Origin of the sequence: [Clostridium] fimetarium (assembly GCF_900111235.1) — a bacterium.
GTDB classification, from domain to species: Bacteria; Bacillota; Clostridia; order Lachnospirales; family Lachnospiraceae; genus Clostridium_N; species Clostridium_N fimetarium.
Window position 1 is genome coordinate 230687 of sequence record NZ_FOJI01000004.1, and the last position, 51199, is coordinate 281885.

Genomic DNA, 51199 nt, shown 5'->3' on the forward strand with positions numbered 1-51199 from the left:
CTCAAAGATGGAATTCTTACAACGCAGGAATTGATTGATGAGCTTATCACAGTAACGATGAAATAAGTAAATGTGGTTATGAAATAAACAATAATTTTGATAGGAGCAGTGAACTTTTAATGTCAATTATAGTAAATAAAATAAATTACACATATGAAATAGGATCTGGTTTTGAAAAACAAGCTTTAATTGATATAAGCTGCGTAATTGAAGATGGTCAGTTTATTGGTCTGATTGGACATACAGGCTCTGGAAAATCAACATTTATTCAGCACCTGAATGGGTTGATTAAGGCGACAAGCGGGAATATATATTTTGATGGTAAAGATATCTACGAAAAAGGTTTTAAAATGAAAGAGCTTAGAAGTAAGGTAGGTCTTGTATTTCAATATCCAGAGCATCAATTATTTGAAACAGATATATTTAAAGATGTTTGCTTTGGGCCATCAAATTTGGGATTAACCAAAAAAGAGGTTGAATTGCGAGCCTTTGAAGCATTAAGAATGGTAGGACTTGATGAAAGTCTATATTATCAGTCACCATTTGATTTGTCAGGTGGACAAAAGCGTCGTGCTGCAATTGCTGGTGTGCTAGCAATGAAACCACAAGTGTTGATTTTGGATGAACCAACTGCAGGACTTGATCCGAAGGGCCGCGATGAGATACTTGACTATATTAAGAAATTGCATGATGAAATGAAAATTACTGTTATATTGGTATCACATAGTATGGAAGACGTTGCAAAGTATGTTGAAAGAATCATTGTAATGAATAAAGGTGAGTTAATATATGACGACGTACCAAAGACGATATTTAGCCATTATAAAGAACTTGAAAAAATTGGGCTAGCAGCACCAGAAGTAACTTATATAATGAATGATCTTAAAAAGGCAGGATTTCCAGTCGATACAGATGCGATTACAGTTGAAGAGGCTACAGATAGCATTTTAAAGGCGTTGAAAATGCGTTAGAGTCAATAAATTAGAATTAATAAATCAAAATAAATAGAGTGTTAGAACCAATAGAGTATTAATGTCAATAGAGTGTTAGAACCAATAGAGTATTAGAGTCATATAGAGTTTTAGTACCAATAGAGTATTAGAATCAATAGAAGGGATACTTACGTGTTATGTTAAGAGATATTACAATTGGACAATATTATCAATCCAATTCAATAATCCACAAGCTAGATCCAAGAGTAAAACTATTTGGTACAATGATATTTATTATATCAATTTTTCTCGGAAGGAATATCTGGCTATATTTGATGGCAACAATATTTTTAGCGTCCGTGATAAAGATATCGAAGGTTCCATTTATATATATGATAAAGGGATTAAAGGCGATATTGTTTTTGCTAATATTTAGTGCAGTATTTAATATATTTTTGACGCCGGGTGAGCCGATTGTTACGATATGGAAAATTAAGATAACGATGGAAGGCTTAGTGCTGGCAGGATTTATGATAGTAAGGCTAATGTATCTTATCATCGGGTCCTCAATAATGACATTGACGACAACGCCAAATAACCTCACAGATGGACTTGAGAAAAGTCTTGGATTTTTAAATCATATTAAAATCCCAGTACATGAAATCGCAATGATGATGTCAATCGCACTTAGATTTATACCTATTTTAATTGAAGAAACAGATAAAATCATGAAAGCACAGAGCGCAAGAGGTGCAGATTTCGAAACCGGTGGATTGATGAAAAGAGCTAAAGCAATGATTCCGGTACTTGTACCATTATTTGTATCAGCGTTTCGTAGAGCAAATGATCTTGCGATGGCTATGGAAGCTAGATGCTATCATGGTGGCGAAGGAAGAACTAAGATGAAACCGTTAAAGTACAATAAGGCCGATATAAGTGCCTATGGTATATTGATCGGTTATTTGGTGATAATGATTATTGCTAGTGTTTACCTAGGAGGCAGTTCGATTTGAAAAGAATTAAACTAGTAGTAGCCTATGATGGAACTAATTATTGTGGTTGGCAGATACAGCCCAATGCAGATACCGTGGAAAAAGTGTTAAATGATAAATTGTCCAAGTTACTAGGTGAAGAAATTAAGATAATAGGCGCAAGTAGAACTGATTCAGGAGTTCATGCACTTGGAAATGTTGCTGTGTTTGATACAGATTCAACGATTCCAGGAGACAGGTTTTCATATGCATTAAATACCTTGTTGCCAGATGACATTACGATTCAAGATTCTTGTGAGGTGGAGAAAGATTTTCATCCAAGGCATTGTGATACAAGAAAAACTTATGAGTATAAAATATTGAATAGACAGTTTCCTATACCATCCAAAAGATTCGATAGTTACTTCTTTACATATAGTTTAGATATAGATGTTATGAAAGATGCGGCAAAATATCTTGTGGGTGAGCACGATTTTAAAAGCTTTTGCTCAGCACGCACGCAGACTGAAACAACAGTTAGAACTATATATGCAGTTGATATTTACAAGCGTGATGATGTGGTGTCCATTAAAGTGACAGGAAACGGCTTTTTGTATAATATGGTACGTATTATAGCCGGAACACTAATACAGGCAGGAACAGGCCATTATGAGCCTATAAAGGTGAAAGAGATGCTTGACTCTAATGATAGAACATTAGCAGGGCCGACAGCTCCACCGGAAGGCCTTACATTAGTAGAAATTCAATTTTTATAATATTAGACAATTTATAAAAAAAAGCGAAAAAGTAATTGACACACGTGGTCTAGTGTTATATAATTTAAAAATGTGACAAAGATTGAAAATGTTAAACCAATGCCCCGGTAAAACATTTATCATAAACAAGTTAACAATTATTTCAGGAGGTAAACCAATGAAAAGTTTTATGGCTAGTCCATCAACAATTGATAGAAAATGGTATGTAGTAGATGCTACAGGATGTACTTTAGGACGTATGTCATCACATATAGCAACTGTATTAAGAGGAAAGAACAAACCAACTTATACACCACATATGGATACTGGTGATAACGTTATCGTAATCAATGCTGATAAAATCGTAGTAACAGGTAAGAAATTAGATCAAAAGATTTATTATCATCATTCAGATTATGTTGGTGGTATGAAAGAAACAACACTAAGAGAATTACAGGCAAAGAACCCTGCAAGAGTAATCGAAATTGCTGTTAAGGGAATGCTTCCAAAAGGACCTTTAGGAAGAGAAATGTACACAAAACTTCATGTATACTCTGGACCAGATCATGAACAAGCAGCTCAAAAACCAGAAGTATTAACATTTTAATCTAAAGAACGAATAAGGAGGATATAACAGTGGCTAAGACAAGCAACGTAAAAGGAAGATTTTACGGAACAGGTAGAAGAAAAAGCAGTATCGCAAGAGTATATTTAGTACCTGGAACAGGTATTATTACTATAAACAAGAGAACAATCGATGATTATTTCGGTATCGAAACACTTAAAGTTATCGTTCGTCAGCCTTTAACATTAACAGAGAATACAGACAAGTTTGATGCAATTGTAACCGTTCGTGGTGGCGGATACACAGGCCAAGCTGGTGCTGTAAGACATGGTATTGCTAGAGCTTTATTGGATTGTGATACAGAAACATATCGCGCATCCCTTAAAAAAGCCGGATACTTAACAAGAGATCCAAGAATGAAGGAACGTAAAAAATACGGCCTTAAAGCAGCAAGAAAAGCTCCACAATTTTCAAAGAGATAAGCAGATACCTGCGAATCAAATCGCAGACAAAAAGCCCTGGAATGCTTGCATTTCGAGGGCTTTTTATATGCAATTTGGTTCATTGGAATGCAAGAAATGACCGAACAGAAGCGAAGCGGATGTGAGGTTGTTTCTTGTATTCGCAGGTAACGTCCGACCACGAAAAGTAATCATTTCCCCAAACAAGAAATATTTCAAACCAATCAACGTAAGTTGAATGACAATGTTGACTTTTAAATATATTTGTGATACATTAGCCTAAATTGAATACAAAGCTATGATAAGAATTAGTAAGCATTTTGGATTTTCAGAGAAAAGGCGGTAGGTGCGAGCCTTTAATGAAGAGATGCCCAACCTATCTTTGAGCTGTTAACCGAACAAAAAGCTATTTCTTTTTTAGTAAGTGTCACCGGGTTCTCCCGTTACAGAGATAAGGTATCAAGCAATTGCTTCGTACCAAGAGAGTGGAATGATTCCAAATTTAGGTGGTACCACGGACTTGATTATAGTTCGCCCTAAGCATGAGTGTTTGTCGTGCTTAGGGCTTTTTTTGTATTCAAAAATAAATTTGGAGGTATTGATTATGAAGTTTGAGAAGCTTGTTGGTGAAAGATTTAAGGAAAGACCAAGTGACTGTGTAATTGATAGTCATGCACTTATGATTCGTGGCGGTTATATGAAGTATGTTGGGAATGGCATTTATTCATCACTTTTGCCTTTGAAAAGGATAACTCGTAAAATTGAACAAATCATTAGAGAAGAAATGGATGGAATTGATGGACAGGAAGTTCAGTTTCCGGTTGTTATGCCGGCTTCTCTCTGGCAGGAATCTGGCAGGTATGAAAGTATAGGGAGTGAACTTGTGCGATTCAATGATAGAAATAAAAATCCACTTGTACTAGGTATGACACATGAAGAAGCCGCTGTTCAACTTGTACGTGACTATGCTCAAAGTTACTCAAAATATCCATTTATGGTGTATCAGATTCAAACAAAGTTCCGTGACGAAGCCAGACCAAGAGGTGGTTTGATTCGCGTACGAGAATTTACGATGAAAGATGCTTATTCATTTCACACAAGTCAGAGTGATTTGGGAGATTACTATGACCGCTGTCATCATGCTTATGAACGAATTTTCACCAGAGTTGGAATTCCGGAAGTGATTTCAGTTGCATCTGACTCCGGAATGATGGGAGGGAATATTTCTCATGAATTTATGCTTATGACATCAATTGGTGAGGACTCTATAGTAATATGCAGAGGTTGCGGCTATAAGGCGAATATGGAAGCGGCTGATAGTGTTATTTACAACGAAAGAGATACTGTTTCGAACAAGATTACGCTTGTGCATACACCAAATATTCATACAATAGAGGAAGTCTGCGGATTTTTTAATATTACCAAAGAAAAAAGTTGTAAGGCTGTTGCATATCAGAGAAATAGTGATGATTCATATATTGTAGTTTTAATTAGAGGGGATCTTGACGTTAATGAAACGAAACTGACTAATCATCTTGGATTTGATATTCATGCAGCGACTATTGTAGATGAGTGTGAGCTGGCTGCGGGATATATTGGACCATATTTGTTGAATAATAACTATTCGGTTTTGTATGATAAGTCCCTTGAAAACACAAATAATTTAGTTTGCGGTGGAAATGTAATTGAGTATCACTACACTGGACTTGATATACAGCGAGATATCGGAAATGTTATGTATCATGATTTTGTAAAAATTCAAGATGGTGGTATTTGTCCATGTTGCGGTAAAGAATCAATTTCCATATCCCGTGGCATTGAAGTAGGAAATATATTTCAGCTAGGTACAAAATATACAAAATCAATGAACATGACCTACATTGATAAAGAAGGAACTATCCAATATCCTATTATGGGATGTTACGGCATTGGGATTGGTAGACTTGCAGCATCAGTTTGTGAGGTGCATCATGATGACTTTGGTCCAATATGGCCTATGGCAATTGCACCTTGGCAAGTTCATATTTGTGCTGTACGATCTGATGATAATGCTGTAAAAGAATGTGCAAATAACTTGTACGAGGAGTTGCTAAGTAGTGGAATTGAAGTGATTTATGACGACAGAGCCGTTAGTGCTGGTGTTATGTTTTCAGATGCGGATCTGCTTGGTGTTCCTTTGAGAATTATTGTGAGTCCAAGAAATCTTAAAGAGAGTTGTTGTGAGATAGTATCAAGAGATAAAACGATTTTGATAAAAGTTGCATTAGATTTAACAAATGAAAAAATTTTAGAATTAGTATAGCTCATTGATAGAAAAGAGATTACGAAAGTAACATCAGTCTTAAATATAAAGAAGACATGAAAAAGATAGTATCCTTTAGAGGGAGCGCTGTTTATAAAATAAGAAATCTTGGGGATAAAGATGGTCCTTTTGTTCCTTATAATGGATATGCGGTAGATCAAATCATGGATCTTGTTAATCAGATAACTGAGAATATTAAGAATAATTTGAAATGAATTCAAAAAGGTTCAAGAAAACGAAGTTTACGTTCACGTCCCAAGACAGTTGTCTTGGGACGTTTTTGCTGTTTCGCATAAAGAAATAGGAAGTATATTGTGTAAATATCCTGCGATAAAATAAAAAAAATCACTAAAAATAAATAATACAGTGATTTTTATATAAAATTCGGGTATAATATAACTAAAGATGACAAGGAGGGACAAAAATGGAACCATTTCAAGCAAAAAGATTGCCATTAGAATATAAAATAGATAAAGAATTACTTAGATTATTAGCAGAATCAAATGAAAAATATGGAGAATACAAATCATTACTTAATACTTTAGAGTTTGATTCAAAATATTTCCTTGATTCTGTTCTGTTAAATGAAAGTTATAAATCAACACAGATTGAAGGCACGCAGATATCACAGGATGAAATGTATTATTTAAAGTATTTAGAGAAGACCGATGATAATCTAGAAATACAAAATTTAAAGAAAACAATAGAATTTGCATATGATGAACTAGGAAAACAAAAAGTGATTAATATGTATTTAGTTAATAATATGCACAAGATTCTTTTAAATAGTGTTAGAGGTTCTGAAAAAACGCCAGGGGAAATAAGAAAAACTCAGAATTGGATTGGACCACGTAGGGTGGGAATGGACGGAGCTACGTTTATTCCTCCAGCACCAGAAAATGTCATAGAACTATTGAATAATTTGTATGAATATATGAATGATGCATTTATCGACCCATTACTGATAAATGTCGCAATATCACATGCACAATTTGAGACGATCCATGCATACAAAGATGGGAATGGACGTGTTGGAAGAGCATTGATTCCAATACAAATGGCAATGCTAGAAGAAGAAAGACCAATATTATACTTATCAGAGGTTATTGAACTGTATAAGCCATCATATCAGAGGTATTTGATGGAAAGTAGACGAGGTAATTTGGCAGGATTTATTAAATTCTTTTTGCAATGTGTAATTGATCAGTGTAGTTCAAATATAAATAAAATAAATAGAATTAAAGCAATATATAAAGAAGATATGAAGAAGATAGAATCCATTAAAGGGAATTCTGTTTATAAAATAATGCCCGTAATAATGCGTCAGATAGTATTTACTAAAAAAGAAGTACAGGATGAATCGGGAGTATCTGTAAATGTAGTATCAAATATTATTAATCAATTAGTTGAAATGGAGATTCTCGTTAAAGATAGTATCGTAATTAAAAAAGGTTATAGATATCAAAGAATTTATGATGTATTTGTAGGCAACAGAGAGTATTACTAATTATTAGCATGAAGGATTGAAAATATTCTTGTTGCTGCGATTGATAAATTTATAAAAAAGGGTATGACGGAGCATCTATAGATACGATAGCTGCAAAAGCGGTGTAGATGAAACGGCCCAAAGAACTGATTTTCTTATTTTTATCCATGTCTAAGGCTTTAGAATCGATTATGTTATCGGACTGCTACAAGCAGTATGTAGATAACAGTACGCAATTTTTTCTACGCATACTTAAAAAGATACAAGGTTCAGAGTTTATAGACATGAAAAGTTTGGAATTGTCAGCCATATCGTTATTTAATAGTGTCAGATTTACTACAATTTTTACGAATGTATATAATAACCGATTACATAAAGGGGGGATTGATACTATGACAATCGTTAGTGTTAAAAGAGTCAACACAGAAGGCGGCGAGAACGGTAGCCTAGTGTTGAATATTAATTATGATAATAAGCGAAGTAATCTTATAATGTTTAGTGTTCGGTTTAATAGAATAAACTTTTGGGGAACAATTCAGGGTGGAGGGTACTCTTCAACTCTTGATACAAACGATATTGAATCCACTGTATATTTTGGTTTGAAAAAGGATGACAAAGGTACTCTTAGATTAAAAATTTCAAATACTCAATACTATCTGACGGATGCTTATAATTTGAAGTTTGACAGAAAATAGATACGTAACTAATATTGGAATCGGGTTTATTCCTTGTATCCACAGGGAACGTCCATAAAGTTAAGCGAAAGATATTTATGATTAAGATAAGTCTATTGAACCACCGTGTACCAAACGGTACTCACGGTGGTGTGAGGGGACAGAGAAGTTTGGAAAGTATTGTTATAGAATTAACCAAACAATATCCCGCAATTTTAATTACAGGACCAAGACAGGTTGGAAAGACAACAATGCTTCAAAAATTGATGGAGGGAACTGATAAAAACTATGTTACTTTAGATGATTTAAATGAACGTGCGCTTGCAAAAAGTGACCCAGATATGTTTTTCCAAATTCATAAACATCCGGTGCTAATTGACGAAGTACAGTATGCTCCAGAACTTTTTTCATATATTAAAATATTGGTGGATAATAATCATAAAGCAGGTGATTTTTGGCTTACAGGTTCTCAGATTTTCAAACTAATGAAAGGTGTTAGCGAATCATTGGCCGGAAGGGTGGCGCTGCTTAATATGACAACATTATCCCAGTCTGAGATATATGGTGGAATTAATACCCCATTTCAAGTAGATCTGAGTGTTCTTAATGAAAAGATGGCAGAAAGGAAAAGCGCTGATACAGAAGAGATTTTTCAAAGAATATTTAAGGGTTCAATGCCATCTATTGTAAATGGGACATATGTCAATAGTAATATTTTCTATAATAGCTACATTAGTACCTATATTGAAAGGGATGTTAGAGAATTGTCAGATTCAATCGATGCATTGAAATTCGTTAGATTTATGACTGCAGTAGCAGCTAGATGCTCTCAGATGCAAAATATTTCCGATATTGCAATGGATGCTGATATTAACCAAGTCCAGGCGAAAAATTGGTTAAATATTCTTGAAACATTAGGTGTTATTTTTTATCTTCATCCATATTCAAACAATATGCTTAAGCGTCTTGTAAAAACACCAAAACTATATTTTTATGACACAGGCCTGGTATGCTACCTGACAAAGTGGAGTAATGCAAAAACAGTTGAGTGAACTGGTAAAAGCGTTTCATTTACTAGATAAAGCATCTGTAACGCGTGGAAAAGGTGCGGTTGTTTGCATGAAACAAAAGTTATCGGCGGTAGATAATGAGAATTTAATTATTCCGATATATTTGATTTAGAAAAGCTTTAAGCGCTTTTATATATTTAATATATTTAAAAAAATGATAGTTATTTGTAACGAATAGATTTCATAGTCCTATATGATGAATAATCGGAGTTTGACCTTTCAAGAAGTAGTAATGAGTTTATTCAGTAGTAATACAGAAGATTGTTTGGAGGACACTATAGTTATATCGTGGGATAGTGATGACAATTCTATATTATGAATTAGAAGTTATTATACGTTCTATCTCATTTTTCGTAATTTCTAATTCTAATATTACAAGGATAGAAGAGGCAGGTCTAGAATTATGCATGCAACTTCCGGGGATTGCGTTTTATGGAGTGTATAAATTCATATTTTACTGTGTTTTACCATATGGAATTATCGTTGTTGTGGTTTTTACTATAATCACAAGTATAATTTGGAAAAAAGGGATTAGGTATTATAACAGTGCCAGCTCATAGAATGAAGGAAATTATCGAATCAGAATTTATAGAAAAGAGGACAAACTATAATGAAACTTATGTTAAAACATCTATCTTCTTGTTATAAAGTGAAACAAATTTTAGAAGAAGATATTTGGGATGTATATATTCTTTGTAAAGGGAATCCAACTTACTATATATATATGAAATCAGAACCAACAATTGAAAATGTGAAGGAAGATTTGACTGCCTTTCCGCCAGGTAAAGCTATGGATGATAAGCATTTCGTGGGGTTTTATAAAGAAAATCAATTGATCGCAATTATGGATTTGATTATAGAATATCCCAATAATAATACAATATTCATTGGTTTATTTATGCTGAATAAAGAGTATCAGGGAATTGGAATTGGAACTAAAATCATAAATGATGCTTTAAATTTTCTCAAAAAGGAAGGCTACGGTTGTGCGCGTCTGGGATTTGTAAAAGGCAATTTACAAAGTGAGAAATTTTGGACTAAAAATAAATTCATCCCTACTGGTATTGAGGTTGAAAAAGAAAACTACACTGTCGTAGTTATGCAAAGGGATTTGTGAAAATTTAATACTATGAATAATAATATTGACAATATCGATATTCGAGTATACAATGTAGATATTCAATATCGATATTCGACATAGACATATAATACAGATAATCGATATACGTATTCGAGAAACGAGGAGTTCAACATGGCACGAAAAAAGTTTGAAACTTTAACAGAGCAAATGTTTTATATTTTACTATCACTAGAAGAAGAATATTGTGGAATTGATATTATGGATAAAATTCAGAATATGACTGAGGGAAGAATAAGTGTAGGCTCAGGAACACTCTACACTATATTAGGGGAATTTGAAAAGAATAACTTGATTAGGGAAACTGCAGTTGAGGGAAGAAAAAGAAGTTATATTATCACACAAGAGGGCCAGAAAATATTAAGTAATGAAATATCTAGGTTAACTCAGCAATTAGAGGACTATAAAAAATTTGGACGAGAGAATTCGATAGAATAAGGGGGAATGTTAATATGAGAAATGATAATATTTTGAAAAAACAGGTACGAATGATGCCAGATAATCTTGAGGCTACGAAAAAGGAGTTAGAGGATTTAGCTGCAAGAGGATGGATGTTAGTTGAAAAAGAGGGAAATAAGTTCGTCTTTAAGAAGATAGAGGGGAAAACACTCAATTTTGCTGTAGAAATATTTGATAAGGCATCAAACTATGATACATTTCCTAATGAACATAATATGGAGTATATTGAATTTTGTGAAAAGGCAGGTTGGAATTTTATATGTGCAGCAGGAAAAATTCAGATTTTCTATTCAGAAGATTTGAATTTGACGCCAATTGAAACAGATGACAATATGAAATTTGATGTAATATGTAAGATGAGTCGCACAACATTATGGATAGGATCTGTGCTGTTGCCAATAATCGGGTTCTTAAATTTAGTAATGAGTATAACGGTTAATCGAAATTCAGTCGAATTATCGTTTGCGGCATTATCAACCGTTGTAATTTGGTTGTTATGTATTTTGATGGCAATGACTAGAACTATTCGGTGGGTTCTTTGGAAAAAGAGATGTAAGAAGAGTGTAGAATTAGGGGATGGAATTATTCCTCGTAAATATATGACAATAAAGGCAGGTTACTTTATGATAGGCACAATTTTTGGAATATGGTCCGTTGGTGGGCTTGTTGCATGGATTATGCTGGGTCAATTAGAAGCTGCAGGTATTGGGTTCCTTTGGTTAGTGGTGCTTGCGATGTTCCCACTAATTAATGGTATCTCAAAGATAGCACAAAAGAAAAAGTTAAAATCAAGTGACAATGCAATTGCACAATTTGTAATTCCATTTGTATTTTTATTATTTTTTATAGTTATATGGAGTATGTTTATAATATCGGGAATGAATAGAAAGGCAACTAATGAAAATGAAATACCATTAACATTGTCTGCTATAGGAATAGAAACAAATATTGAAGCAAATATTGAAGCAAATGGAAATGAGAATAATACTGATCATAATAATGACGGCAAGTTTTTAATGTCCTTGGACTATTATTCAGAATCTTCAAGGGCAGGAGCTACTGATGATAGGGAGATAAAATATTATATATACAGAACGGATTTTCCTATTATTTATAATAGACTGATGAAGGATGCAAAAACTGGAGTTTTTAGAACCTATGGTATAATGTATGATTTTGATTTGGCAACCAGTGTGGAGGGTTTAAAAGCTGATAAGGCATGGTATTATGAAGAAAATGGCCATCACTATTTGTTTGAGTATGATGGTATGATAATAAAATTAGATTCAAATTTTGCGTTTAATAAGGAACAGTTGAAAACGGCAGATACAATTTTTGATTCACTGGTAAAGTGATGTTGTGCTGAAGGGAACGGTCCTTAAAGTTCTCAGTAAAAAATATATGCAAATTATGCAAAAGGTGCAAATGCAAAATAGAAAAAATCAGTGAGACTTTTTCCATTTTTAAACGCTTAATAAGTGAATAATAAAAATACAGAAAATGAGAGGGATAATATGGATAACGGTGCAAGTAGCTACCATCGTTTTCTAGAGGGTGACGAAAGCGGACTTGAAGAGTTGGTTGAGATGTATAATGATAATTTGATATTTTTTTTAAATGGATATGTAAATAACATAACAGTAGCAGAGGATTTGGCGGCTGAAACTTTCTTTGAAATAATGGTTCATAAAAACCATTTCAAAGAGATATTTTCGTTCAAAACATGGCTGTTTAAGGTTGGGCGCAATAATGCAATTGATTACTTGCGAAAACAGTCTAGAACCCGTTTGACGCCTATTGAAGATGTAAAAAACGAATTGTTAGATAAGTGTAATCTTGAGGATATAATTTTAAAAGATGAGCGAAAACGAAGAATCCACAATGCACTTCATATGATAAATACAGACTACCAAGATGCGATATATTTGGTGTATTTTGAGGACATGAGTTATGATGAGGCCGCTGTTGTACTTAAAAAGAATACAAAACAAATCAAAAATCTTACTTATAGAGCAAAACAAGCGCTTAAAGCTGTATTAGAAAAGGAGGACTTTTTTGATGAGAGATTTTAAAGAACAGACTGAAAATATTATTGAAAGGATAAATAAATATAAGATACATAAAAGTAGACAGAAAAAAGTAGTCTATTCTGTAACTTCATTTGCTGCAGTAGTAATTATAGTAGGCTACATTGCTATTACACAGATGCCACAGCAAGATCCGTCGTATTTTGTGGAGGGAAAATCAATTGTTTCATCAGCAAGCGCAGAAGGGGAAATTGCAAATAATGGTGCTATGCAGGATAAAAACACATTGAAAAATTCAGATGCTTCAGTTGAAAATGTTGATGGAGGGGCCGGATATAATGATACTTTAAATGATCAGAGAATAGGAGCTGTAGAATCTGTAGCTTATGCAAATAATTCAAATCTGCCTACTAGGATCATAAAATCAAATGAAAACATTATAGCTAGCAATGTTTTCGAGCAAAATCTCTCCCTTATAACAAATAAAATTTCTGGTATAGTTACGAAATACGATTACGAACCTTATAATAATATGCTTGAAGTAGTTAAATCGATGTTAGATATTTTTAATATTAAGCCAAGTAACTTGAACAATTTAACAATTGGTACTCCATTTATAATTTATGAATTAGACCGAGATGACCAAGATGGAATATTTCATTACCCGGTATTCGATAATGATAAAGTTATTTTAAACGTTAGCATTATGGTAGTGACAAGTGGATTGTCAATATCAATCGATCAAGATATGGTGCCACAATTAAATTCGATAAATTATGCCTCTGGGAGCTGTATCTTTTATGAATCAAATGGAAGTATCGTTGCTGAAAGTTCAAATCAAAATATATATCTAGCTGGAAATGAGAATAAATTGTGTCGGGAGTTTGCTAATTTAAGTTTTGCACAAAGAATTGAAAAAATAAGTACCCGTATTGACAGTTTTATTTTGACAGAGTAGGTTATTAAACAAGGTGAAGGGTGTTTAGAAAAATTGATGACAAGTAAATGTAAACGAGAATTAGTACAACGCTAATTAGAAATGAGGGTGTTATGAAAAAAACAAGTATTTTGATTGCAATTTTAGTATGTGTTTTAACTGTAACAGGTTGTACGTCTATTATAAGTAAAACTGAAGATTCTAGTGAAACGAAAGATTCTAGTGTAACGAAAGAATCTAGTGAAACGAAAGATTCCAGTGTAACGAAAGATTCTAGTGTAAACGAAGAATGCACTAAAACGAGAGCTTATCAAGACATGTTATGTAGCAAACCTGTAATCTATCTCTATCCAATGGAAGAACGCAAGGTCAACGTAAAATTAGACTATAATGGTGAACTTACATGTACATATCCGGAGTATCAAGATGGATGGAATGTAATAGCGAAACAAGATGGAACATTGAGAAACATAAAAGATAATAGAGAATATTCATACCTATATTGGGAAGGCGTTGCTGATGTAAACTGGGATATGTCCAAAGGATTCGTGGTTGCAGGAAGTGATACGGCTCGATTTCTTCAGGAAAAACTGGAGTATATGGGATTAACACCAAGAGAATATAATGAATTCATAGTCTATTGGCTTCCTATTCTTCAGGAGAACAAATTTAATCTGATCACATTTGCGGGAAAAGATTATGAAGAACTTGCAAAGCTTACAATAAATCCAGAACCTGATTCGGTTTTAAGGATAATGATGCTATATAAGCCGTTAGAGGAATCTGTTGTAGTAAAAGAGCAGAAGCTGGAACCATTTACAAGGACCGGATTTACAGTTGTTGAATGGGGTGGAATTGAAGTTAAAGAAGGAAAATAATGATAAAATGAAATGGTTAGGTTAATGAAAATATGAATTTAATTAACTTGAATTATATATTTAATTTTTTCTCGAAACATACTGCTTCTTTACGACCAACATATTGCAACTACAAATATGGACTTTTCACCTTCGATATCTTTCTTGTTAAAGCTAGCCTCTCCACTATTTTCAGTGATTTGATGTAATTTACTAGATAATTCTTGCAATAGTATAGTTGAAACGTCACTGTTAATATCATATTCAATAACCTGTATATCTGTATAATTTCTGCGCTCCATAAATACCTCCATATATACCTTCTCATCACTGTATAAATTTATAGTACCATATTAAATTATATAGATAAACTTAATTTAAAAATCAGAATAGATAAACTTAAATTTAAAATCAACTTGACATTTTATGCAAAGCTAACTATACTAAAAATGCAAAGTAAACTATGCGACAAATGGAAAGAGAGTAACAGTGAAATCAAAAATTAGAGAACTGCGAAAAGCAAGAAAAATGTCTCAAGAAGAATTGGCATTGGAAGTCGGGACTACAAGACAAACGATTACATCAATTGAGGTTGAGAAATATACAGCATCGTTATTGTTGGCATATAAAATAGCACATTATTTTGAGCTATCAATTGAAGAAGTGTTTGATTTTTCGGAGGTAGATGGATGATTGGAGGCGCATATGGAAGAATTTAAGAGCAAGATAAAAAAGAGAATATTTATATTTAAATGCTATGTATTCGTAGCAACTTTTGTGGTGATCTATGATGTGTTTGGTGGCGTGTTTGATATCTTGAAAAGCGGTGATTTCAAGGATGGGATGGTTGACGGACAGTCATTCGGAAGTATGATTGCACTAGCAATAATGGCGGTTATCCAGATTATACGGTTGAGTAGAGTATTAAATGACGAAATACAATTAAAGATGCTGTACAATAAAGAGCATGATGAAAGATTGAAGGCAATTCGGAGTAAAGCGGGAATGCCGATGATCATGATTATGTCCATTTTAATGTTTGCAGCTGGAATTGTAGGAAGTTATTTTAATGAAGTAGTGTTCTATACATTATTTGCAGCAGGGTTCGTGCAGTTGACAATTGGAGCAATACTTAAAATATATTACTTAAAAAAATTGTAAAGGACGGTTATATATGAAGGTCAAAGTTATTTTTAATATTAGTAGGTTGGTTATGATAATTGCACTAGGTTTTATGGCAATTAATTTCATATTATATTCGTTTCCTGATGTTTTAGTAAGATTAGTTGGAATTATTTTACTTGTTGATTTGATGCTACTTTCTTATAGTACGGTAAGTGTTCATAAAAATACAGACTAATCTATATAGAGAAGGTATAGCTGAATGTCTAATGATAAAAATAAGAATGATGTAATATAATATTGAATCTTTATCAATCCCTTTAAACGAAATGTTTATTGGGATTTTTTTCGATTAAAAAGTAGGAGAAGTATGGTTGTTATAAATGACTGATAATACGACTTACAGAAAATAAGGTTGTAGTAGCGTTAAAAATGTAGTTGACACATTGCTGTACCTACCGTATAATCACAGTAGGTACAGAACGCTAAGTGATATCATCAAAATAGTGCGAATCACTAATAACGATTAGGAAATATTGTGGCTGGCGGAAAGAAGGTAGGAATGCAAATTAAAATATCATCCATCACTCAAATACCAATATATGAGCAGATTGAGATTCAAATCAAAGAAATGATTATGGCTGGTATGTACACACCTGGAACCCAACTTCCATCCATAAGAATCTTGGCAAGAGAACTCAAAGTTGGAATCATTACCTGTAGGCGGGCATATGACGATTTATGTGCACAGGGCATTTTAGTATCGCAGCCGGGTAAGGGCGTATTTGTGGCAAATATTCAAATGGAACATTTGAAAAATATTAATATGGAACTACTCACAGATCAGCTGAAGGGGATTTGCGAATTCGCAAGGGCTTCAGGAATTAGCAGATCAGAATTAATTGAGAACATTAATGCAATCTATAACAAAAAAGAAGAATAATGGAGGAGAATATGTTTGCACTAGAACTTAAGAACGTTAATTACAAAGTAAAAGGATTTGCTCTAAAAGAAATAAACTTTACCATACCAAAGGGAATGATCACAGGATTGGTTGGACGTAATGGCGCAGGAAAAACGACGCTCATTCATATAATTGGCAATAATCTTGAGCGTGAGAGCGGCACCATCTTATACGATGGAATTAGGTTCTGGGAAGATGAAGCTGGTATAAAAAGAAAGCTTGGAATCGTGTATGACACCACTAATTTCAATGAGCAGTTTACGGCTAAGAAATTTAAAAAGAAATTCGCTCCATTGATTGATGGATTTGATATCGATTATTTCGACAAATATATGGAGAAATTTGAATTGCCATATAACATAAACTTTGTGAAATACTCACCTGGAATGAAAAGGAAATTTATGTTAATATTGACATTGTCACGCAAGCCAGAGATTCTGATTATGGATGAACCAACGAGTGGGGTTGACCCGGCGGACAGATATGAGATGCTAGATATGCTACAAGAATTCGTAGAAGATGAGAAACATTCAGTAGTTTTTTCTACCCACATTACAAGTGATCTTGATAAGATCGCAGATTATCTGATATTTATTGATAGCGGCAGGATCGTAATAGAGGGCGAAAAAGAAGAATTGTTGGAAAAATATCGAATGATTGATATCCCTAATAACCTCATTTTGGAGGGTGTTGAAAAACGCATGATAGGTGCTAAGAAAAATTCATTTGGTATTACTGGAATTACGAGTGATGTAAAACTCTGGAATACAGAAGGTGTAATCATAAGGCGTCTTGTAGTTGAAGACCTGGCAATTCACATTAGAGAAATTCATGAAAAGGGGGTGTTATAATGAAAGAATTTTGGAAAATAGGGAAAATAAGTAGCTTTGAAAAGGTGGATTTGAAAGGTCTTGGAAGATGGCTTCTGGCTGCCATTATATTAGGCGGGTTTGCATCAAGAATGAATATGCATACAACTGATGATTTTGTGAATGAGGGAATGTCAACTGGGTTTATGCCATTTATGATCTGTTTCGGATTATATGGAGTGGTATATAATACACTTACGAATATGCCACGATTTACAAGGGAACTTCCATATACATCCAGGCAGGAAATTAACATGAGGATATTTGGGTTTGTAAAATATATGATTACGATAGCAGTATTTTTTGTGATATATATAACATTTTTTGGATTCCTCAGTGGAGGTTATACTGATATTCATATAAATACTGGATATGCAATTCGCTATATTGTATTTTCATTTTTTTATTACTTGTTCATGACTGCACTTATGTTTCCACTTGGAATAATAAGAGATAAGAAAAAATGGTATATTACATTTGCAAGTATAGCAATTATGATGGCTACAATATCACTTGTATTTATCAATCTGCTTCCCGGAAAAGGTGGCTTTAGAACATCAGGAAATGTATTTGAAAATATTTCGATGATTGCTAACTGTGATGTTGTACTTTGTATTATGGGGATTATAACGGTGGCGACCTTGATTGGTTCCTATATTTTGACGCAGAAAAGGTATGCACCGAAAAGATATGAATAGCTGAAAAGACGACTAGAAGAACATAGATTATGGAGATATACATGAAAAAGAGAAGAATCATATTTGAAATATTAACAATTATATTTGGGAATTTCCTCTATGCGGCAGGGGTAGTATTCTTTATCTTACCGTCCGGACTTATCACAGGAGGTACTACAGGCATTGCATTATTTATCAATCAATATACGGGTATGCCTCTGTCATATTTTGTGTTTGGTTTTAATTTAGTCATGTTTGTTTTGGGATTATTGTTTTTGGGAAGAAAATTTGCATTTACAACGCTGATTAGTACATTTTGCTTTCCAATTGCTTTGGAGCTATTGCGTAAAATATCTGGTGATTTTGTAGTGACGGATGATATTTTTCTATGCACACTCTTTGGGGGAATCTGCATTGGCGCATCCATCGCGATTGTTATTAGGGTAGGGGCTAGTACCGGTGGTTTGGATATACCGCCTATGATCCTCCATAAATATTTCAGGTTACCGATTTCGGCTAGCCTATACGTTGCTGATTGTGTGATACTTGCATTACAGGTTGGGTTTAATAATAGAGAAAAGGTTCTGTATGGTATCGTTTTAGTCCTGATATATTCGGTGATTTTAGATAAACTTCTTATGCTTGGTACAAATAAAATGGAGATAAAAGTGATCAGCAATCGATCGAAGGATATAAAGGATGCCATTATTTCAGAAATAGACAGAGGCGTAACACTTCTACATGGAAGTTCAGGATATTTGGAAAATGAGTTGGAGATTATATTAAGTGTAGTATCAAACAGGGAGCTTTCTAAAGTGGAAAAACTAGTGCACAAAATAGATGAAGATGCATTTGTTATGATTAGTCGTGTCACTGAGGTAAGAGGTAGGGGGTTTAGCGCAAAAAAGAAATATTTATAAAACAAATCATTTTATAATAAAAGCATTACTTTAGGATAAACCAGATACATAAGGATAAACCAGATACATAAGGATACCTTGGAGGCTTAATAACCCGGATAAAGTAAAATTGGGAATAGTTTGGCATAAATTTTACATGGAAATTAGTTAGAATTAGAATCCTTTATATTTACTTTTGTTATTATTGAAATGGAACTTTAATAATAATTGAATACAGGGAGGGTTTTTATGAAAATGCAATGGAAAAAACCATTAGCAATGTTTTTAGCAATTTCAATGATATTGCCTTATACATTTACAGCAACGGCAGAATCTGTAGTTACTACTGATCAAAAAGTGATTGGATTTAATAACAGTGCTAATATACTTGGAATGGAACAGATTGGAAGATATAATTCAGGCGCAATGAGTGCAGATGGAGGATGTCTTGAAATCGTTGAATACAATGAAGTAAACGGATATGCATATGGGGTTAGCGGTGTAAAAGGTGAGATCATCGCAATCAAAATAAGTGATATTAAAAACGGTGACAAAATTACTGATTTAATGGGTACGGGTTATAATGTTAAAAATATAGTTACAGCTATTAACGCAACTTTTATGTATGGTGATATTACAAGCATTTCTATTTCGCCTGATGGAACAAAGCTAGTAGCAGCAGTCCAGCATGGTGATTATGATAAAAATGGTGTTGTTGCCATATTTGATTGCAATAAGGATGGAAGTATTGGAAATCCTAAACTTATAGAAACTGGCGTTCAGCCGGACATGGTTACATTTACACCAGATGGAAAGAAAATATTAACAGCTGATGAAGGTGAACCAAGAACTGGTTTTGGAACAGGGATTGTTGATCCAAAGGGCAGCGTAACGATTATAGATGCTGTTGCATTAACCAAGGTAGCAGTAGACTTTACAAGCTATGACTCAAAAAGAGATGAACTTACAAATGCAGGTGTGGTTTTAAAAAAAGGTGCATTGCCATCACAGGATCTAGAACCCGAATTTATTACCTGTAATAATAATGTTGCATATATAGATTGCCAGGAAGCAAATGCAGTAGCGGTCCTTGACCTTTCTACTTCAGAGATCAAAAATATATTTTCACTTGGAACAGTAGATTATTCTAAAGTAAATATTGATTTAAATAAAAATAGTACTGCTAAATATACTCCACAAAATTATGAAAATGTATTAGGTGTACGTATGCCTGACGGAATTTCGCTTAGTGAAATTGGAGGAAAGACATATTTACTTACTGCAAATGAAGGGGATTCAAGAGAATGGGGAGTTAAAAGCACTCCTAGTTACTATATTAATGAAGATAGTAAAAAGTTAACATCTATTGGTGGTGTTACGACAGATAGTAAAGTCACATTTCTTGATAGTAGTAAGATGGATGGCTTAGATAGTTCAAAAACAAATTTATATGGATCACGTTCTTATTCTATGTTTGAAGTTACAGCATCAGGGCTAAAACTAGTTTACGATAGTGCGGATGATTTTGAACGTATCACGGCGCAGTATTTACCACAATATTTTAATGCATCAAATGATAGCAATGCAGCGGATGGGCGTTCTAACAAAAAGGGACCAGAACCGGAGTATGTAACGGTTGGAGAAGTTGCAGGAAAAGAATATGCATTTATAGGACTCGAAAGAGTTGGTGGAGTAATGGCTTATGATATATCTAATCCAGAAAAACCTCAATTTGTAAATTATATTAACAGTAGGGATTTTTCGGCAAATATCAAAGGCGATGTTTCACCGGAAGGCTTATGCTTTGTTCCTGCTACAAGTTCACATAAGCCTCTGATTTTAGCCGCATGTGAGGTTAGTGGAACACTTGCAGCATATGAAATTCAAGGAAAGTCAGATGCTGCAATTTTATTATATACAAATGATGCTCATAATGCATATGAATTAACAACAGACAAATCTGGAAAAGTTACTTCCTTGGGCTATTCTGCGATTGCAGATTACAAGAAAACATTAATCAACAATGGATGTAAAGTTACATTAATTGATGCGGGTGATGCAATTCAGGGTACAACGATTGGCACATTATCAAAGGGAGAGTATATTGCACAAATTATGGATAAAGTGGGATATGACATTGCAGTTCCAGGCAACCATGAATTTGATTTTGGCATGAGCAATTTCCTTAGTTTAGCTTCAAAAGTAAAATATAAGTATCTTTCATGCAACTTTATTGACCTCAAGACGAATAAGACTGTTTTTGATCCATACAAGATTGTTGAATATAATGGATATAAGGTTGCTTATATTGGAATTTCAACACCAGAAACATTTACAAAATCAACACCATCTTATTTTCAGGATGAAAAAGGCAATTATATTTATAGTTTCGCTGAAGGTAATAATGGTCAGGCCCTTTATAGTACAGTTCAAAGTAGTATAGACAAGGCAAAGGCAGAAAAAGCCGATTATATTGTAGCTGTCGGTCATGTTGGTACAGATCCAAGTAGTTCGCCATGGACTTCAAAGGAAATTATTTCAAATACTACAGGTATAGATGCATTTATTGATGGACATTCACATAGTACAATTGCGCAGGAAATCTGCACAGATAAAGCTGGCGCTAAAGTGATACTTTCATCTACAGGTACAAAGTTAGCCGCACTTGGTCAGATTACAATTAAAGCCAATGGTACAATTTCATCAGAACTAATTACTTCGTACACAAAGCAGGACCAAGAAATGCTGGATTTTATAAGTGGAATCAAGGCAAACTTTGCGGATCTTGAAAAGACAGTAGTAGCAAAGACAGAAGTTAATTTAGTAGTAAATGACCCAGTGACAGGTAAAAGAATGATTAGAAACCAGGAGACAAATCTTGGGGATTTATGTGCAGATGCATATAGAAAGCTCTTAGGTGCCGATATCGCATTTGTAAATGGTGGTGGTGTTAGAGCTACAATTAATGCAGGCAATATTACCTATGGTGACATTATAGCAGTACACCCATATGGAAATGTAGCATGTCTGATTGAAGCGACTGGACAGCAGATCCTTGATGCGCTTGAATTAGGCTCGAAAGCTGCACCAGATGCTGAAAGTGGTGGATTCCTTCAGGTATCAGGACTTTCATATGAAATAAATACAAACATTGATACATCCGTAATAACAAATGACAAAGGCGAGTTTGTAAAAGTAAATGGTGCATATAGAGTGAACAATGTTAAAGTAGGAAACGAAAAATTAGATTTAAATAAGACTTATAAATTAGCATCACACAACTATATGTTAAAGAGTGGTGGTGATGGGTATACAATGTTTAAAAATGACAAAATCCTTCAGGATGAAGTAATGATTGATAATCAGGTTCTAATTAACTATATTGGAATTGTGATTGGTGGTAACATTACAAGCTCAGGTATTTATGCAAATCCATATGGAGAAGGACGTATTAAAGTAGTATTTGAAAGTGTAGCACCTACATTAGAAAGTGATGGCTATCAAGTCATTCTAAAAGGCGCTGATAAAATAAAGGTAGTTGTACCTAAATTAGTATATACAGATCCTAATCCTAATGTAAATGAGGATACAGGTATTAATACAGCTGTTAATACAAATGTTATTACAAACGTAAAAACAGGTGATGATCAGAATATAGTAATTTGGATGATTATTGCTGCAATGTCTGGCATAGTGTGTGTAGGCTTAAACAGAAAAAATATAAAGTCAAAGAGTAATTAATAGCGTCAACTTTATAAAAAAATCATAAAAACAAGATAGAACGTATGCTATTATTTGTAGTGTATGTTCTATTTTTGTATTCTGTTATATTCTATAGAATCTCGTTAGTTTCATAAAAAACAATGGTATATTTAAATCCTTGAAATTCACAATATTTAGGGTTATATTAATATTGGGATAAATTATAAACGAATTAATCAAATCAAACTTCGTTTCTGCAATATTAAGTACGATTTTTAGTGCGGGAGCAGTTTTTGGAATTGGATCATCTATTTTTAGTGTTTATTCAAGAAGCTATGAAATTGCTATTGTATTTGGCGCGATAGGTCTTGTTTTTTTAATGATTGAGATTTATTTATTTTATTTAGTAATTAAAAACGATAAAAGCAAAAGGACAAAAAATAATAGTTGATAACAAGTGATTCATAAAGCACGCACATCAACTAGGAGGTAAAAACAATGATAAGAACATTTAATACACATAAAATACGTACAAGTACTGAGCTAGACGGATTTTGGAAAATAAAAAATCCTCAAACAAAAAAAGAATATGAGTTACTTGTCCCTGGTGGGGCAGAAGCCATTATGGAATTGCAGAATTTTCAAGGAGTTCTTCAATATTATCGCGAGTTTGAGCTAGAACAGGAACAGAATATGCTATTTACGTTTCATGGAGTTAGCTTCTGGGCAACAGTGTTCTTAGATGAGGTGGAAATTGCAAGGCACTATAACGCATTTACTGCATTTACGGCCTTTGTACCAAGTATTAAAGCAGGGAATCATGTGCTACGCGTTGAGGTGGATAATCGTTTTAGTGAGGCGTCCTCATTACACATTCCCAATGACTATTTTTCTTATAACGCAATTAACAGACCAGTGCAGATGGATGTGGTGGGAAATGAATGGATCGAATATGTCCATGCTACACCGTTGGAAAAAAATAATGGTTGGGAAGTTCAAGTTACGGGACAAATACATTCACTGCAGTTGCAGCAAGGGATGATGGCTGAAATTGAAATTGATGGAATAAAGGAAATGACACAGATAGCTGTTGATGGCAGTTTTGTGACAACGATAGAATTGAAAAAGGCTACGTCTTGGAGTCCGCAAACACCAAATTTATATTTTGTCACGACACATCTACTCAAAGATGGCGTTATTGTAGATGATTTAATTGAGCGAACCGGTTTTCGTTCCGTTAAAGTGAGTGATGGGAAAATTTTATTAAATGATAAGCCAGTTTTTCTTAAGGGCTTTTGTCGCCATGAGGATGCTCCTATATGGGGTAATGCGCTTCCATTTGAGATGATGGTACATGATATTGATATTTTAAAACATTTGAATTGCAATTCTGTTCGTACTTCTCATTATCCAAATGATCAGCGTTTTTTGGATTTGTGCGATGAACAGGGAATTTTGGTGTGGGAAGAAAACCATGCGCGTGGTCTGAGCGAACAGGATATGCAAAACCCATCATTTAAAATTCAGTGCAAGGAATGTAATGAGGAAATGGTCCTCCAGCATTATAATCACCCATCTATCTATGTTTGGGGGATTTTAAATGAATGTGCGAGTGATACGCCTTATGGACGGGAATGTTATGCAGAGCAATTTGCACAGATACGAGCACTTGACCAAACAAGACCGTTAACATTTGCATCATGCAAATTCTTTACCGATATTTGCTTGGATCTTGTAGATATTGTCTCGATGAATCTATATGCGGGTTGGTACCATGATACACCTCCCCAAATTTACGTGAAGCAAATTTCGGAATGGGTGAAGCGTGTAGGTGGACAGAATAAGCCACTGATTATCAGTGAATTTGGAGCAGGCGCTATCTATGGATTTCATGATTACCTTGGCCGTATCAAATGGAGTGAGGAACGACAGGCTGATTTGTTGGAAGAGCAAATAACAGCTTATTTGAATGATCCGGATGTTCAGGGCTTGTATATATGGCAGTTGACTGACTGCAAGGTATGCGAGTCGTGGGCGGAAAAAAGACCGAAATGTGAAAATAACAAAGGCGTTGTTGATCGATACCGCAGGCCAAAGATGGCGTATGAATGTGTGAAAAAACTATTTGAAAGTAAGGATAAGATAAGATAAACAAAATTCAGAATTATTAGTGTAAAACAATAGTTTATAAAAGGAGATATTACGATGAATGAAACAATCAAATCGATTCAAAATCACAGATCAATTCGAAAATTTACGGATAAACAATTAGAGGAATCGGTCATAGATCAAATTATAAAATCTGCGCAGTCTATGCCAAACTCTATTAATGGGCAGCAGACTTCTATTATTGTAGTTAGAGATAAGGAAAGAAAAGCAAAGCTTGCTGAATTAGCAGGCGGACAGCCTTGGATTGATGCGGCTCCAGTATTTTTGGTCTTTGTTATGGATTTTTATAAGACGAACTTGGCTGCTCAAAAGAATCATCTCAATCAGTTGATTCATGAGAGTGTAGAAGGAACTATTGTTGGGACATTTGATGGAGGCCTTGCTATGGGTGGAGCATTGATTGCAGCGGAGTCAATGGGCCTTGGCGTCGTACCGATTGGTGGGATCCGACAAAATCCAGCTGAAGTAATTGAACTTTTGAAATTACCAGAGTATACCTACCCACTTGCTGGACTGGCCATTGGTTATCCTAAGGACCATTCACAAAAAAAACCACGCCTTCCATTTGAAACATTTAAGCATGAAGAAACATATAACAAAGAGGGATTAATGGAAGCAATTGATGAGTATGATCATACAATGGAGCAGTATCACAACGAAATTGGAAGAGAGCAGGGAGTAAACTGGAGTGGTTACACTGCAAATATCTATCAACATGTATATTATCCAAAAGTTTATCCAACGATGAAAGACCAAAACTTTCAAAACGATAAGTAACCGTGGGGAAATAACTAGTGACGACTATCTTCCAACAGATAGGAAAGATTTTACATTGTAATTTATCAATCCCAGCAAACATCTAATTTGCTGGGATTTTTAATACACATTAGAAAATGAAATTATATAATTGTCCTGATATCTTTCGGTGGCATATCGAATTTCCTTATAAATGCTCGATAAAAAGTGGTGTAATTTTTAAAACCACTTTGAAAACAAGCTTCCGTTATTGATATTCCATTTTGAATTAGTCTTTTTGAGATAAATAAACGTTTTTCGCTAATATAATTGCCTATTGTATATCCAGTTTCAGCTTTAAATAAGTGCATTAGGTAAGAGCGATTTAAGAAAAAATAACTAGAGATTGAATCAATTGAAATATCATCGCTTAGATGAACAATAATGTAATTCATAATATCTAGAACGGTTTTATTAGCAATAGTAGCATTTAAGTAAATAATATCTTCATCGATAACTGCTCGATTTATCCAAATCAGAAATTCGGTAAAGACCACTTGTTGATAAAGTTGGTGTGCATACTCAGTACTTTGAAAAGATTTTCCTAATTCAAGTATTGAAGTGTATAATCTTGTTTTTGAAATATCCTTTATTCGTATTAAGCTGGAGCGAAGTTCGAGTGCTTTGGAAAAACAATGAAACAAATCATAATCTTCATTTTTATAATCTTCAAAAAATTTAGAAGATAAGTAAATGATTATTCGTTCATATGGTGTTTCATCATGAATGATGGGTCTATGAATTTCGCCCGCATTCACCAACACAATATCATAAGGCTTAAGATGATAAGTCTTTCCTTCCACTTGATAGCTGACATTTCCACTGATAAAAATAAGAACCTTATGAAAATCATGATAATGAAAATTGAATTCTTTGGGTTCTAAATCAATTAAATGAAAAAAATGAATATTACTATTTAAGTATCCTGTTTTTGCACATGCATTATTAGATTCAATATCCATAAACTGTCACCTCGACTCATTTATAAATCATTATCATTATATTATTATATTGAACTGATTTTCTTGAATTGATTATACAGCACTATATGCAATAAATATAGCATAACTTTAATGTTAGGTTGATTTGTGATTGCAAAATATTAATTAAATAGTATATTTATTTAATAGAGTTAAGAAGGTTAATTGCACAATGATGATACAGCAAAAAAAGATAAATGGAGGTTACAATATAATGGATCCAGTAAATAAAAATGCAACGAAGGAAGCAAGAACGCTATTGGCATATTTGTATGAAATCGCGGGTAAAGCCATTATTACCGGACAGCATACGCAGACCAATCCAATGGAGGAGATTTCCTATTTAAAAAAAGTCACAGGTAAGGAACCGAAGCTACGTGGATTTGAATTGCTAGGGTATTCTCCAAACATTAATTTTGACGATGCATCACAAGCTTGTTTAACTGAGGTTTATGAAAATCAAGGGACGGCAGAAACTGCGTTGCAATGGGCAAAGGAAAATGATGGTATTGTAACATTTACGTTTCATTGGTTCTCGCCAGTTGGTGGTAGAGATAAAAGTTTCTATGCAAAACATACAGATTTTAATCCAGACAGAATACTAATCCCCAATACACTGGAGGAAAAAGCATTTTATCGTGATATGGATGTGATTGCAGAGATATTAGAGATGTTTGCAAAAGAACAGATTCCTATTCTTTGGAGACCGTTTCACGAAGCGGATGGGAAATGGTTTTGGTGGGGCAGAAATGGTCACTCCACTGGCAGAGAGTTGTATAAAAAAATGTATGATTATTATGTAAATGAAAAGCACCTTGATCATTTGATATGGGTATGGAATTCGCCTGTAAAAGAAGGGTATCCGGGAGATGAATATGTGGATGTTATTTCCAGGGATGTTTATATTAAGAAGGACGAAGAAAGTCTGGAGGGGCAGTCCAGACGATCTATAGAAACGGATTATAAGAAAGAGTATGAGGAACTGACTCAGATTACTGATGCACCCAAGGTATGTGCGCTGGCAGAGGTGGATGTAATACCTGATGCGTCAATGCTCGCACAAAGTCATATACCTTGGGCATATTATATGACATGGTCGAAGGAGTTCTGTCTCACGCAGAATTATAATACAATAGAACATACAAGGAAGATGTATGAAAGTGACTACTCCGTTTCCTTATGAGGGTTATCGTAAACAGGAAGGTTTCTATAATCGTAAATCAAATTATTGGGTCCGTAATGCAATTGCAGGATATAGAAGAAGCTTGTAATGATGTATTTTATGTATCTTATAAACATAATTAAATAAATAAAATCCACTAAAAACTTAATATATTTGCGTAAAACTCGAAAAAGAGTTATATTTATTAAGTAGCAGAATAAATGTATTGTGTAAAGACGCCAAAATTATGGGTGGCTCTTTCATTGACAATACGAAAATATAAGGAGGATTTAGGCTATGGGTTATGCAAAACAAAATGATGTATTAGGAACAGCAAACAGGGGAAATCCTGCAGAATCAGGTCTATGCACTTTGTGTCGTGCAGACTGTACCGGTAGGTGTGAAACATTTTTATCCAGCTTAAAAGGAAGAAAAATGTTGTATCCAAGAGATTTTGGTACCGTAACAGCAGGTAGTTCAAATGTAAACCATTTGGGTGTCTGCTACAATAATTTGAGAATTCAAGGGTTTAATTATGGGGCGCAAGGTATGCCTGATCGTTTATCTAACAGTGCAGATGATTGTATTTTCCCTAATGTTAATCTTGAGACAGAATTTGGCAGCGAAGTAAAAACAAAAGTAAAAATACCTATTATGACGGGCGCACTTGGATCAACTTTTATTGCAGCTAAGTATTGGGAATCATTTGCAGTTGGGGCTGCACTAGTTGGTATTCCTATTGTTGTTGGAGAAAATGTTGTTGGTATTGATAAGCAAGCAGTAATTGAAAAAGGAAAGATTATAAAAGCACCTGAATTAGATCGTCGTATTGAGACTTATTTAAAGTATTATGACGGATATGGTGCGATTATTGTACAGATGAATGTTGAAGATACACGCAATGGTGTCGCAGAATATATAATTGAAAAATATGGAGATCAGGTAATCATTGAATTAAAATGGGGACAGGGTGCAAAAGATATCGGTGGTGAAATACAGGTATCAAGTTTGGACTATGCAACATTTTTACATAATCGTGGTTACATTGTTGATCCAGATCCAACAAAACCAGAAGTGGTACAAGCTTTTGAACATGGTTCAATCAAGTCGTTTGCAAGACATAGTAGACTAGGATACACAAATTTAAACAACTACGAGCAAGTGAAAGAAGATTTTTATGCGGCAGTAGCTTATCTAAGAGGCTTGGGCTATAAACGAATCACTTTGAAAACAGGTTCATATGGTATGGAAGCATTGGCGATGTCAATTAAGTTTGCATCTGAAATGAAACTGGATTTGTTGACAATTGATGGATCAGGCGGCGGAACAGGAATGAGTCCTTGGAATATGATGGAAACATGGGGCGTGCCTTCTCTAAATCTTCATGCTAAGGCATATGAGTATGCTAGTATTTTGGCAGCACAAGGACTTAAAGTTGTTGATTTAGCATTTGCTGGTGGACTTGCTAGAGAAGATCATATTTTTAAAGCGTTGTCATTAGGCGCTCCTTATACAAAATTGATTTGTATGGGAAGAGCTTTGATGATTCCAGCATTTGTTGGAGCTAATATTGAGGGTGTACTTTATCCTGATAGAAGAGAACGTGTAAATGGAAACTGGGATGCAATTCCAGCTTCTCTTTCAAAGGAATTTGGAGTTTCAGCTGAAGAACTTTTTGCAGGGTACTATGATGTACAAAAGAAAGTTGGAGCAGATGATATGAAGAATATTCCATTAGGTGCTATGGGCGTATGGACTCTTGCTGATAAATTGGCAGCAGGACTTCAACAATTGATGGCTGGTGCTAGGAAATTCTCAGTAAGTGAAATTTCTAGAACAGATATATTCTCAGCCAATAGAGAAACTGAAAGAGAAACAAAAATTCCATTTATGACTGACTATAACGATGATTTAGCACATAAAATTTTGAATTCATAAATAGCTACGTTAAGTTTCGAAGAAATGGGTTTTCCTAAAATGATTATAGATAAAACATCCCGCAAGCCTAGTGTTTGCGGGATGTTTTTATTTAATTATATAGATATTTTTGCACCATGGCTCTGAGTGGTTTTGCGAGGTGGATGAAGCTGGGAAACCAAGTACTGGAAAGCCAATCGTTGAATTGTGGAAATGCCCATATCATAATGGGAGAATGTTTTTTGAGATGATAAGAAGATTGACAGCGTAAGTAGAATATAATATTACAATTTATTAATTCCAACAAACATAACGTTTGCTGGAATTATTTTTCGCATAACCATCCCTAAATTGTAGACATTTTAATTGAGTCTCCAATAGATGGGTAATATTTAAAATGAAATGAAGTTAATATACAAGGTGGAATCAAGGTAATATATCTTAATGAAATTAAGATAACACATAAGATAAAATTAATGTTGACATTTCTTCTCGCAAGTGTATAATACTGTATATGAATAAGATATACAGTGATACACACTTGGAAGAAGGTAGAGCAGTGAGGGTGATAATTAGCAATAATAGTGAAGTGCCAATATACCAACAAATCAAAAATCAGATTAAAGATGAAATTTTGAAAGGAAATCTTACGGATGGAGAGCTGTTACCCTCCATTAGGCACCTCGCTAATGAAACAGGCGTTAGTGTTTTGACAAGTAAAAGAGCTTATGATGAACTAGGGCAAGAGGGTTATATTAATGGCGTGCAAGGGAAAGGATTTTTTGTCGCGGCACAGAATATGGATATACTGAGGGAAGGAAAAATAAAAGAAGTTGAAAATAAATTTTTGGAAGCATTTAAAATAGCAGAAATGATAGATATAAGTAATGAAGATTTGAAGACGATGTTTGAAATATTATTACAAGATAAAGGGAGATAGTATATGAAATATTTATTAGAAGTCGATGGATTAAGCAAAACCTTCAAAGGGAAAAAGGTTTTAGAAAATGTCAGCTTTCGAATTTTTGAAGGATGTGTAACCGGATTTATAGGCGTTAATGGAGCAGGAAAAACTACGACAATTAAGTCAATTCTAGGGCTTAACTTTCCAGACGCAGGAGAAATTAAAATATTTGGAAAGTGTTTAAAAGAGAATGAAAAGGAAATTAAGGATAGAATTGGTATTGTTTTTGATAATGGGAATTTATATGAAGATCTATCTATAGAAGAGATGAAAAAAATTATTGCACCAGCATATAGCAGGTGGGATGAAAATGTATTTCGTTCTTATCTTGAACGATTTAATTTGGATAAAAAGCAGAAGATAAAGACATTATCGAAGGGTATGAAAATGAAATGTGCTTTGGCGCTGGCACTTTCGCATCATGCAGATTTGCTAATTATGGATGAACCAACTTCAGGGCTTGACCCGAAAATCAGGAAGCAATTATTGGAAATTATTAAGGAATTTATTTCAGAAGATGGAAAATCTGCATTCTTTTCTACTCACATAACAAATGATCTAGAGAAAACTGCAGACCAGATTATTATGTTGGATCAAGGGAAAATTTTAATTGATGAGGATAAGGATGTGTTATTGGAAAAGCATGCGCTTGTTAAGGGAGATAAAAGTTTGCTAACGAGGGATTGTAGAAAATTGTTTGTTAGCTTGGAAGAAAAGGGATTTGGTTTTGAGGGGCTTACAAATAATAGGGCAGCAGTAAGAAACAGTATGAAGGATATCATAATGGAAAAACCATTAATTGAGGATATTATGATTGCTTATGCAGGCAGATGAGGAGGAATGATAATATGATTGAAGCATTAATATATAAAGATATAAAGTTGCTGTTTAAGGATAATACACTACTATTAGTAGGACAATTTTTATTAGTCTTGATTATTATTTCTGCGAATTTAGGAATCGCTGGTTATTCGCTGTTGTCAGTAGGAATCTGTTGGACATTTCTTATGAATGTGTCTTCAAAAGAAAAAGCGGCGAAAGGAAATATACTGTTATTATCTACACCATATCGAAAGCAACAGCTTATAATGGCAAAATATCTAACCGCATATTTGTTATATATAAGTACTACGTTATTTTATTTTGCAATGTCCGAAATATTTAGAATGATTCATGTGGAATTATTTCCTCAAATTTCATGTGATGTTTTCTTTATTACGTTGCTGAGTGTTTCACTTTTTGTAGGAATTACATTGCCAATGTATTTAAAACTCGATGATTCTATAATAAAAATAGTTTCATCAATTATGATTTTAGGTACATTTATTATTGGATATGTAGTTTTAAAACAGTTAAGTGCTCAAGCGATTTTAGAATTAATGAATTGGACAAATAAGTATTTGGGTCTGTTAAGCATAAGTATTAGCATTTTAGCTGTCATAGTATCTTATATTATTTCATTTACATTAATGAGTAAGACAGAATATTGAAGGGTGGGATAATCATGTTACATTTATTAAAAAAGGATTTTATCCTTTTAAAATGGCGGTTAATATCATGTTTTTTTGTCTGTATTTTTTTTATGGTGATAGTAATGATTAAGTGGGATTTTTTAGAAATGGCTTCCGTAATTGTGACAACATCGTTTTTTTGCTATTTTTGTTTAACTTCGTTATTTGAAAAGGTAGAAAAAAATGCGGGAGATGAACTCCTTATTGCACTTCCGTATAAAAGAAATGAAATCGTATATGGTAAGTTTTTATCACCATTGATTTGGGTAAGTATGTATTATATCATTGCGATTATTATCTATATCATTATAAAAATAATGAATGACGGTACGATATCGTTTATAGGTACTGGAATTGGAATAATAATTTGTTCTACATGTATTTCAGTGATTACACCTATTTTTGTGAAATATGATTATGTGAAGGCAACCAATTTTTGTATGATGTTTGTGTTGGCAATAGGGGTGGTATATGTTTTAGTATTAAAATTTAGCAAGAATCTGGATTGGATTCTTAAAGTAATATCAAATTACAGTATTTCTAACGATATTATTTTAAGCACGGTTGGAGTGGTTTTTTTAGCATTATCTGTTGTTATCACAAAGCAGATATATTTAAAAAAAGAATTCTAGGTCTTATGGTGGATTGATATTGGCTTTATTGTGAATATAAGAGTTAAAGATAAAGCCAGCAAATTGAAGTTTGCTGGCTTTGTTTATTATATCTTTCAATTGAAATTATATAGGATTGCATTTCATATACCCTTTACAGAAGTTTTACTGGTGTATGATAGTAGATGTTATTTCATCTCTATATAATTTACTTATTAGATTAGATAATGGTCTATTTATACGGAACTGATATCTTATGTGAAAAATTGGAGGAATAGAAGAATTATGAAAAAAAAGTTTAGTCAAAGAGTTATATCGCTTGGGTTTTGTGCAATTCTGGCAATGTCATCAATTGTTTACTCACCAAAAAATATTATTGCAGATGAGATAACTAGTAGTGTAACGAATCAAGCATTGGCTCAGGGTATAACACAGGCACCGGGTAATAATATATGGATTACTGAACTTTATCCAAATGATGTGGACCGTAGTGCCACTTATGTAAGTAAAAGTGATTTAATGGAATTTGTAGAGATAACCAATACGGGTGATGTTGACCTTGATTTTAATAATGGATATGGACTTTACTATGAATATCCTTCAGGAACATCTACCGTCATGAAAGAACTTACAGTTACAGATGTTTTGGGAAATGCAGCTGTGACTATAAAAGCAGGAGAGACCGTTGTAATATGGAGTAAAAGAAGTGATATAGCTACTGGACCAACGGAGTCTCAATTCAGAGCTGCTATGAATATAGCCGCAGATGTGCAAGTATTAATATGCAGTGGTCAAAATGGATTTGCAGAAGATGATAGAGGTTTTGCTATAAAAACAGATGCTGGAAATATAGTTTCGTATTTTCATTATACAACTGCGATAGATACAGCGGATGGACTTGCAGTGAATTTAGAAATTCCTGATTTTGGTTATGAAATGCTACCATTTGAGCAGTTGAAGCCGACATCGGCAGGAATTGCATATTATTCACAATTAAATGGTAGAGGAAATATCACAATACCAGCAGATACTACTCCAAATGGTTTATATATCACTGAAATTCGACCAAATGATAGCAACAGAGATGCGAAGTTTGGAAGTGGTGTTAATGATGTTATGGAATGTCTGGAACTGACAAATACAACAGATAAGGACATTGATTTAAATAAAGAATATGAGTTATATTTTGTTGTAAAAGAAACTAGTAAAAAGAAGCTTCCGTTATATAAAACAGATCGTACATCAACCGAATGTATAATACCGGCTGGAGGTACAGCAGTTATCTGGTGTGACAGACAGGACTCTTTAGTTAAGGGTACAGATTATAATAACTGGCCAACAGAGGAAGAATTCAGAGGAGCTTATGCTATTCCAGATTCTTCACCAGTATTTGTATTTACAAATCAAAATGGATTAACGAATACGCAGAGAGGTTTTGAATTAAGAAAGATAAATAATGATAAAACAACAACAATCGTGTCAAATTATTTTTGGGATGGTGTAAGTGATGTGATAGATAACAAGAGTGTACAGCTAGGGGTTAATCCTGAAGGTCCTGAAATGCTTGTATATTCTCGCTCTGTGGCTTCTACCATGGGAATAGTTGTAGAAGACCAGTTAAAATATGCGGCAGATGATAAATCGTTTCCGGAGTTGAATTTGTTGGATGATTCTAATACAGTTAATCAGGGAGATTTCTTCCGTATACCATATTACTATGCAGGCACAGAGGCTATGCCCGTTAAATCAATAGAATTATATTATAAGACTTCTCAGATGAATAACTATGAGTGCGTAAAAACAACATCATTTGCAATATATAATAAATATTATGCGTTTATACCTTCTGATATAGTTTTAAATGCAGAGTATGTAGACTATTATGTAAAAGCAAATAATGCATATCATTCAACTATGACAGAAGTCCATAGAATATCAATGAATAAGGTGAATAATGCGGAGGGTCTTAGAGTAAACATAGATGGAAAAACCGCGGCAGATACAAATTCTGTATCAGGAATTATAAATATTACAGCTAAAAACTTCGCAGATGCAACCCCAAATATTTCTGCAAATCTAGATGGAAATGAGCTTACAACAACGCATTCGCTTGAAAAGGGAGCATTTTATACATTTAGCTATGCGGGGATTGACTCTTATTTTAAGAATGCACTTACTTGTGGAGATAAAATAATCAAACTTATGGCAAATTGTAGTGAGATACCAACAAATTCGTCGATGGCAATTCTAGTAGATAGCTACAATTTTACATATAAAGAGGACGGCTCGGCAACAGTTGAACTTGCAATTCGGACTGGTACATATGGTTCAACATGGGAAAGTGATACGGCTGCAAACAACGATGATTTTTCTATCAATAGCATTGCATTATCATTAACGGATGGGACGATTATATATCCAACAACATTTACAAATGAAAAGGGTGAAAGTCTTAATTATATGGGTTCCACCAAAATGGGAGATTCAACCGGATGCAATATTGCAGCTAAGGCTATTTTTGATATTCCCTTGGCTAAAGTTGACGCAACCGCTATGACAATTGATACCACAAAGCTTTCAGATGGTGTACATAATTTGGTGGTAAAGAGCGGTGATGTATCGAAAATAATATCAATAAATGTAGACAATTCCGTAAAAGTTATTGCAGAAGAAAAGGCGGTAGATTATAATGCAGCCATAAGTGTTGATGCAGTATCAACACAGGCAACAGCAGCAGTTTCAACAACGCAGGAAGCAGATACTGTATCTGTTTATGAGGCGAAAATGCTTGCAGATATGAATGTATATGAAGGATCGGGAGATAGTACATATTCTGCGGTGGCAGAATCAGGAGACAAAAAGACTACATCAGATAATGGAGAATTACCTTATCAGATATATGAAATAGCAACAGATGGTGTTGAAACGGAATCAATTAGATTTGAAGTAAATGCGGTATCAGATTATGGCAGGGATGTTCAAGTTTATGCACTAAATGTAGAAAATAATAAATGGGAGCTGCTTGAATCTGAAAAACAAGATAATAAAATTACAGTAATATTTCCACTTGAAGACAAAATCATGGGGGGTAAGGTGAAAGTTCTTGTTCAGGCTAGAGGCGATGAGTATACGCCTTATACCAATGAGGATACCAAAAAAACTGTAGCTGATAATTATAATTGGGATGGAACAACGGTTCCTGAACAATATGATTTCTCTTTGGCGTGGATTACTGATACACAGTATTACTCAGAACAGTATATGAGTAATTTTGACAGTATGACAGACTGGATTATTAATAAGCAAGCTGAGATGGGAATAGAGTATGTTATACATACAGGAGATATTGTTGATGAATTTAATGAGGAATATGAATTTGTAAATGCTTCAAACGAGTTGAAAAAATTCGAAGATGCCGGGATTCCATATGGTGTACTTGGTGGAAATCATGATGTTGCTCATGGTAATGAAAGATTTGAACTATATAATAAGTATTTTGGTAGTATACGTTATAAAGATATGTCATCTTATGGAGACTCATATAAAGATAACCTTGGACATTACGATCTTTTAACCATAGATGGACAAGAATTATTGTTTGTTTATATGAGCTGGGATATATATACACCTGAGGTGGATTGGATGAATGATGTGCTTAAGAAATATCCAGATAGAAAAGCGGTAATCTGTATTCATGGAGGAATAAATGCAAATGCAGAACAAAGTTATTTCAGCAATCTACTTCTAGATAAGGTCTGTAAGGAAAATACCAATGTTTTGGCTATATTAAACGGACATTACCATGGTTCATCAATGAACTTTGTAGGATTTGATGATAATGGAGATGGAGTAAATGACCGTACTGTATATCAGATTTGTACAGATTATCAGAGTGCCCCAGAAGGCGGCCAGGGTTATATTAAAATGTTGTATTTTGACCTAGCAAATGACAAGATATATCTTAATTCATATTCACCGGTATTAGATGACATGAATTATTATGATACCCCGAAGTTAAGTGGTTATGATGCTGGAACAATTGCTAGTAACATTGATATTACAGAATTAAATGTAGATTTTGATCAGAATACAGTTAAGACACTTGCGGTTTCAGAGGTAAAAGCATCATTGCTTACAAATAACGTATTAGGATCAGAACAGGCGAATGGAAATACAATCGTGCAGCTTAAAATTGGCGAAAGTAAAATGAAAACAGTTTATGCTAAAGTATTAGATGCAGAAGGTAAAACTGTGGCGTATTCAGCATTGGCTATCTATTCAAAGGCATCCGACCAAGTTGTTAATGATACAGGAGGGAACGGTGAAATCAATCAATATTTGATTGCATCATCACTTCCATCAACTGGGGATAATAATAGTCTGTTGTTTATGTTTATACTGTTGTTTGGAAGTGGAATTATTTTGACTTTTGTGACTAAAAAAAATAAGTGGTGGATTCAGATAGAGAAAACGAAGTGAATACAAAATATATTGTAAAAAAGCAAAGCGATTTTGTAGATAAGTAATGTTGTCCTGTCCGTAATTTTAGTATAATACTATTATATTGAAATTGAGAAGAAGAGGGGACAATTATGAGACGAAAAACAATATTTACAAGGATCGTTCAAATATTATTTATGGTCGCTATAGTAGGTATGGTGGTAGCATGTTCCAAAAACACTAGTAGTGATAATGCGTTAGGCAACGACGTTGCTACAAAGGCAGGAGCTGGTGAGAATACGTCAGTCGACGAAGCTTCTACAGTCGCACAAGATACAACAGGATTACTAAGTATAAAATATGTAGGAAATTCATGCTTTTATATCAAATTTGCTGATGGAACGAGGTTAGTGACAGATCCGTATGGTACCAGTTATGGGTCAATATTTGGAAAATTTCCTCAAATGGAAGCAGATGTTATGACGATATCTCATGAACATGAGGATCATATACTTGGAATAAAAGATGTTACTGGAAAGCCCAAGATATTACGTCTGGACAAATTAAGTACGCCGGTAACTATTGGAGATGTGGAAATAACAGGATATGACTCTAAACATGTAGCGGATTTGGGAAGTAATACAATTTTTGTATACAAAGAAAATGGCCTTACAGTAGTAAATATGGGTGAAACAGATAATATAGATAGTCCAGAGGCGCTGCAAGCGATTAAGGATGCAGATGTTATTTTAGCCTATGCAGGTGAATATGGTACCGTTAAAAATAAAGATAGTTTTATTACCTTGTTTAATCTTAAGATCAAAGCGATTATTCCAGAACATTATAGTAATAAGGCTGAGTCTATATTTTATAAGGAACCTACCATCGATACAATTTTAACTGAAATTCCAGCAGGAACGAAAGTAACGAAAACAAGTGAATTCATTGTAAAAAAAGATTTGGAAAAGCAATTTGTTGCATTAAGCCAAATGAAATAATAGTGAACATCTAGATAAAGAAAAGTCTATGCCAATGTTTATATTGGTGTAGGCTTCTTTTTTGTTTTTGATTTATAAAATGTATTATGTAATCGATATACAGTTGTGATATACTTATAAAATATCAGGGGGGCATCTGAGGTTATGGAAAATAAAAATTTTAGCTGGATGGTACGAGGTGATTATATACATCTTCTTTATTACAGCTCGCTAAATGTGTTAGAAGAAAATGTAGAATATGATTGCTTTCGACTACTTTTAATTGAGGAAGGTTTTGGCACGATGTGCGTCAGCAATCACGATGTGCATTTTTCTAAGCATGCGCTTTTTTGTATCAATGAAAAAGATACGATTCAATTTAAAAATTGTAAAGATGTAAAAGTTAAGAGTATATATTTTGTTCCTGGTTTTATTAATGATATCTTAAATTATGTTAATATTAGAGGGGATAACAATGGATTTTCAAATGCAACCGTTCAAGATTGTTACCTTCTTTTATCCTTTATATATCGAGATGATAATTGTTTTATAGGACAGTATCAATTAGAAGAAGATGTATTTCTAAAAGTGTCTCGACTATTTGAATTTATTAATAGGGAGCTGTTAGAAGAAAGAGATATGTATTGGCCTTGTCGTTCGCGTTCGTATTTATTAGAATTACTTGTATTAATTACTAGACTTTATGATTCCAATAAAAATTTAATCGGAAGTGAATTGAATCAGATACCAGAAAACATCTCAGGTGTAATTAATTATTTAAATAATAACTATAAAGAAAAAATCACGTTGCAACAGCTTGCTACTTTATTCACGACAAATAGGACAACATTAAATGATCAATTTAATAAAGTGACAAATCTTTCGGTTAATGAGTATTTAATAACAATGCGGATTGATTTAGCTACGACAATGCTAAGAGATTCGTTGATTCCGATATCTGAAATTATATGCCGTGTTGGTTTTACGAATAATTCGCATTTCTGGAGAACTTTTAAAAAATATACTTCATATTCGCCTAGTGAGTATAGAGAAAAGTATTGTTGGATAAAGGATTAATGCCTGGGTAGTTAAGCCACTACTGGATTTAAAATTTGAATTACAAATGGAGAAAAAATGAAAACATTAAATGAAAAAGATAAAAATGAATTATTAGGACAAGCATTAAAAGAAGGCGAGTCATACGAAGCAAAAGTATGGGGTTGCCTGATGGCAGATACAAAGACATTAATGTCGTTTGCTGCAGTTGGTGGAAGCCTAGCAGGGGCAATGGGAGCTTTGACAAATCAATATTGCTATGTGGGAATGACAAATTCAAAATTTGTATTTTATGTAATGGAAACCTTTGATTGTTATAAAGTTAAAGGTGCGTTTGAAGTTCCATTTGCGCAGATAGAGAAGGTGAAAGTAAAGAAAAGTTTGTTACCAGGACGACATGTAATAAAAATTTATGTTTCTAAGCAATGCTTGAAGCTTTCACTAGCTACGAATACAATCGGAACTGATATACAAAATCAAAAAGAAGGAATTGCGATGATTTTGGAAGAAATAAAGAAGAATATTAATGAAAAAGGAGAAGTTAAACGACATGGAATTAACTAAAAATGCCAACATTCAAACAGTCAATTATCAATTTAAGATATTATATGCTTTTGGAATTATTTTTATTGTTGCTGGACATACAAATTATAATGGAGGAATAGCATTTCTAGATAATTGGTTTATACCATATGCCTTCCACGTAGGATTATTTGCATTTGCATCAGGATATTTCTATAAAAGAACGCATCAAAGTAACATAATGGTTTACATAAAAAAGAAATTTACACATTTGATTATACCTTTATTTATATGGAATATTTTTTATGGAGTGCTTGTATATGCCTTGAGATTTAAGGGATTTACAATTGGTGGAGATTTTACGATTGAGAATCTACTATTGACTCCAATTACGACCGGACATCAATTTGCTTATAATCTAGCTGGATGGTTTGTAATACCATTATTTATAATAGAAGTTTGTAATATTGTTTTTAGAAAAATATTAGAAAAATTGAAAATGGAAAATGAGTTTTTGATTTTTGCATTATACTTGATTGCGGGGTTGTGTGGGGCATGGCTTTCAATGAATGGATATAACTCGGGTTGGTTACTTGTATTAGCAAGAACGCTATATCTTTTGCCTTTTTTTGCGTTAGGTTTGCTATATCATTCAAAACTTGAAAAAATTGATAAGATACCCAATATCATCTATTTTGCGATTGTCTTTATACTTCAATTGGGCGTTATAACAAAATATGGTGGAACTGTCACTTATTCGGCTAGTTGGTGCAATGATTTTGATAATATCTATATGCCATTTGTAGTAGGAATATTAGGAATCGCATTTTGGTTACGAGTTTCGCGCATTTTAGTACCGGTGTTAAAAGATAGTAAATGTATGAATTATATAGCGAATAATACATTTTCGATTATGATACATCAATTTTTGGGGTTTATGTTTGTAAAGTTTTTGTTCTCGTTAGGATATAAATATTTTTCTTTGTTTCCAAACTTTGATTGGATAGAATATAAAACAAATATATTTTATTTTTACTTGCCGCAAGGAATTGTACAGTATACCATATTGTATTTGATAGCTGGAATAATGATACCATTAGTGATTGCATATATCGTTGGATTTGTTAAGAAGCAATTGAAAAATAAGTTGAAAAAGAACTAATGCCGATTTTGCAGATAGAATGATTGTAATATCAAATGGCGTTGTAAAGTAATAATATGTTAAATCGTGACGTAAAAAGCTTGGAAATCCGCGTGAATAGTGGATTCCCAAGCTTTTTCTATCTTTTGCTATTCTTAAAGTATATGTAAGATATATTTGACATATATTAATGTATATGATACCATCAAAAGAGGCGAAAAAGAGGTATAACACATGGGAAGAAATATAAAAATAAAAGTTGCAAGAGCTGAACTGGATATAACACAAAAAAAATTAGCAGAAAAAGTAGGAATATCCAGGCAAACAATGAATGCAATTGAACAAGGAGATTATAATCCAACGATTAAATTATGCTTGGGAATCTGTAAAGTATTAGGGAAATCTTTGGATGAATTATTTGGGGAGGAATAGTATATGTGGAAATTTAATAATTTAGATGAAAGACAAAAAAATTGTGTATATCGAGCTGGATTTGAAAGTTTTTTGGGTTTAACTGTCTTATTTATTATTCAGGCTACATTAAAAAGATATGGTGTTTTGTTTTTTACAGGTGCTAAGGGAACCATGGCGTTAGTATATGTAGGCGTTTGGTATTTTAATGTTAGAAAAGCAATGCTAGATTGTGAAGTAACTGATAAAGATAGAAAATCAAATAGAATAGCAATGACGATGGTGACAATCACTGGAACAATTGTTTTTGGACTTCAAGCAGTTGTTGGAGCGTGGAGCGTTGTTGATCGAGATGGAGATATTGGGCTAGGAGTTATTATTGGCATTATGTTGATATCGGCATGGATAATTACAGTTATAGAATGGATCCAAAAAAATAAAGGTTATGAAGAGTAATACTGTATCAGTATTTTACTTTATGTCAGTAGAAGTATTTCAAAAGAAAATGTTTGTAAAAACATTAAGAATGTTTTATTATTGATGCGAGACTGGTAGCATTGTTAAGTTTAGATGCATATAGTCAGTAAATTGCCTGCTTTAAGATTAAAACGAGGAAATCTGGGAATAAAAGACATATAGATTTTCAGTATGGGGGGATTATATTATGCAAAAATCGCGAAGAAAAAAGAAATTAGATGTGGGCTTGCTTTTCACAAAAGCATCATCACTCAGCCCAAAGGGCTTAAAAAAGAAAAAGCGATTACGCAACAGAGTTGTGGGAGTTTTGCTTGTTGCACTTCAAATTATTATTTCCGCTGTGTTTTTATGGTTGTTGTTTGGGTTAGATGTTATACCTACAAAATATATTGTAATGTTGATAACCGTCATGGTTTTGACCGCTGCTTACAATATCTCATCACAGTTTACAAAAGCGCATGTATTCGGGAAGATACTTGCAGTTTTTCTTATAATAATATTAAGTACAAGTTCAGTTTATGTTTACAAAACGGGTAGTATGTTGTCTGAGATTTCAGGTTCTGATACGCAGACGAGTTACTGTTCTATCATTGTGTTAAGTACAGATGCAGCGAATAAATTAAGTGACACTAAGAATTATGCCTTTGGATATAACAACTCCGTTGATAAGACCATTAGCGAAGATGCAATCTCACAGATGAATGCTCAACTTAACACTACTTTGAAAACATCCACAAGTAAGGACTGGGAATCCCTTGTAAAGGCTCTTTACAGTGGGACAGTCAAAGCCATCGTATTAAATGAAGCTTATAGACCAGACGTTGTTGCAAAATCTAAGGATTTTGGTAGCAAAACAAAAGTTATTGATACAATTAAAGTTGAGACAAAATTGGACAAAAATTCTGTCAAGAACGTCATTACGAAACCATTTACCATCTATATAGGTGGAACGAACCAATATGGAAAGGTTAGTTCCTCTGGATTAAACGATGTCAATATCATTGCAACATTTAATCCAGAAAACAGACAAATTCTACTTGTTACAACACCTCGTGATTATCTGATTGATATATATACGCTATCAGATAAAGGGATAAAAAAAGACAAACTTACGCATGCAGGTAATTTTGGAATGGACGGTTCAGTAACAACGCTTGCAAACTTGTATGGAATTGATATCGATTACTATTTAAGGGTTAACTTTACAGGGGCGATGGGAATCGTTGATGCACTTGGAGGGATTGACATTAATTCAGAAGTCGCATTTACGACGCATCATGATACCTCCATAATTAAATATAATTTTACAGTTGGTCTAAATGCAAACTGTAATGGTGACAAAACGTTAGCTTTTTGCAGAGAAAGAATGAACTTTCCAGACGGTGATAACCAGCGTGGCCGAAATCAGACATTTGCCATCCAAGGTATCCTTGCAAAAGCGAAATCACCAGCAATTCTTACAAATTATGTAAATGTTATGGATTCCTTATCAGGATTTTTTATGACCAGCATGCCCAAAGAAACAATTACTGCACTTTTAAAGGATACGTTAAATGATTCAAAAGCATGGAATGTTCAGATGTACAGTGTAAGTGGTACAGAAGGGCCGAAAATCCGCTCAAACCTTTATCCAAACGACCCTACACTTAAGGCAATGGATGTAACTTATCCAGACCTTAGCTCAATCAATACAGCGAAAGAGCTTATGAGTAAAATCAGAAATGGGGATGTATTTAATGTGGAGGAATACCTTAGTAGTAAAGAAAAAAGCCCTACGGTAGGACGGTAAGCAAAGCTTATTAAATAAATAGAAGTTTAAATCCCACAAACATTGGTTTGTGGGATTTTTTAAGTGATAAATAATTTTCCGACTTCAATAATATTAAACTTGACTTTAATATTATTTTGATTTAATATAAATATAGTTAAAGAAAATATAAATATTGTTAAGAAGGGGGCGTAAAATGGCAATTGAAGTAGTTCCGGATTGGATGAAAAACCTTGAAGACGAAGACGTAGTATTTATAAAGAGTTTTGTTATGGCATCTGGATCATTAAAAGAGATTGCAAAGCAGTATGAGGTATCTTATCCGACAGTGCGTATCCGTCTGGATAGTTTGATACAAAAAATACAGCTAAGTGAACAGACAGAAAATGAACCATATATTGCGATTATTAAAAGGTTGGCGGTAAGTGATAAGATCGATTTTGATACTGCAAAAGTTTTGATTTCTGAATACAAAAAAATTATAGGGGAGTGATTATTATGTCATATGGTTCATTTTATATAATTCCGATTATTGGAGTGTTATATTTTATAGTATTGCCTTGCATATATATTATGAAATGCTTAAAGGCAAAGGAAAATTGGAAAAAGATAATTCCGCCATTAGTAACAATGGGTATATCAATCATATTTATAATTATATTTGCTTTAAATGCAGCAGTATCTCAGTATTATTCTTTAGATAGAGCTACTGGAAATATGATAAAGAGTTATAGAGTTGTTAATGATGTGACGTATATTGAAAAAATACCTTTTACATTAATGATAATATTTGTGTTTTATAATATTCCAACATGGATCATGCTATTTGGATATTTCTTTCAGCGTAGGAATAAGAAAAATAGAGATAATATTGAAAAAATGAAAATTTATGATTTAAAATAGTCTGAAATAAAGTCATTGGTTTTAAACGCATTATAAATATAATATGAATAAGTGTGGTAAGGAAATGCATTAATCGTGTATTTTTATTACCACACTTATTTTATTAAAAATATTGTTAAAAATGTATAATAATGGTAAAATAATTATAACGTATAAATAGCAAGTTATTTAAAAGAAGGGGGAGAACAATGATAAAACTGGACAATATATCAAAATATTATTATTCGTCAAATGCAGTGGTCCCTGCATTGAAAAAAATCCAGCTAGAATTCAATATAGGCGAATTTGTTGCAATTATTGGAGAAAGTGGAAGTGGGAAAACTACATTACTGAATATAATAAGTGGTGTGGATACATATGATGATGGGGAGCTGTATTATAATGGTGAGCCCACATCTCATTTTGATGCCAAGGATTGGGAGGAATATCGGAAAAATAAGATAGGATTCGTATTTGCAAACAATAATTTGATTGAAAATTATAGTGCACTTCAAAATGTAGAAAGTTCACTTCTGATTCAGGGAATAGAAGTACATAAAGCAAGACAAACGGCATTGGATTTGCTTGATAAAGTAGGAATGAGTGATTTTTCGGGTCAAAAAGTTGCTAAATTATCAAGTGGGCAACGTCAAAGATTGACAATCGCACGTGCGTTGGCTAAGAATACGGATATTATTATTGCAGATGAACCGACTGCTAATCTAGATAGTAAAACCGGAAAGCAGATAATTGAGCTTCTCAGTAAAATATCAAAGCACAAGTTGATATTATTAGTGACGCATAACTATGAGGGAGTCGAATCATTTGTCACAAGAAAAATCCGGATTCAGGATGGGCAGGTAGTTTTAGACATTCCAGTCGAACAAGAAAATCCGACAGAAACAGCAATGATATCTATATCAGAACCCACATCAGTACCCACATCAGAACCCACATCAGAACCTACATCAGAGCCCACATCAGAAACCACATCAGAACCCACATCAGAATCGGACATAATAATCTCTACAAAAAAGAATATAATCCCCATAAAATCATCAGGCTCAATTGCCAGACGATTTGCTCTTATGAATCTAACCTCGCAGCGTCAAAAGTCCACATTGCTTTTTACTTTTATGCTTTTGACGGCAATTGTGTCTTTTGTTTTCTTAGGAATCATTTACAGCAATCAAGATGATGTCAGGACAAGGAGTTATGACAAGTCCATTTTCTATCATGAAGATATGAACCGTATAGCTGTTAGGCATTCAGATGGTGCTGAGATTACGAAAACAGACATGGAATTTTTCCGATCTGCAGCGCATGTTAAAATTGCAGATATGTATGATTATGCGAATGACATTAACTACTATAGCGACACAGATTACAAATATACTTATAGTATGAGTTACGACCACAATGGTGTCTTAGCAGAAGTTCGTACACTTAATTTCCTAAATGAAGATCACTTTATGAAATCTGCAAGCGCAATAGGTGAAGACGACTTACGTGCAGGTGTATTGCCGACAGAACTTTATGAAATTGCAGTTTATTCTGAGAATGCAGATATTATAGGAACTACAATAGATTATTATTTTACGGCAAAAAACATTTGGGGTGTTACGCAGCATTATTTTACAACGTGTAAAGTAACTGGGATCTTAAAGGAAGAGCGTGATCAAATATATTTTTCTGAAAAACTATGTAGTATGCTTACAGTAGGCCTATCGAAAAATACTTATCTTCCTTTGAGATATGATTATACCGTTGATGAAAAGAGATATAAAGGTTCGGCAGCTCCAATTCCAATCATTGGAGAGGGTTTGGAATATAAACAGATACGGGGCACACAGGAGTTTTTCATGACTACAAGCTTACATCCTATTGGCAAAGCCGAATTGAGTGTACTATTACATGACGACTATGGTCTCACCTATAAGACAACCATTTACAATATGGAAATAATCCCTGAAGCTAATGAGTATAACTCCAGTCAGTTTTTCGAATTTAGTGAACAATTTTTTAATGAACTGTTTCCTCAGGGTAGTCCTCAAGCTTCTTTATATATAGATGATTATGCATATATGGATGGTGTGTTAAGTGTACTTAAAGAACAAGGATATGAAGCAATCAGCACCTATAGTACATCTGCTATCAAATATATTCCAGAGAAAGTAAAAGAGCGAATGTCAACGATTTATGCATGTATATTGATACTTTTATTTCTCTGTATTTTTGAAATACTAATCGTTGTTTCATTTTTATGTATTAAGTCAAAAAATTTTACATTGTTAAAATATATGGGAATGGATTTTAAGACAGCAAAGAAAATTACTTACTATGAACTGCCAACTTATGCTTTAGCAGCTTCTGTTGTTGTCATTTGTACAGTTATAGCAGATAAAATCTGTGGAATTGGATATTTTGCGGATTTGTTTAAATATTTTAAGATATATTCGATTATCATATACTTTGCGTATAATATCTTTATTGCTATAATAACTTCTTTTCTTTTTAACAGATATTTGCATCGGAAGATGAAAAAGGAGCTCATATGATAAAAGTTGATAACATAGAAAAATATTTTAATAAAGGAAAGAAAAATGAAATACACGCTGTTAACCGAACCAGTCTTGAATTTGATAGCAAAGGATTGGTCTGCATCGTGGGTGAAAGTGGCTGCGGCAAGACAACACTTCTTAATATCATTGGTGGATTGGATACGTTCCAAAGCGGAGAAATCACAATAGATGAAGTTACCATCAATAAATACTCTGAAAAAAATTCAGAAGAGTTGCGAGTAAGTGATTTTTCGTATATTTTTCAAAATTATTACCTTTTACAGGACTACACTGTTGACTATAATATTCATCTTGCACTATCCATGTTTGATATTTCTGATGAGGAAAAAAAATCCCGCGTAAATTATGTACTAGACGCACTTGAAATCGGAAAATATAGAAATCGAAATATATCTCAGCTTTCCAGTGGACAGCGTCAGCGTGTCGCCATTGCACGCGCACTCATAAAATCTCCATCCGTTATCTTTGCGGATGAGCCGACAGGAAACCTTGATGAGGTAAATACACTTAAAACTATGGATATTCTCAAGAAAATATCGAGAGAGCATCTCGTTATTCTTGTCACCCACGAGAAAAACATCGTTGATTATTATGCAGACAGAATCATATATGTAAAAGATGGAATTGTTGAAAGAGATGTCAATGTTGCTAACACAGAGAGCAGAAACTATAAGAGATTAGATGACTCAAATCTGTATCTTAAGGAATATGAGCCAAATGTATTGAATAATAAGAATGTAAATATCAATTTGTATCATGATGGTTCAGAAAATAAATTTACGCTTAATATGATTTGTGCGGATGGTAAGCTATATATCCAATCACCAGATGAAAAAGAAATCGTATTTCTAATGAATGATTCCAGCACTAAGATGATTGATTCGAAGAAACCGGAGTATGAGCAGTCCAAGGAGTTTGATTTCAATCTTCCGAAACTAAGTACGTGTAAGTCACCAAGACTTTCTTTTAAGGAAATTCGTAAGATGACGGCAGAAAACCTGCAGGCATTCGGGAAAAAGCAAATTTTTATGATGGTTACATTTATTCTTACGGCGGTTATACTTGTGATTACAGTGGCAAATTATATTACCTTAAAGACTGGAGATAAGACCCTTATTATCAGTGATGATTCCCACTATGTTACGGTTAAAACGGAGGCAATTAATACTGCTTCGCCGGAAACATATAATCAAAACTTTATTAATTTTTACGATCAATTACTAGACAGTGGTCATGCCAATGATGTGTATATGGAATTACGCAAAGCAAATACAACTGCAGGACCTATCCTGTTCCAAAAAGTAGAGTTGGATTTTCGCCATCCTGGATTTGGACAAATCAATAAGATCATGCATGCTGTTAAAGATATATCTTTTGTTACTATGGAGCATTTTAATGAAGCAGATTTGATTTCAGGAAGAATGCCAAAGGCGCGAAATGAAATCGTTATTGACAAGCGATTGATCAATCAATTTTGGCAAACGGAAAACGTTGTCTTTAAGTTAATGCCAGGTTATAAAGACTTTTTAGGAAATCAGGTTGAGGTAATGGGCAAAAGTGACTTCCTGACTATTGTTGGTATCTCCGATTCAGGTGAGCCATCTATTTATATTGATAAATATATGAGGGTTAGTATTGCTTCTTGGAGCGATTCGATTGCATCAGTAGAACAACTTCAGGCAATATTCCCAGGAAAATATGAAGATTTAACGCTACATGGTTTTAACGTATTAGTACCAAAATCAGTTTATGATAATATGGTCATCAGCGAACAATTTTCTAAAACGACTACATACGGCATTACATATACGGCCGTGGGTTCCTTTTCTGATGAACTCAATGTAAGTTATATTGTTACAGAAAAAACCTATGATGCAATTGTAGATGCCTTTAATGAAAAAACAAAGAGTTTTCGTATTTATTCAGACGATAAACGAGGATTGCTTACATATATTAATTCTGTAAAAGGAGATTTGAAGGAAGAAGGAATTGATATAACGGTAAATGATATGGCGGCCGATCAGCTAAAAGCATATGAAGATAAACAGGCGGCTGTTTTGACAACATGGTCGATTATGTCAGCTGTAATACTTTCCATGGCTGTGTTAATGCTATATTTTAGCATGAAATCAAATGCTATGAAACGTCTGCAGGAGCTAACAGTTTTTCGTGTTATCGGAATTGTTAAAAGCAGAATACTCGCTACATATGCTTTAGAAATTGTAATATTAACAAGCTATACCGTTTTGCCGACGGTCGTGCTTACCAGTATTGTAATTAAGATCCTTGGCAATTTCAAATCAATTGGGATTAATTTCGTATATCCATGGTATACAATGTTTTTCATACTTATTGCACTCTATACTGCGAATGTGCTTATCGGTTTGCTTCCGGTTTACAGTATTGTCAAACAACCACCGGCAAAAATGGCTGAGAAGCTTTAGAAATTAATAAAATTGATACTGCAAAAATATAGATGATTTGAATGGGGGATCATAATGGCATATTCAGCATTTGAAGGGTATGATAATAAAAGTAATGGTCAAAATAGTAAGGAAGAAAAATGGGAGAAATCCGCACATGCAGCAAAATGGATTCTATTAAGTCTAATTATTGCATGCAGTCTTATATATGCGGTTAAGTTAAATGTACAGGACATCATATTAAAAATGAATGGCAATTCAATTGCTACAGAGTTTAAGAATGGTACAACTTTTAAGGGTGTAAATAAAGATGGCAATGCAGTTACTGTAGAATACAAAAAGAAGACAACAATAAGCATCGTTAAGCGCAATCTCGCTGATTACAGCAAAACGTACAATATAACCGAGACAAATCAATACGGGAAAAACCGTATTACAGCCTTTAATGATAATAATGGTATCATACATATTGTACCAATCATGTTTTCAATGATTTCTCCATTCGATATTGAGAAAGTAACTGTATATTATTATGGTGATGATGTAGGGAAAGCAAAAGCATTGAATTCATTATGGTTTTGGGTTGTTTTATATGTGCTGTTAATTGCAATGCTTTTCATATGCGTGAAAGCTGCATATAGAATTACGTTTCCGAAAACACATATAAGATTAGAGGTAGATGAGGATAAAAAACCTCATAAATCTATATGGAAAAAAGCATAAGGGGTAAAATATGAGAAAACGAAAGCTGTTTATTAGAATAGGCTTGATATTACTTGCGCTAATTGCTATTTGTATGATTATTGTTTTAGGCATAAATCTATTTGTTAAAAAATCGGTACAAAACAATATTGTACCGGTTGAAGATGCTGTAAAATTAGGAAATGTAGATGCAATTATAATATTAGGTGCAGGCGTATGGGACAAAGATACACCAAGCCCTATGTTAAATGACAGATTACTGCGAGGCGTAGAGTTATATAAACAAGGGGCATCTCCCAAAATTTTAATGAGCGGTGATCATGGAAAAGTTGATTATGACGAAGTAAATGTAATGAAAACCTTTGCAATTAATGCTGGCATTGATTCAAAAGATATTTTTATGGATCATGCGGGATTTTCTACATACGAGAGTATATATAGAGCAAAAGAAATATTTGGTGTGCATAAGGTTATCATAGTTACGCAAGGATATCATTTGTATCGCGCGCTATATATTGCAAAACAACTGGGAATTGAAGCATACGGAGTTGCATCGGATCAACAAGAATATGGTGGACAAAGTAAGCGAGAATTGAGGGAGATATTAGCAAGAAACAAAGACTTTATCAATGCAATATTAAAGCCCAAGCCAACATATGGTGGTGAGGCGATATCTATAAATGGAAATGGTAATGTAACAAACGATAAATAAAACATTCCTTAAAGAGTTAGTCGTGCTGACTAGCTCTTTTTGTGCGACAGGCAGTCGCACCAGTTCTAACGAGAGTTAGAACTATTTTGCGTATTAGGAACAGCGGTCACGATGCGGAGCAAAAACGGAC

General features: G+C 33.7%; 51 protein-coding genes, 1 pseudogene and 1 other annotated feature (1 of these 53 only partly in view). Of the genes and pseudogenes, 50 read left to right on the forward strand and 2 right to left on the reverse strand.

The genetic code is table 11. From position 1 onward, the window contains the following. The 19 genes from BMY18_RS07210 to BMY18_RS21370 all read left to right on the forward strand — a co-directional run. Positions 1-66, forward strand: the end of a protein-coding gene (locus BMY18_RS07210; RefSeq protein WP_092452064.1) for an energy-coupling factor transporter ATPase. 792 nt of this gene lie to the left of the window's left edge; only the last 66 of its 858 coding nucleotides appear in the window; the start codon falls outside the window, past its left edge; its stop codon occupies positions 64-66. 53 nt (positions 67-119) lie between these two features. Next, complete coding sequence (locus BMY18_RS07215) at positions 120-971, forward strand: energy-coupling factor transporter ATPase (RefSeq protein WP_092452066.1); 852 nt, start codon at positions 120-122, stop codon at positions 969-971. A 158-nt stretch (positions 972-1129) separates the two neighbouring features. Next, positions 1130-1945 (forward strand): energy-coupling factor transporter transmembrane component T family protein, encoded by an 816-nt coding sequence (locus tag BMY18_RS07220; RefSeq protein WP_092452068.1) that lies wholly within the window; start codon positions 1130-1132, stop codon positions 1943-1945. Further along, a complete protein-coding gene (truA, locus tag BMY18_RS07225; protein ID WP_092452070.1) occupies positions 1942-2679 on the forward strand; it encodes a tRNA pseudouridine(38-40) synthase TruA in 738 nt (245 codons plus the stop codon). The genes BMY18_RS07220 and truA overlap by 4 nt, the downstream gene beginning before the upstream one ends. A 157-nt stretch (positions 2680-2836) precedes the next feature. Then, entirely contained in the window at positions 2837-3265 is a 429-nt protein-coding gene (rplM, locus tag BMY18_RS07230; protein WP_092452072.1) for a 50S ribosomal protein L13, read from the forward strand. A gap of 29 nt (positions 3266-3294) precedes the next feature. Further along, positions 3295-3705 (forward strand): 30S ribosomal protein S9, encoded by a 411-nt coding sequence (gene rpsI, locus BMY18_RS07235; protein ID WP_092452074.1) that lies wholly within the window; start codon positions 3295-3297, stop codon positions 3703-3705. A gap of 268 nt (positions 3706-3973) precedes the next feature. Continuing rightward, positions 3974-4226: a binding site (T-box leader), on the forward strand. Between the two features lie 62 nt (positions 4227-4288). Continuing rightward, positions 4289-5986 (forward strand): proline--tRNA ligase, encoded by a 1698-nt coding sequence (locus tag BMY18_RS07240; protein WP_092452075.1) that lies wholly within the window; start codon positions 4289-4291, stop codon positions 5984-5986. 56 nt (positions 5987-6042) lie between these two features. Beyond that, positions 6043-6201, forward strand: a complete 159-nt coding sequence (locus BMY18_RS21000; RefSeq protein ID WP_170841330.1) for a hypothetical protein — start codon at positions 6043-6045, stop codon at positions 6199-6201. A gap of 209 nt (positions 6202-6410) precedes the next feature. After that, the gene (locus tag BMY18_RS07245; protein ID WP_092452077.1) at positions 6411-7493 is read left to right on the forward strand and encodes a Fic family protein; all 1083 of its coding nucleotides are present in this window, start codon (positions 6411-6413) and stop codon (positions 7491-7493) included. Between the two features lie 107 nt (positions 7494-7600). Continuing rightward, the gene (locus BMY18_RS07250; protein ID WP_092452079.1) at positions 7601-8167 is read left to right on the forward strand and encodes a hypothetical protein; all 567 of its coding nucleotides are present in this window, start codon (positions 7601-7603) and stop codon (positions 8165-8167) included. A gap of 77 nt (positions 8168-8244) precedes the next feature. After that, the gene (locus tag BMY18_RS07255; RefSeq protein WP_330385955.1) at positions 8245-9198 is read left to right on the forward strand and encodes an ATP-binding protein; all 954 of its coding nucleotides are present in this window, start codon (positions 8245-8247) and stop codon (positions 9196-9198) included. After that, positions 9179-9328, forward strand: coding sequence for a hypothetical protein (locus BMY18_RS21625; RefSeq protein ID WP_330385956.1), 150 nt, complete (start codon positions 9179-9181; stop codon positions 9326-9328). The genes BMY18_RS07255 and BMY18_RS21625 overlap by 20 nt, the downstream gene beginning before the upstream one ends. Before the next feature lie 187 nt (positions 9329-9515). Next, on the forward strand, positions 9516-9776 hold the full coding sequence (locus BMY18_RS07260; protein ID WP_092452081.1) for a hypothetical protein: 261 nt from the start codon (positions 9516-9518) through the stop codon (positions 9774-9776). Between the two features lie 50 nt (positions 9777-9826). Further along, positions 9827-10333: a GNAT family N-acetyltransferase gene (locus tag BMY18_RS07265; protein ID WP_092452083.1), complete on the forward strand. Its 507-nt coding sequence runs from the start codon at positions 9827-9829 to the stop codon at positions 10331-10333. A gap of 135 nt (positions 10334-10468) precedes the next feature. Next, on the forward strand, positions 10469-10792 hold the full coding sequence (locus BMY18_RS07270) for a PadR family transcriptional regulator (RefSeq protein ID WP_092452085.1): 324 nt from the start codon (positions 10469-10471) through the stop codon (positions 10790-10792). Positions 10793-10806: 14 nt separating this feature from the next. After that, positions 10807-12168: a DUF2812 domain-containing protein gene (locus BMY18_RS07275; RefSeq protein ID WP_092452087.1), complete on the forward strand. Its 1362-nt coding sequence runs from the start codon at positions 10807-10809 to the stop codon at positions 12166-12168. 159 nt (positions 12169-12327) lie between these two features. Next, a complete protein-coding gene (locus BMY18_RS07280) occupies positions 12328-12885 on the forward strand; it encodes an RNA polymerase sigma factor (protein WP_092452089.1) in 558 nt (185 codons plus the stop codon). Further along, positions 12872-13798, forward strand: coding sequence for a hypothetical protein (locus BMY18_RS07285; protein WP_092452091.1), 927 nt, complete (start codon positions 12872-12874; stop codon positions 13796-13798). The genes BMY18_RS07280 and BMY18_RS07285 overlap by 14 nt, the downstream gene beginning before the upstream one ends. Positions 13799-13890: 92 nt before the next feature. Then, positions 13891-14655 (forward strand): hypothetical protein, encoded by a 765-nt coding sequence (locus BMY18_RS21370; RefSeq protein ID WP_092452093.1) that lies wholly within the window; start codon positions 13891-13893, stop codon positions 14653-14655. A gap of 89 nt (positions 14656-14744) precedes the next feature. On the opposite strand, the gene BMY18_RS07295 is transcribed toward BMY18_RS21370, so the two are convergent. Further along, a complete protein-coding gene (locus BMY18_RS07295; RefSeq protein ID WP_092452095.1) occupies positions 14745-14936 on the reverse strand; it encodes a hypothetical protein in 192 nt (63 codons plus the stop codon). Positions 14937-15123: 187 nt separating this feature from the next. Between BMY18_RS07295 and BMY18_RS07300 the strand changes: the two genes are divergently transcribed. The 10 genes from BMY18_RS07300 (at position 15124) to BMY18_RS07345 (ending at position 25813) form a co-directional block, all read left to right on the forward strand. Beyond that, entirely contained in the window at positions 15124-15327 is a 204-nt protein-coding gene (locus BMY18_RS07300) for a helix-turn-helix transcriptional regulator (protein WP_092452097.1), read from the forward strand. Positions 15328-15339: 12 nt separating this feature from the next. After that, a complete protein-coding gene (locus tag BMY18_RS07305; protein ID WP_092452099.1) occupies positions 15340-15795 on the forward strand; it encodes a hypothetical protein in 456 nt (151 codons plus the stop codon). Between the two features lie 13 nt (positions 15796-15808). After that, positions 15809-15994 (forward strand): hypothetical protein, encoded by a 186-nt coding sequence (locus tag BMY18_RS07310; RefSeq protein WP_092452101.1) that lies wholly within the window; start codon positions 15809-15811, stop codon positions 15992-15994. A 324-nt stretch (positions 15995-16318) separates the two neighbouring features. Further along, on the forward strand, positions 16319-16699 hold the full coding sequence (locus BMY18_RS07315; protein ID WP_139197236.1) for a GntR family transcriptional regulator: 381 nt from the start codon (positions 16319-16321) through the stop codon (positions 16697-16699). 11 nt (positions 16700-16710) lie between these two features. Next, positions 16711-17571: an ABC transporter ATP-binding protein gene (locus BMY18_RS07320; protein WP_170841331.1), complete on the forward strand. Its 861-nt coding sequence runs from the start codon at positions 16711-16713 to the stop codon at positions 17569-17571. Continuing rightward, positions 17571-18287 carry a hypothetical protein gene (locus BMY18_RS07325; protein ID WP_092452107.1) on the forward strand — a complete coding sequence of 239 codons (717 nt, stop codon included), beginning with the start codon at positions 17571-17573 and terminating at the stop codon, positions 18285-18287. Before BMY18_RS07320 ends, BMY18_RS07325 begins: the two co-directional genes overlap by 1 nt. A 41-nt stretch (positions 18288-18328) precedes the next feature. Next, positions 18329-19186 (forward strand): YitT family protein, encoded by an 858-nt coding sequence (locus tag BMY18_RS07330; RefSeq protein WP_242940985.1) that lies wholly within the window; start codon positions 18329-18331, stop codon positions 19184-19186. A 228-nt stretch (positions 19187-19414) separates the two neighbouring features. Further along, positions 19415-22906, forward strand: coding sequence for a choice-of-anchor I family protein (locus tag BMY18_RS21375; RefSeq protein WP_242940986.1), 3492 nt, complete (start codon positions 19415-19417; stop codon positions 22904-22906). A gap of 459 nt (positions 22907-23365) precedes the next feature. Further along, a complete protein-coding gene (locus tag BMY18_RS07340) occupies positions 23366-25018 on the forward strand; it encodes a glycoside hydrolase family 2 protein (protein ID WP_092452111.1) in 1653 nt (550 codons plus the stop codon). A gap of 54 nt (positions 25019-25072) precedes the next feature. After that, the gene (locus BMY18_RS07345) at positions 25073-25813 is read left to right on the forward strand and encodes an NADPH-dependent oxidoreductase (protein WP_092452113.1); all 741 of its coding nucleotides are present in this window, start codon (positions 25073-25075) and stop codon (positions 25811-25813) included. A gap of 122 nt (positions 25814-25935) precedes the next feature. On the opposite strand, the gene BMY18_RS07350 is transcribed toward BMY18_RS07345, so the two are convergent. Further along, positions 25936-26793 carry an AraC family transcriptional regulator gene (locus BMY18_RS07350; RefSeq protein ID WP_092452115.1) on the reverse strand — a complete coding sequence of 286 codons (858 nt, stop codon included), beginning with the start codon at positions 26791-26793 and terminating at the stop codon, positions 25936-25938. Positions 26794-26983: 190 nt separating this feature from the next. Here BMY18_RS07350 and BMY18_RS07355 point away from each other — a divergent pair, with 190 nt between their 5' ends. From BMY18_RS07355 to BMY18_RS07450, 21 genes and pseudogenes are all read left to right on the forward strand, one after another. Then, positions 26984-27994, forward strand: a complete 1011-nt coding sequence (locus BMY18_RS07355; protein ID WP_242940987.1) for a glycosyl hydrolase — start codon at positions 26984-26986, stop codon at positions 27992-27994. A gap of 276 nt (positions 27995-28270) precedes the next feature. Beyond that, the gene (locus tag BMY18_RS07360) at positions 28271-29911 is read left to right on the forward strand and encodes a glutamate synthase-related protein (protein ID WP_092452117.1); all 1641 of its coding nucleotides are present in this window, start codon (positions 28271-28273) and stop codon (positions 29909-29911) included. A gap of 118 nt (positions 29912-30029) precedes the next feature. Then, a pseudogene (locus BMY18_RS21780) lies at positions 30030-30161 on the forward strand (N-acylglucosamine 2-epimerase); the annotation flags it as partial. A 288-nt stretch (positions 30162-30449) separates the two neighbouring features. After that, positions 30450-30830, forward strand: coding sequence for a GntR family transcriptional regulator (locus BMY18_RS07365; RefSeq protein WP_092452220.1), 381 nt, complete (start codon positions 30450-30452; stop codon positions 30828-30830). A 3-nt stretch (positions 30831-30833) separates the two neighbouring features. Next, a complete protein-coding gene (locus BMY18_RS07370) occupies positions 30834-31688 on the forward strand; it encodes an ABC transporter ATP-binding protein (RefSeq protein WP_092452120.1) in 855 nt (284 codons plus the stop codon). A 14-nt stretch (positions 31689-31702) separates the two neighbouring features. Continuing rightward, complete coding sequence (locus BMY18_RS07375) at positions 31703-32344, forward strand: ABC-2 transporter permease (protein WP_170841332.1); 642 nt, start codon at positions 31703-31705, stop codon at positions 32342-32344. 14 nt (positions 32345-32358) lie between these two features. Next, positions 32359-32997 carry an ABC-2 transporter permease gene (locus BMY18_RS07380; protein ID WP_092452126.1) on the forward strand — a complete coding sequence of 213 codons (639 nt, stop codon included), beginning with the start codon at positions 32359-32361 and terminating at the stop codon, positions 32995-32997. Positions 32998-33261: 264 nt separating this feature from the next. Beyond that, a complete protein-coding gene (locus BMY18_RS07385) occupies positions 33262-37455 on the forward strand; it encodes a metallophosphoesterase (protein WP_092452129.1) in 4194 nt (1397 codons plus the stop codon). A gap of 113 nt (positions 37456-37568) precedes the next feature. Beyond that, the gene (locus tag BMY18_RS07390) at positions 37569-38414 is read left to right on the forward strand and encodes an MBL fold metallo-hydrolase (protein WP_092452132.1); all 846 of its coding nucleotides are present in this window, start codon (positions 37569-37571) and stop codon (positions 38412-38414) included. A 144-nt stretch (positions 38415-38558) separates the two neighbouring features. Further along, complete coding sequence (locus tag BMY18_RS07395; protein WP_092452135.1) at positions 38559-39470, forward strand: AraC family transcriptional regulator; 912 nt, start codon at positions 38559-38561, stop codon at positions 39468-39470. 57 nt (positions 39471-39527) lie between these two features. Then, complete coding sequence (locus tag BMY18_RS07400; RefSeq protein ID WP_207647432.1) at positions 39528-40013, forward strand: hypothetical protein; 486 nt, start codon at positions 39528-39530, stop codon at positions 40011-40013. Continuing rightward, entirely contained in the window at positions 40000-41133 is a 1134-nt protein-coding gene (locus BMY18_RS07405) for an acyltransferase family protein (protein ID WP_170841333.1), read from the forward strand. The genes BMY18_RS07400 and BMY18_RS07405 overlap by 14 nt, the downstream gene beginning before the upstream one ends. Positions 41134-41346: 213 nt before the next feature. Continuing rightward, a complete protein-coding gene (locus BMY18_RS07410) occupies positions 41347-41544 on the forward strand; it encodes a helix-turn-helix transcriptional regulator (RefSeq protein WP_092452141.1) in 198 nt (65 codons plus the stop codon). Positions 41545-41547: 3 nt separating this feature from the next. Continuing rightward, positions 41548-41979: a hypothetical protein gene (locus tag BMY18_RS07415; protein WP_092452145.1), complete on the forward strand. Its 432-nt coding sequence runs from the start codon at positions 41548-41550 to the stop codon at positions 41977-41979. A 208-nt stretch (positions 41980-42187) separates the two neighbouring features. After that, positions 42188-43789 carry an LCP family protein gene (locus tag BMY18_RS07420; RefSeq protein ID WP_092452149.1) on the forward strand — a complete coding sequence of 534 codons (1602 nt, stop codon included), beginning with the start codon at positions 42188-42190 and terminating at the stop codon, positions 43787-43789. 175 nt (positions 43790-43964) lie between these two features. Then, entirely contained in the window at positions 43965-44261 is a 297-nt protein-coding gene (locus BMY18_RS07425; RefSeq protein ID WP_092452152.1) for a DUF2089 family protein, read from the forward strand. 5 nt (positions 44262-44266) lie between these two features. Further along, on the forward strand, positions 44267-44671 hold the full coding sequence (locus BMY18_RS07430) for a hypothetical protein (protein WP_092452155.1): 405 nt from the start codon (positions 44267-44269) through the stop codon (positions 44669-44671). A 188-nt stretch (positions 44672-44859) separates the two neighbouring features. Further along, positions 44860-47208 carry an ATP-binding cassette domain-containing protein gene (locus BMY18_RS07435; protein WP_092452158.1) on the forward strand — a complete coding sequence of 783 codons (2349 nt, stop codon included), beginning with the start codon at positions 44860-44862 and terminating at the stop codon, positions 47206-47208. Continuing rightward, positions 47205-49676: an ABC transporter ATP-binding protein gene (locus BMY18_RS07440; protein ID WP_092452160.1), complete on the forward strand. Its 2472-nt coding sequence runs from the start codon at positions 47205-47207 to the stop codon at positions 49674-49676. Before BMY18_RS07435 ends, BMY18_RS07440 begins: the two co-directional genes overlap by 4 nt. A gap of 54 nt (positions 49677-49730) precedes the next feature. Then, on the forward strand, positions 49731-50378 hold the full coding sequence (locus BMY18_RS07445; RefSeq protein WP_092452163.1) for a hypothetical protein: 648 nt from the start codon (positions 49731-49733) through the stop codon (positions 50376-50378). Positions 50379-50388: 10 nt separating this feature from the next. After that, on the forward strand, positions 50389-51069 hold the full coding sequence (locus BMY18_RS07450; protein ID WP_092452167.1) for a SanA/YdcF family protein: 681 nt from the start codon (positions 50389-50391) through the stop codon (positions 51067-51069). The last annotated feature ends 130 nt before the right edge of the window (positions 51070-51199 follow it).

Excerpts from the sequence above, each read along its gene's own strand:
- BMY18_RS07260 (WP_092452081.1), top strand. The coding sequence starts at position 9,516 with ATGACAATTCTATATTATGAATTAGAAGTTATTATACGTTCTATCTCA.
- BMY18_RS07310 (WP_092452101.1), top strand. The coding sequence starts at position 15,809 with ATGAAGGTCAAAGTTATTTTTAATATTAGTAGGTTGGTTATGATAATT.
- BMY18_RS21000 (WP_170841330.1), top strand. The coding sequence starts at position 6,043 with ATGAAAAAGATAGTATCCTTTAGAGGGAGCGCTGTTTATAAAATAAGA.
- BMY18_RS07430 (WP_092452155.1), top strand. The coding sequence starts at position 44,267 with ATGTCATATGGTTCATTTTATATAATTCCGATTATTGGAGTGTTATAT.
- BMY18_RS07240 (WP_092452075.1), top strand. The coding sequence starts at position 4,289 with ATGAAGTTTGAGAAGCTTGTTGGTGAAAGATTTAAGGAAAGACCAAGT.
- BMY18_RS07350 (WP_092452115.1), bottom strand. The coding sequence starts at position 26,793 with ATGGATATTGAATCTAATAATGCATGTGCAAAAACAGGATACTTAAAT.
- BMY18_RS07345 (WP_092452113.1), top strand. The coding sequence starts at position 25,073 with ATGAATGAAACAATCAAATCGATTCAAAATCACAGATCAATTCGAAAA.
- BMY18_RS07270 (WP_092452085.1), top strand. The coding sequence starts at position 10,469 with ATGGCACGAAAAAAGTTTGAAACTTTAACAGAGCAAATGTTTTATATT.
- rplM (WP_092452072.1), top strand. The coding sequence starts at position 2,837 with ATGAAAAGTTTTATGGCTAGTCCATCAACAATTGATAGAAAATGGTAT.
- BMY18_RS07450 (WP_092452167.1), top strand. The coding sequence starts at position 50,389 with ATGAGAAAACGAAAGCTGTTTATTAGAATAGGCTTGATATTACTTGCG.
- BMY18_RS21370 (WP_092452093.1), top strand. The coding sequence starts at position 13,891 with ATGAAAAAAACAAGTATTTTGATTGCAATTTTAGTATGTGTTTTAACT.
- BMY18_RS07285 (WP_092452091.1), top strand. The coding sequence starts at position 12,872 with ATGAGAGATTTTAAAGAACAGACTGAAAATATTATTGAAAGGATAAAT.
- BMY18_RS07255 (WP_330385955.1), top strand. The coding sequence starts at position 8,245 with ATGATTAAGATAAGTCTATTGAACCACCGTGTACCAAACGGTACTCAC.
- BMY18_RS07380 (WP_092452126.1), top strand. The coding sequence starts at position 32,359 with ATGTTACATTTATTAAAAAAGGATTTTATCCTTTTAAAATGGCGGTTA.
- BMY18_RS07340 (WP_092452111.1), top strand. The coding sequence starts at position 23,366 with ATGATAAGAACATTTAATACACATAAAATACGTACAAGTACTGAGCTA.
- BMY18_RS07435 (WP_092452158.1), top strand. The coding sequence starts at position 44,860 with ATGATAAAACTGGACAATATATCAAAATATTATTATTCGTCAAATGCA.
- BMY18_RS07315 (WP_139197236.1), top strand. The coding sequence starts at position 16,319 with ATGCAAATTAAAATATCATCCATCACTCAAATACCAATATATGAGCAG.
- BMY18_RS07245 (WP_092452077.1), top strand. The coding sequence starts at position 6,411 with ATGGAACCATTTCAAGCAAAAAGATTGCCATTAGAATATAAAATAGAT.
- BMY18_RS07265 (WP_092452083.1), top strand. The coding sequence starts at position 9,827 with ATGAAACTTATGTTAAAACATCTATCTTCTTGTTATAAAGTGAAACAA.
- BMY18_RS07280 (WP_092452089.1), top strand. The coding sequence starts at position 12,328 with ATGGATAACGGTGCAAGTAGCTACCATCGTTTTCTAGAGGGTGACGAA.
- BMY18_RS07445 (WP_092452163.1), top strand. The coding sequence starts at position 49,731 with ATGGCATATTCAGCATTTGAAGGGTATGATAATAAAAGTAATGGTCAA.
- BMY18_RS07250 (WP_092452079.1), top strand. The coding sequence starts at position 7,601 with ATGAAACGGCCCAAAGAACTGATTTTCTTATTTTTATCCATGTCTAAG.
- BMY18_RS07370 (WP_092452120.1), top strand. The coding sequence starts at position 30,834 with ATGAAATATTTATTAGAAGTCGATGGATTAAGCAAAACCTTCAAAGGG.
- BMY18_RS07275 (WP_092452087.1), top strand. The coding sequence starts at position 10,807 with ATGAGAAATGATAATATTTTGAAAAAACAGGTACGAATGATGCCAGAT.
- BMY18_RS07325 (WP_092452107.1), top strand. The coding sequence starts at position 17,571 with ATGAAAGAATTTTGGAAAATAGGGAAAATAAGTAGCTTTGAAAAGGTG.
- BMY18_RS07305 (WP_092452099.1), top strand. The coding sequence starts at position 15,340 with ATGGAAGAATTTAAGAGCAAGATAAAAAAGAGAATATTTATATTTAAA.
- BMY18_RS07330 (WP_242940985.1), top strand. The coding sequence starts at position 18,329 with ATGAAAAAGAGAAGAATCATATTTGAAATATTAACAATTATATTTGGG.
- BMY18_RS07410 (WP_092452141.1), top strand. The coding sequence starts at position 41,347 with ATGGGAAGAAATATAAAAATAAAAGTTGCAAGAGCTGAACTGGATATA.
- BMY18_RS07405 (WP_170841333.1), top strand. The coding sequence starts at position 40,000 with ATGGAATTAACTAAAAATGCCAACATTCAAACAGTCAATTATCAATTT.
- BMY18_RS07215 (WP_092452066.1), top strand. The coding sequence starts at position 120 with ATGTCAATTATAGTAAATAAAATAAATTACACATATGAAATAGGATCT.
- BMY18_RS07440 (WP_092452160.1), top strand. The coding sequence starts at position 47,205 with ATGATAAAAGTTGATAACATAGAAAAATATTTTAATAAAGGAAAGAAA.
- BMY18_RS21375 (WP_242940986.1), top strand. The coding sequence starts at position 19,415 with ATGAAAATGCAATGGAAAAAACCATTAGCAATGTTTTTAGCAATTTCA.
- BMY18_RS21625 (WP_330385956.1), top strand. The coding sequence starts at position 9,179 with ATGCAAAAACAGTTGAGTGAACTGGTAAAAGCGTTTCATTTACTAGAT.
- BMY18_RS07295 (WP_092452095.1), bottom strand. The coding sequence starts at position 14,936 with ATGGAGCGCAGAAATTATACAGATATACAGGTTATTGAATATGATATT.
- BMY18_RS07420 (WP_092452149.1), top strand. The coding sequence starts at position 42,188 with ATGCAAAAATCGCGAAGAAAAAAGAAATTAGATGTGGGCTTGCTTTTC.
- BMY18_RS07400 (WP_207647432.1), top strand. The coding sequence starts at position 39,528 with ATGAAAACATTAAATGAAAAAGATAAAAATGAATTATTAGGACAAGCA.
- BMY18_RS07220 (WP_092452068.1), top strand. The coding sequence starts at position 1,130 with ATGTTAAGAGATATTACAATTGGACAATATTATCAATCCAATTCAATA.
- BMY18_RS07425 (WP_092452152.1), top strand. The coding sequence starts at position 43,965 with ATGGCAATTGAAGTAGTTCCGGATTGGATGAAAAACCTTGAAGACGAA.
- BMY18_RS07390 (WP_092452132.1), top strand. The coding sequence starts at position 37,569 with ATGAGACGAAAAACAATATTTACAAGGATCGTTCAAATATTATTTATG.
- BMY18_RS07375 (WP_170841332.1), top strand. The coding sequence starts at position 31,703 with ATGATTGAAGCATTAATATATAAAGATATAAAGTTGCTGTTTAAGGAT.
- BMY18_RS07385 (WP_092452129.1), top strand. The coding sequence starts at position 33,262 with ATGAAAAAAAAGTTTAGTCAAAGAGTTATATCGCTTGGGTTTTGTGCA.
- BMY18_RS07360 (WP_092452117.1), top strand. The coding sequence starts at position 28,271 with ATGGGTTATGCAAAACAAAATGATGTATTAGGAACAGCAAACAGGGGA.
- BMY18_RS07415 (WP_092452145.1), top strand. The coding sequence starts at position 41,548 with ATGTGGAAATTTAATAATTTAGATGAAAGACAAAAAAATTGTGTATAT.
- BMY18_RS07395 (WP_092452135.1), top strand. The coding sequence starts at position 38,559 with ATGGAAAATAAAAATTTTAGCTGGATGGTACGAGGTGATTATATACAT.
- BMY18_RS07355 (WP_242940987.1), top strand. The coding sequence starts at position 26,984 with ATGATGATACAGCAAAAAAAGATAAATGGAGGTTACAATATAATGGAT.
- BMY18_RS07320 (WP_170841331.1), top strand. The coding sequence starts at position 16,711 with ATGTTTGCACTAGAACTTAAGAACGTTAATTACAAAGTAAAAGGATTT.